We start from the raw sequence: 44,274 nt of genomic DNA, 5'->3' as shown, positions 1-44,274 counted from the left end.
TGGTTCGGGTGAACCAGAAATAAGATTTCATAATGACGCATTGTAGCTCCTTACGGGTTAGTAGCCTCCGGACCACACCATGTGACCGAGGGCAAGGAGATTGGAAATAGTTCTCCAAAGGACGCGTAATTCTACGCACCTTGCAAGGTGCTTGCAAGCGATATAAAAAGGGATTCAGGAGAAACCAACCCTATGCATTGCGACGACAGCACCGATCTTCTCGCCATCACTATCAAACAGCGCAGTACCCGATACTTTAACCCGATGCTTCTCCCCACAAGCAGCCACTATAACCACTTCGAGATTTGAAACCTCGTCACCATGAAGAGCCCTGAAGATTGGCCACTGAGATTTTTCCAGCAAGGTTGAACCATCCGCTGCATAAACCCTGAAAGGCGCATCATCAAAACGTTCTAAACGAGCATTTTCCGGTAAACCACGCAGTTTCATAACCGCACGGTTGGAGAAAATCATCTTCCCATCAGCATCACAGGCAACAACCCCATCATCAATGTTAGCCAGAGCGGCTTCCATAAAATGAGTCTGTCGTGCCAGTTCTGCCTTAAGTTGATCACCCTGAAGCTGGTTTTCTTTCAAAACCGAAAGCATTTTGGAGAATGCCTCAGAAGTTTCCGCAATATCATTGAAAATACTGCCCCGCGAATCGATATCAACTTCTAGCTCTCCCCTGCGTACAGACTGAACTCCCTTTTGAATATCCAGAATAGGCCGGGACAGAGAGCGAGCAAACCAAACCCCAAGTAAAACGCTTATCAGCGTTACACAAGCGGCCAACACCATATTGAAGTGTTGATTAGCTTTAATCTCGGTCAGAAAATCCTCTTCTGGCATATAGATACCTAACAACCACGGCCAGTTATCGGAGAATGGAGTAAACACCGCCTGATACATCTTACCGTCGTATTCAAAACCACTATTCACAGCCGTATTTAATACATACCAACCGGGCGAAAGCTGTAAAGATTCAACAGCTGCCCTAGATTCTGCCTGCTCCAGCTCTTCAACCCGCAACAAACGCTTCATGCCGGAAGATTTGTCTTCAATATATGCCCCTTTAAGACTCCTATGAGCAACAACATCACCATTATTGTTCACAATCAAAGCTGAGGCTTGCTCACTCAAATCAAGCTGACCGAGGAAATCAGATAGGGAAGATAGATCAATATCAACACCAACAACCCCCATCATATCCCCAGATTTCGAGAATACAGGGCTAGCAACCGTTATGCCTGGAGTCTGTGAAGTAAAAAACAAATAAGGGTCTGTCCAGATCTGACCTCGCTCACCAATTGCCTTGGTAAACCAGGGGCGAGTACGAGGATCATAACGATCCTCTGGATCATCCATCTCTTTTTTTAGGAGAAAATCATTGTTATACCAACGATTCCAGACCCGACGCTCTCCACCATCTTCGGTAATGCGCTTGATCTGAAAATCTGCCACTTCCGAGCTACGTCTAACAAAATAAAAATCACCGTCCAGGTTACCGTAGTAGATGCCCGCAATATGAGGATAGAGCATCAACTGCTCATAGAAATAATGCTCCATATCATTTGGCCGCTCAGAACTTACAACCTGATGTTTGGCCAAACTTTGAGTCAGATTTACTGCCGATCTAGCAGGAGAGAGGAATTCCTCAGAACGGTGAATAACTTCACGGGAAAGGTTACGCATCAATTGCTGGGCATGACCAAGCAAGACCTGCTCAGTCGTGAAGTAGGAGGAAAGCAGAATAATACAGACTGTTACAACCTGTAATACCACAATCCCCAAAGCCATTGTTTTCGTAATAGATAAGCGCATAACATCACCCAATAACAACCAGCATATGCGTTCACACCTTATAAACCACAAATACTGATTAAAAAGCGCTCATGCGACTATAACTATTTTTAGTGTTATTTTCTGCTCCCTAAAACAAAAAGCGGGTCATTCTTTCGAATAACCCGCCCAGAAAAGCCATTAAGCATTTGATCTTATTGAATCAGCAACCCAATCACTCTACCTCAATAATTTCATAGCTGTGGGTAATCTCTACTCCACCACGCTCCAGCATCAAAGAAGCAGAGCAGTACTGCTCAGCAGAAAGCTTAACCGCTCGCTCAACCTTTTTAGGGTTAAGATCACGACCACTTACGACAAACTTAACGTGAATTTTAGTAAATACTGCAGGAACTTCATCAGCGCGTTCGGATTCGATTTCAGCTACGCAATCAACCACATCCTGACGGGTTTTCTTTAGAATCCCCACGACGTCATAGCTGGTGCAGCCACCCAGGCCTAACAACATCAGCTCCATTGGGCGAGGACCTTGCTTCAGCTCGCCATCAATCATCACATCAAAACCGGAACCCGTAGTGCCCTGAAAACGAACATCACCATCCCACTTAACTTTGGCACTCATACTCATACAGCTACGACCTTATTCAAACAGTTCTTTCAGTTTCTGACCTGGATTTTCAGCGCGCATAAATGCCTCACCCACCAGGAAACTATGTACATTATGTTCGCGCATCGCCTGAACATCTTCGCGGCTATGGATACCGCTCTCAGTCACCACGATTCGATCATCCGGGATAGAATCCAACAGATCGTAAGTATTGTTCAGTGTTACCTCGAATGTATGCAGGTTACGGTTATTGATACCCACCAGCTTATTATTCAGTGGTAACGCACGTTCCAACTCATCTGCACCATGCACTTCGATCAGCACATCCATACCCAGTTCAACCGCCAACCCATTCAGATCAGCCATCTGCTGATCTTCCAGAGCAGAAACAATTAGCAGAATGCAATCAGCACCAATCGCACGCGCTTCGTAAACCTGGTAAGGATCTACGATGAAATCCTTACGAATAATCGGCAGAGAACACGCAGCACGCGCTTCCATCAGATACTCTTCACAGCCGTGGAAGTAATCTTTATCAGTCAGCACAGACAAACAGCTGGCACCGCCCAGCTCATATGACTTAGCGATTTCAGCGGGCAGAAACGGATCACGCAACAGGCCTTTGGATGGACTGTGTTTCTTCGCTTCAGCAATAACCGCTGAACGCCCCTCAGCAATCGCACGCTCCATATTCGCAGCAAAGCCACGAGGATCAAAAGCAGTTCCTTTCTGATCTGCAATTCGAGCTTTCAGGTCAGCCGTAGAAGTTTTAGGCTCACGCTCCGCTACTTCTTCTGCCTTACGCGCCAGTATTTTCTTTAAAATCGTTGGTGTATCAGACATGTTTTAACCTTAAAAGCCTAACCCTTAAACGCCTGGCTGAATTCAGACAGTTCTTTAACTTTCTCTGCAGCTGCGCCGCTTAGAATAACCTCTTTCGCCTGGGCAACACCCGCCTGTAGAGAATCAGCCAGATCAGCAGCGTACAGAGCCGCACCCGCATTCAGTGCGATCATATCAATCGCTTTCTTATTTTCACCTGCAAATGCGGACTGAATAAGAGCCAGACTCTCATCAGAGCTATGCACCTGAAGCCCATCCAGCGACTGTTTTTCCAAACCGGCATCTTCTGCTGTGATGCTATATTCAGAGACCGCACCACCTTTCAGCTCAGCCACATAAGTTTCACCTGCAAGACTGATCTCATCCAGGCCTTCAGCCGCATGAACCACCAGCGCATGTACTGCACCCAATGCTTTGAGTGCTTCTGCCATAGGTTTACACAGGGATTTATCAAACACACCTAGCAGATAATGTTTCGCACCTGCAGGATTGGTTAACGGACCAAGAATATTAAACAACGTGCGCAGAGCCATCTCCTTACGTGGACCAATGGCATGTTTCATTGCACTGTGATGCTGAGGAGCAAACATAAAGCCCACACCCACCTGATCAATACACTGCGCGATCTGCTCAGGAGTAAGCGCCAGATTCACACCCGCTGTTTCCAACAAATCTGCAGATCCTGAACTGGAAGAAACAGAACGGTTCCCATGCTTAGCTACGTTGCCACCTGCTGCAGAAACGACAAATGAACATGCACTGGATACGTTAAACAGGTTTGCACCATCGCCGCCTGTACCAACAATATCTACAGCATTGGCAGCGTCAATATGTACTGGGGTAGCCAGCTCACGCATCGCATCAGCTGCACCCGTGATCTCTTCCACGGTTTCACCTTTCATGCGCAGCGCTATAAGCAACCCACCAATCTGTGAATCAGTCGCATTGCCGGTCATGATCTGCCCCATAACCTGCTTCATATCTGAGGAGCTTAAGCTGTGGCCATCAACGATAGTTGCCAGTGCCTGTTTAATATCCATGTTCTTAACCTTTTTAATCAGCTTCGCTTAAGGAAGTTAGCCAGAAGATCATGTCCCTGCTCAGTCAGAATGGACTCAGGGTGGAACTGCACCCCTTCGATATCCAATTCTTTGTGACGAACACCCATGATCTCATCGATATTTCCATCTTCATCCTGAGTCCAGGACGTAATTTCCAAACAATCCGGAATGGTTTTCTGGTCAATAACCAGAGAGTGGTAGCGAGTCACTTCGACTGGATTGTTAAGTCCTGCAAAGACTCCACCTCCCTCATGATGAACAGCAGAGGTTTTACCATGCATCACCTGCTTGGCACGGACGATATCACCGCCAAAAGCCTGACCAATACTCTGATGCCCTAAGCAGATACCCAGAATAGGTAACTTACCAGCAAAGTGATTAATTGCCGCTACAGAGATACCCGCCTCATTGGGAGTACATGGACCTGGAGAGATTACCAGATGAGTAGGGTTCAGCTTTTCTAGCTCTTCAATAGAAATTTCATCATTACGATAGACATGCACATCTGCCCCCAACTCACCGAGGTACTGCACCACGTTGTAAGTAAACGAGTCGTAATTGTCGATCATAATCAGCATAGCGGATATACCTTATAGAGCAGGCAGTTGCTATGGAAGCAGCTCTTCCAATACAACAAGCATATGTCTTAAAAAATAGGATTCAGGATTCTAACAGTTCACTTCCTAGTTACCCAGAGGGAAATTGTACCTGGGGCATTTTTTTATCCGCATCTTCCAGCAATTCATAAAACTCTGCAGCAGGGATAGGACGTTCAAAAAAGAACCCTTGGCCAAACTGGCACCCCTCTTTAGCCAAGAAATCCAGATGCGCCTGGCACTCAACACCTTCGGCAATAACAGCAAGTCCAAGATCATTGCCCAGCGAAATAATCGAACGCGCAATCGCTGCATCATGACGATCATTTTCTAGATCAGAGACAAAAGCACGATCAATTTTCAAAGTATCAACCGGGAGATTTTTCAGATAGCTCAAAGAGGAATAACCGGTACCAAAATCATCAATGGCAATTTTGAAGCCCGCTTCTCGCAACTCCTGCAACTGCTGCATCGCCACCTGCATGTTATTCATGATCAAACTTTCGGTCACCTCGATCTCAATTCGAGAGGCTTCAATTCCGATTTCATCTATCACCGCCTTCACTCTCTCAGTGAGATTCGACTGCTCCATATGCCTGGCGGAAAAGTTAACTGAAACAACCAAAGCCTCACCCTGGTCAGACAGTTCATCCCAGTCCTTCAACTGTAGGCACACACTGCGAAGTACCCAGAAATCAATATCAACCACCAGACCTGTTTCTTCTGCTACAGGAATAAAGCTATCTGGGGAAATCAAGCCATGCTCAGAATGGTGCCAACGTACTAAGGCCTCAGCCCCGACAACTTTTCCACTTTTCAGCTCCAACTTCGGCTGATAGAAGACAATAAACTCATTCTCTTTCACCGCTTTGTGCAAGCTGGATTCCAACTCCATGCGTGTGAATGCCTCTTGAGTCATTTTCTCGGTATAGAATTGATACCCATTGCGCCCATTCTGTTTAGCCTTATACATCGCTGCATCGGCATTACGCACCAATTCATCAGCCCCTTTGCCATCTTCAGGGTAGAAACTAATACCGATACTGGTCGTTACATACAGATCACGACCTTCAATCTCAACTACGCGAGAAAAAGCGTCGATTAAATTATGCGCCACCTTAGCCGCATCTTTTGGATCCTCGATAGAATCCAGAATCACGGTGAATTCATCCCCGCCTAGACGAGCGGGAGTGTCCATTTTGCGTACTGAGGCACTTAAACGTTTTGAAACTTCGATCAACAGCTTATCTCCCGCTGCATGACCCAAACTATCATTAACGTTCTTAAACCGATCCAGATCCATAAATAGCAGCGCGAAACGCTCACCCGAGCGCTCTGACTTATGTATGGTGTGTTGCAACTGTTCCATTAACATCAAGCGATTAGGCAAACCGGTTAGCACATCATGGTGAGCTAAGTGGGTTAGACTGTCTTGCTTATCCTGGATATTGTCATAACTGACTCTCAGCGCGTGCGCCATCTGATTCAACGCCGTTTGCACATCATCCCACTCATCTCGACGCTTTAAATCGACCTGCTTATCAAGATCTCCTTCTTGAAAAGCCTGGATACCCTGTATTAAACCGTCCAACGGTTTACGAATATTACGCTTGATAATTAAGGTGACTGAAAGCAAGGTGATAAATAGCACCGCAATCAGAATTAAGACAATCCGCTCTCGCGAGGTATCAATAATTTCATCAAGTAGCATCCCAAGCTCTAGTGCTGTTTCTTCAACAACTTCCTCACTACGCTCAAGCACGCCTAATGCTTTTGTCGCTGTAGCATGATTAGCATCTGAATAGCGCCATAACGCCTGCGTTTTTTCTTCTAGCACAACATGGCTACGCTTAAACAGCCTGAGATTATCTTGCATACTAGAAGTAACTAAAGAAATTTCCGGAGTCGAAGCAGTGGCAGTATCTAAACGTAGGATTAGATCATCGATAAGCGACATAATTTCGACAAACCAGTCACTACTAGTTCGGCGCAGCATATAACCTTCATGCTCAGCCTGCTGTCTATCGATCTTAAGTAAGGTTTCCCGATAACCCGTAATGAGCGCTAATATCTGCTCATAGAAGTAAACATCACGTCCCTCTACTGTTGCATCCACCAACCATTTCGTCAGTTTTGACTCCAGTAGATCCAATTGGGTATGCAGGCTAAGTGATAAAAGCGCTTGTTGCTCTAAGGCCAGATTGATTGAAGAACAGATCTGCAGATATTCCCTAAAGCTACGAGCATACTCCCGAATAGGTAACTGCTGATATTGAGTAGGGGCATTTAAAACCAGATCATGCAACTCTGCCTGTATACGCGCGCCTTCTTCATTAAGGTACGCCATATCATTGTAGAAGCCACTCTCAAACAGCTTTACATCCAGCAGGAACTTCGAAAGTTTCCTTCCAAAACGGGCATTATCTACGAGAGAGATAGCCTGCTCTGAAGCTGTTTGTTTTGACAGATGCTGTACATCTTTCAAAGTAACAGCCATCAGAAGCGCCATGGCCCCCAACCCTATGGCCACCACAGCAACAAGAATATGTAATTTACTACTTAATCGAAGATTAGCCAGTCCTGCCATCTATCACTGCCCACGCACCAATTTCACTCCACGCAGCAGAACAGGCCTCGGGGTTAAAGAAAACTTTTTAACTGCCGTAGCATTCAAGACACGCTTACCGCGGTAATTCCGAGTAACTGGAATCGCTGAAACAGGCGTTCCTTGCATTGCCTTAAGAAGCAATGATCCAGCTCGATTCCCCTGTTCATATCCTGTTTTAACCACGGCAGAAAATGCTCCACTTTCAACATGATGGCCATTTGCCCCAATGATAGGCCCCGAAAAATCCTGCGCAACCAGACTGAACAATTCGCTATAGCTGAGACTTCCCCCTTGAGGTTTTTTAATCCCAGCTGCGCCATCGATATAAACCGCATCACATGACTCAGACAAACTCTGCGCTGCAGCCTTAACTGTTGCTACATCATGAACAAACTCAATCCCACAGATGCTTGCAGCATAGTCACCTTTTTCCTCTTCTACTTGACCAATCACCGCCTTCCCAGAAGGACTGTCCTTGGTGATAAAACCTATCTTGCTAACCTTCGGCATCAATTGCTGGAGAAATACAATCGACTCTCGAATATGACCTCTCTCTAGAACTCCGGAGATGTGATCATTAGGAAAACCGTATTTAGCAGGTGCGGCGTTTACACCCGCAAACATAACTGGGGTGCTTACTTTATCTTTCAGGTACGGCACTACAAACATAGATTGAGCATTATCATCAATCGTAATTACACCGTCTGGATTCAGGGAGCTGTATAGAGCAAAAGCCTCCGAGGCTTTTTGAGCCCCTCCCGCTTTATTAACCTTGGTATCCATATAAAAAAAGGTCAAATCAGCCTCGGTTAGCAGTGCGGATTCGATCCCTTTTTTAATTGCCTTACTCCAGTGAAAATCTTGCTCATAACTCATCACCACTAACACTTTGAAAGGTGCGGCAAAGGCTGAGCTGGCAAAAAAGGTTAAACAGGACAAAATAAACGTGAGGGCCAGCGATTTGGGCATCATTTTCTTTCCCTTGTACGTTATTGGTTAAAGTAAAACTATAGCTACAGTTTTTAGGGCAAGCTAATTTGGATCAGCTTTCAAATACAGATCAGTTTCCGAAAAGAGTGCTGTTTTCACATAGAGAACAGTTTTTAATAGAGACCAACCGGGAGGCAGTGGTCTCTATCAAAATTGGGAAATGGGGCGATCTAACATTGACTAGAGGTTGTCCAGCCCTTTTTCCACCATTGCGACTGCACTGAAAACAGCCCGTCCTTTATTCATCGTCTCTTTCCATTCCAGACGCGGAATCGAATCCGCCACCACACCGGCACCGGCCTGGATATGCAGAACATCATCTTTAATCACGGCAGTACGGATCGCGATAGCTGTATCCATATTGCCATTCCATGAGAGGTAACCTACCGCACCGCCATATACGCCACGTTTTACCGGTTCCATCTCATCAATAATTTCCATGGCACGTACTTTAGGTGCGCCACTCAACGTTCCCGCTGGGAGTGTTGCACGAAGAACATCCATAGCCGTCACACCCGGTTTTAACGTTCCATCAACATTAGAAACGATATGCATTACATGGGAGTAGCGTTCTATCACCATTTTATCGGTCAGTTTAACTGTTCCGATCTCCGATACGCGGCCAGCATCGTTACGCCCCAGATCGATCAGCATCAGATGTTCCGCGATCTCTTTAGGGTCAGCCAGCAACTCCTCTTCCATCGCCAGATCTTCTTCTGGCGTAGCACCACGCTTCCGCGTTCCGGCAATTGGACGCACGGTAACGATGCTGTCTTCCACACGCGACAGAATCTCAGGAGACGAGCCCACCACATGGAAATCATCCAGATTCAGCACATACATATAAGGAGAAGGGTTCAAGCAACGCAGGGCCCGGTATAGATCCAATGGTTTGCTGGCAAACGGGATAGACATACGCTGCGAAATAACGCACTGCATAATATCCCCATCCAGTACGTATTCTTTGATCTTATCCACAGAGTCCATAAACGCCTGCTCACCAAAACTGGACTTGAACTCAGTTTCAGCAACTTCACGCTGATTCTCGATTGGCTCATCGTAAGGTGTTGCAACACGTAGGTCATTAACCAACTGATCCAAACGCTGCTGAGCTTTTTCGTAAGATCCTTCTTCAGCAGGATCAGCATGACAGATCAAAATCAGTTTGCCGGCAAGGTTGTCAAACACCACAACTTCATCAGACACCATCAATAGAATATCTGGAGTGCCAATCACATCTTCAGGGCAACTGTCTTTGAGACGCTTTTCAACATAACGAACACAGTCATAACCAAAATAGCCCACCAGACCACCATTAAAACGTGGCATGCCTTGTAGTTCTGGTACTCGGTAACGCTGCTGGAACTGTTCAACAAATTCCAGCGGGTCTTCCATCTGTAATGACTCAACTTCCTGGCCATCTTCGGTAACAACAATCTGATCACCATGCACCTTCAGAATCGTGCGACACGGCAAACCGATAATCGAGTAACGCCCCCACTTCTCACCGCCCTCAACAGATTCGAGCAGATAGCTATAAGGCGCATTAGCCAGTTTTTTGAAAGTCGAAAGAGGTGTATCCAGATCAGCAAGTACTTCGCGGGTAACAGGGATCCGGTTGTAGTTTTGTGCGGCCAGTTCCGCAAACTGTTCAGGGGTCATTTTGGTCTCTCACAATGCCGGTAAAAAATAATAAAACGATAAAGACGAACTAACAGGCGTATCGAGCAGACAAAATAGGGAAGGTATCTTCAGGGCTTAGCAAGAACCGCTGATATGTCAGGGCATTGGAGCTACAGGATAGACCCCAGCCGAATTTGTGTCTGCCGGTTTATTCAGACACGCCATCGCCATCGCTCACCCACAAATGGGAAACGACCAGTTGTTCCAGTATTTTTCAGCGTTGCTGTTGCAAATGGCATCACGGCAGGCTTAATAAAGTTATAGATAGAGGAACAATATAGCAGCCGTTGTTTCAGTTCAACTGCTGCCACATCAATTAAGCAAGATTTGTAAGGATTAAGGGTAATTTCCCTTCGAACTGCAGAACTTTGATAACGAACGCATTGCCTTTATATATGCGTGCTTAAAAAAAGCCCCGGCAAGCCGGGGCGTACAAGAGCTATGATGTTGGAATCAGATACCTTTGATTCCGAGAGCCGCTACATTTCCAAGTAGCAATTACAGGTTCTTAGCATGAGGGAATAACCTGTGACTGATGACTAGGTTATACGCAGCCCCAAAAACAAAAAAATCGATTTTAGTTAACATAAAGATCGATTATTTCGAGAAACACAATACAAAACAGTCCGCAGCAATAGTTACCTAGCGCGACGTAGTAACCATACACCGAAGGCAAAACAGATCAGGATAGGCAAAAGAACCGCAATCAACGGGGAGAACCCAAACACAGTACTGGTCGGCCCCAGTAGATCCTGAGTAAGCTTGAAGACCAATCCAATAACTATCCCTGTAATCAGACGCTGGCCTACCGTCACACTTCGCAACGGCCCGAAGATAAAGGAAACCGCAATTAACACCAACGCAAAGATTGCCAACGGCATCAGTAGCTTGTTCCAGAACGCCACCCTATATTGAGATGCCTCCAGCCCTTGTTCTACCAGATAATCGCTATAGTCAATCAAGCCCACCATTGACAGATTAGCCGGTTTAACCATAACCACTTTAAGCAGATCCGGTGTTAAACCACTTTTCCACTCTTCTGTTTTCAGCACAGCTGTTTGCACTTTCTGTGCCTCAAAACCCTGATCTGCACTAGGCAGAGGGAAGCGAGTTTCTTCAATTTCTTGTAGCAGCCAGTTTTCACCGTCAAAGACACCTTCTTCGGCAAAGCTAGAGCGCGCCAGTGTCAGGTCATCATTAAATTCATAGCGGGTAATTCCGCGCACCGAACCATCTGTCTCAACCGCGTTAATATGAATAAAGGTCATATCATCACGATGCCAAATCTTACTTGCACTATGGATAGCACCACCGGTGATTTTCACCTGTCGGTGACTCTGGGCAATCGGTTCGGTTACCGGCACCACAAACTCACCAATCGCTAGCCCGCCAAAAATAATGACAAGAACCGGCTTCATCACTGACAGGATAATTCCCATGGTTGATACACCAGCCGCACGCATCACTGTTAGCTCGGCATTTGATGCCAGCACCCCAAGACCTAACAAACAACCGATCAAACTGGACAGAGGAATGAACTCATAAAATCGACTTGGTGCCGTCAGCCACACATATTTAACGGCTTCAGCGAATGTATAAGCACCTTCAACATCCTTCAGCTCTTCAACCAAAGCGAACATCATATCCAAACCCACAATGGTCAACAGGACAATGAGAAAACCGCCCAGCACATGACGCGCTATGTATAGATCGAGTAACTTCATGATTTCTTTATCTTGCTGAGTTTCAGACTTGGCATCGGGATCTGGTCAAACAACCGACTCCAAAAACGGCCAAAAACAATCATATTTAAAGCGCCTAGGCCAAAAATAAGATGGATAAGCCAGATTGCCCAAGGGCTGGCCTCACCATCGCCCACCTTGCTAGTGATGTTACTCAGCACAGCCAAATAGGTGAGATAAATAAGGATAGAAGGCACTAGACGTGCGAAACGGCCCTGACGTGGGTTTACCCTGCTCAATGGTACAGCAAGCAGCGTTACAACAATCGCCAGAACCGGCAGGGAAAGTCGCCAATTCAGCTGCGCTTGGTGACGGGGTTCATCAGACGCCCAAAGATAGGAAGTAGGTAGCGCTTCCACCTTATCAAACCGTATCTCCTGATTCTTATGCTCTATCTCACTACCATAACGCTCAAAGCCAAGTTCAACATAATCACCCTGCCCTGGTACGCCTTCGTAACGATAACCTTTTTCCAATACCAGGAAACGCTGGTCACGGGACTGATCAATAAAGGTAGTACCGGTCTGCGCCAAAGTTATCTGCAGACGATCATTACTCTTATTTCGATCCGCCATAAAGATCATACCCAGCTGTCCACTCTCATCAAGAGAATCGGTATAGGTCACGCGCGGACTATTTTTTTGCTTCTGGAAGCGCCCCGGAGTCAGACTTTCCAGTTCACTTCGGTTTTCCTGTTGATCAAAAATATTATTGGTTTCAGATGCACCAAGCGGAGATATAAAAACAGAGAGCGTGCCCACAATAACCGCCACCATAAGTGCTGGCCCCATGGAATAAGCCACCAGCCTCTTCTGACTCATCCCCGTCGCCTCAAGAACAGTCATCTCGCTTTCAAGATAGAGACGGCCATATCCCAGCAGGAACCCTAGAAACAGGCCTAGCGGCAGAATCAATTCCAGAAAACCCGGTAAACGATAGAGCATAATGGAGAACAAAACCCCAGGGTCCAGTTCACCCACAGCAGCTTTGGAAAGGTACTTCACAAAGCGCCCACTCATGATGATAACCAGCAACACAGAACTGACCGCAAGCATGCTGACCAGAACTTCACGTGCTAAATAGCGATAAACAATCACTCTATATCCTTGCGAAACCTGTTACCGACACAAAAATGGTTTATATTATTCAGCCTTACAGCGGATGAAACAGTGTAAGACTTTGTACACAACCAAGGTGCCGTTCTTATCGGTGTATATAAAAGTACCGGCATTATCCTTGAATCCGCCAACTTTGTCTCGTTTAGACGGCAGCTAGCCGCGAGTTTGGAGCCACCATGGATTTTGAAATTGTTAGTAGTGATATCCCTTCACTGGAAACCGAATGTTTAGTTGTTGCTGTAGAAACAGAAGGAACCCTTTCCTCCGCAGCAAAAGCGGCCGATGAAGCCAGCTCAGGTTATATCAGCGAGATTTTGAATGGTGGTGATATCAGCGGCAAAAGCGCACAAACGTTGCTACTACATAAAGTTCCAGGTCTTGCCGCAAAACGTGTACTTCTTCTAGGTTTAGGCAAAGCTGAAGATCGTAACGACCGAAACTTCCGTAAAGCGGTTAAAGCTGCGATGGGTGTCGTTAAAAGCACAGGCGTGAGCAGCGTTACTTTTGCATTGGGTGAAAACCTGACAAACGATGAAGACCAGTATCGTCAGCTACGTCACCTGGTTGAATGGTCTGGCCATGAGCTATACAGCTACGACGAAACCAAAAGCAAAAAAGCTGATCCATTAAAACTGGAACAGATCTCAATCCATACCTCGGAAGAAGACTCTGAGATTGCTGAAACAGCACTGCTCGATGGCACAGCGATTGTAAACGGCACCAGCATCGCTCGTGATCTTGGTAACCTGCCGGGCAATTTCTGTACTCCAACCTACCTGGCTGAACAGGCACTCGAGCTAGATGACGAATTCGAAGACCTGACAGCTACCATCGTTGACGAAGAAGAGATGGAAGCACTAGGCATGCACTGCTTACTTTCAGTAGGCAACGGCAGCGAACAGCCATCTAAACTGATCGTTATGGAATACAAAGGTGGCGAAGAGGGTGATAAGCCTCACGTATTAGTGGGTAAAGGTATCACTTTCGACACAGGTGGTATCTCCCTTAAACCAGGCGCAGGCATGGACGAAATGAAATTCGACATGTGCGGTGCAGCTAGCGTATTCGGCGCAATGACAGCGATCTGTGAGATGGCTCTACCGATTAACGTAGTGGGTATCGTTGCTGCAGCAGAGAATATGCCAAGCGGCCACGCGACTAAGCCAGGCGATATCGTTACGACTATGTCTGGTCAGACAGTGGAAATTCTAAATACCGATGCAGAAGGCCGTCTGGTTCTGTGTGACGCGCTGACCTACGCTGGCAAATTTGAGCCAGCATCAGTCGTAGATATCGCTACGCTGACCGGGGCCTGCATCATTGCACTGGGCCACCATGCTACAGGCGTTTTATCCAACAACGATGACCTTGCAGCCGAACTGCTGCAAGCAGGCGATCAGGCTGCAGATAAAGGCTGGCAGCTTCCTCTATGGGATGAGTTCCAGGAACAACTGGATTCCAACTTTGCGGATATCGCCAACATCGGCGGTCGCCCTGGCGGCACCATTACCGCAGCTTGTTTCCTATCCCGCTTTACTAAAGAGTACCGCTGGGCGCACCTAGATATCGCAGGTGTAGCTTGGAACAGTGGTGGCAAAGAGAAAGGTGCAACCGGTCGCTGCGTACCTCTACTGACTCAATACCTGCTTAACCAAGCAGCGGATGAGGAATAAACCCTAGGGTTTAAGCAACAGATGACCAGTAAAGCTGATTTTTACGTTCTGCCTTCAAACGATCCCGATGCTCGGGGTCGTTTCCTATGCCGTTTGGTTACCAAAATCCGTGCCCTTGGCCACGAACTCTATATCCAGACTGCAAATGAATCTGAAGCTAAACGTATCGATCAGCTTCTCTGGGAGTTTCAGCCCGAAGCATTTATCCCTCACGAACTGCTGGGTGACAAGCTTAACTCTGGCGTACAAATTGGCTGGGACACTCAACGCCCTGAACATAAAGATGTGTTCGTAAACCTGAATCTGGACATCCCAAAAGATGCTTTAGAATTTGACCGCATCCTGGAAATCGTTATCCAGAGTGAGGAAGTCTTAGCCTCCACTCGTAATAACTACAAATCCTACCAGGCAAACGGCATATCCATTGATATGCACGATATGCGCAAGCGCTAAGGCGAGGCTAAGAGCACGCTTGCCGCGAAGCAGCAGCTACGAGTGTCGAGAACGAGGCTTCGCCTCTGCTAGAACGTCGCTTCGCGACTGCTAGGAATAACTTAAACCCGTGGCTTTTAGGTTTTGAATTTTCTCGTAGCTACAAAGTAGCGTGCTAGCTACTCGTAGGCGGAGCCGTCCTAGCAGCTGCCGCTACGCGGCAAGCGTGCTCGCGGAAACCTACGCTACGACCGTCCCTGCCCCTCCAGATTTCTTATGGCCTCGAGTCTCCTCGATTAAGAACTTAAGCCAGCGCATATAAGGTGTACCACCAGTTCCCTGCTGATCATTACAACGCCGGGCTATGTACTTAATCGCCCAGTGGTAATGCACTTCACGGAAACAGGCCATCAACTCCAACACCGCATCAAACTTATCTGATTGGGCCACTTGTTTTAGATCAGGCATCGCCCTCACTTGCTCTAGCATCAAGCGATGTTCGGCAGGCATATATTGACGCATATCGTAAAGGTGACGAGTTAGTTTATTGTCCTGATGGGGAATTTTCATAAACTCCGTCAACAACGGCATGATCGAACTCTGCGCTCCAGTCTCACCACGGAAGCTTATTGGCTCAATATTCACGCCCTCATAAACCACTTCTCTGAACTGACCGATATAGGGTCGGAATTTAGAGAAGTACAACTCATCAGACATACGTTCAGGTATACGTTGAAGTATCTGGATAATACTAGTCATGGCTGTAGCCACTTTATCTAACGCCACATCTACCTCTTTAGGGCCGACCTCACCATGCAGGGATAATACTGCATCCAAAATCTCTGCTGCTTTTGCCTCGATATCCACATGAACCAAAATAAACCAATGCTCATCATAGAGGTGGACAAAGTTCTGCAACGTATCAATATTCCCCAACTCAACCGGCTTACGAAGATCAAACCGTTTCCAGTTATACAACGCATAACCGTCGTAACTCAGGATAGAGGGACGTTGCATAAGATTGGCAATCTTACACAAAGGTTTCGCCAAGTTAGCAGGGAGAGAATGACACTGGGGTTGACCTATCTGATTAATGTAACCCGAGGCGATGAAACCTAGCCTTACATAGTAGAGGCAAGCTTGAGAGCGTAGATCGTCCGGGATGTTTACATAAGGCCAGTCAGGCACAAATACCCTACGCAAATAATCACGGGCATCTTTTTCTAGCAATAGACTCGGTAATGAATTACCCACTGTATCCAACACTTCATAAGGCTCCCCCAATACCAATTCAGTCGCCGGATCATCACAAGGTAAAAAACCGCGTGCGGCATAACACTGTTTCATGTTTTGCCCTCCGATCAAAAGTAGTTACTTCTAGTATAGAAGTAACTACTTTTTAGGACGCTGCAAAGCAGCTACGAGTGGCTAGAACGCAGGTCGCTCTGCTCCAGTAGCGAGCGCGCTCCTGCGTCGCTTCGAGGGGCTAGAACGCACTTCGTTGCTACTAGAAAAAGCCAGCTTACCGCCGCATGTAAGTTTTACCAGCAGCCGTGTTAGCGTGCTGATTTATCTATGGAATTCAAAAGTCCACCGAGCATCTGCTGTATTTCTGTAGCTTCTTTCAGCCAAACCGGAGCAATCTTTGAAGAAATAAACCCCACCCTGCTACCAATTTGGATTTGGGTTTTCAGCTCAGCTGCAGAACCACGGGCATAGAGGAGAAATTGCCGTTTCTCTTTTTGAGAACCACGCTCAAAACCTTCAGCAATATTACTGGGGATAGATAAACCGCTACGGGTTATCTGATCTTTGAAGCCATAATCCCGACAATTCGATAGCTGCATATACAGCTCACAACTCAATCGACAGGATCGTTTCCATACATCCAGACTTTCATAACTCATTGACACCTCCTGTGTCACTTCGCTCCAGTGGCTAGTGGCGAGAACGAGTCTCCGCCTCTACTAGCACGCTACTCCGTAGCTACGAGATAATTCAAAACCTAAAATACCACCGCATTTAAGCTTTTCCTAGCAGCGGCTTCGCCGCGTTCTAGCCCCTCGCAGGCGCAGCCGTACTAGCAGCTGCCGCTATGCGGCATAGCGTGCTGTTAAAAGTAGCCTAAGGCTACTTTTAACCTGTATAATGCGCGGTCTTATCGAGCAGCCCCCAAAGTTCAAGGCTGCCATTAATCGTAAAAGTTTTAGCCAAAAGAAGCGCAATGGATACTACTTACCAGCCGCACGAAATTGAGAAATCCTGGTACAAAACCTGGGAAGAAAACAACTACTTCGCGCCACAGGGCGAAGGTGACTCTTACTGCATCATGATTCCGCCACCGAACGTCACCGGTAGCCTGCACATGGGTCACGCTTTCCAGCACACAATCATGGATGCTCTGACTCGTTACAAACGTATGCAGGGTAAAAACACTCTGTGGCAGGTAGGTACAGACCACGCAGGTATCGCTACCCAGATGGTAGTTGAGCGCAAACTGGCTGCAGAGAAACAACAGACTCGCCATGATCTGGGCCGTGATGCCTTTATCGAAAAGATCTGGGAGTGGAAAGAAGAATCCGGCGGTACGATTACTCGTCAGATGCGTCGCTTGGGTAACTCCGTAGATTGGGAGCACGAGCGCTTCACTATGGATTCAGGCTTCTACCACGCAGTACAGGAAGTGTTTATCCGTCTGTATGACGAAGGCCTGGTATACCGTGGCAAGCGTTTGGTTAACTGGGATCCTAAACTACACACTGCGATCTCTGATCTGGAAGTTGAGAACAAAGAAGTCAAAGGCAAGATGTGGTACCTACGTTACCCACTGGCTGATGGCGTTAAAACTGCAGCTGGCGAAGATCACATCGTAGTTGGTACTACACGTCCGGAAACCATGCTGGGTGATACAGGTGTTGCGGTAAATCCGGAAGATGAGCGCTACAAAAATCTGATCGGTAAAGAGATCATCCTGCCGCTGGTTGGCCGTCGTATCCCAATTGTTGGCGACGAACACGCTGACATGGAAAAAGGCACAGGTTGCGTAAAAATCACTCCTGCACACGACTTCAACGATAACGAAGTAGGTAAACGTTGCGGTCTACCAATGATCAACGTCCTGACCTACAACGCTGATATCCGCGAAGAAGGCGAAGGCTTTAACACTGACGGCACACCAAATAACGACATCGACACCAACATCCCGGAAAAATACCGAGGTATGGAGCGTTTCGCGGCACGTCGTGAAATCGTTGCGGATTTCGAAGCAGCTGGCCTTCTAGTTAAGATCGAAGAAAACGACATGACGGTTCCTTACGGCGACCGTGGTGGTGTAGTTATTGAGCCAATGCTGACTGACCAGTGGTTTGCAGATGCTAAAACTCTGGCAAAACCAGCGGTTGAAGCAGTAGAAAAAGGCGATATCAAATTTGTACCTCAGCAGTACGAGAACATGTACAACGCTTGGATGCGCGACATTCAAGACTGGTGTATCTCACGTCAGCTGTGGTGGGGGCACCGTATCCCAGCCTTCTACGACAACGAAGGCAACGTATACGTAGCAACAGACAAAGAAGCTGCTCGTGCGAAATACGGCCTGGATCCAGAAGTTGAACTACGCCAGGACGATGACGTACTGGATACATGGTTCAGCTCCGCACTGTGGACATTCGGCACACTGGGCTGGCCTGAAAACACCCAGCGCCTACAGACATTCCACCCAACTGATGTATTGGTTACTGGTTTCGACATCATCTTCTTCTGGGTGGCGCGTATGATCATGATGACCATGCACTTCATGAAAGATGAAGACGGCAAACCACAGGTTCCGTTCAAAACTGTTTACGTTACTGGTCTGATCCGTGACGAAAACGGCGACAAGATGTCCAAGTCCAAAGGTAACGTACTGGATCCACTGGACATGATCGACGGTATCGAACTGGATACTCTGTTGGACAAGCGTTGCGGCAACATGATGCAGCCACAACTGGCTGAGAAGATCGGCAAGCGTACTAAGAAAGAGTTCCCGGAAGGCATTCAGGCACACGGTACCGATGCTCTGCGTTTCACTCTGGCTGCACTGGCTTCAACGGGCCGTGACATCAACTGGGATATGAAGCGTCTGGAAGGTTACCGTAATTTCTGTAACAAGATCTGGAACGCTGCACGTTACGTACTGATGAACACCGAAGGTGAAGATTGCGGTCAGAACGGCGGTGATGTTGAACTGTCTCTGGCAGATCGTTGGATCGCTAGCCGTCTACAAGCGGTTGAAGCAGAAGTGGTTAAACACTTCGACGAATACCGTTTCGATATGGCATCCAAGACCCTGTACGACTTCATCTGGAACGACTACTGCGCATGGTACCTTGAGCTATCCAAGCCGGTACTGTGGGACGAAGATGCATCCGCTGAAGCTAAGCGCGGCACCCGCCGCACACTGGTTCGCGTACTGGAAACAATCCTGCGTCTGTCTCACCCAATCATGCCGTACATCACAGAAGAGATCTGGCAGCAGGTTAAAGGTCTGGCCGGTGTTGAAGGCGATACCATCATGACTCAGGCTTACCCAGTTGCAAACAACGACAAGATCGATAAAGACGCAGAAGCTGAGATCGAATGGCTACAAGGCGTTATCACTGGCGTACGTAACATCCGTGGTGAAATGGGTATCTCCCCTGCTAAAGAGCTGGATGTACTGTTCCAGAACGGCGGCGAATTGGATCAGCAGCGCCTGGAAGCTAACCGTACCTTCCTGTCTAAACTAGCATCCCTGAGCAGCATCACTTGGCTGAACGCTGGCGACGAAGCACCAATGGCTGCCACTCAGCTGGTTGGCGATATGGAAGTTCTGGTTCCAATGGCAGGTCTGATCAACAAAGATGCTGAACTGGCTCGCCTGCAGAAAGAATTGGATAAACTGCAGAAAGAGATCGGCCGTGTAGAAGGTAAGCTGGGTAACGAGAAATTCGTTTCTAACGCACCAGAAGCAGTTATCGCTAAAGAGCGTGAGAAACTTGCAGGCTCTCAAGCAGCTTTCGATAAGCTGAAAGAGCAGTACGGAAAAATCGAAGCTCTTTAATAAGTAGCTAGCACGCTTCGCGGGTCGCTCTGCTCCCAGAACGCTTCGCTACTAGAACGCGGCTTCGCCGCTGCAAGTGGCTAGGAAAAGCCCTTAAAAGCAAAAAGCCCGGTGAGAAATCACCGGGCTTTTTAGTTTCATTGAGAAATGATGGGACACCCATACCCCTATCATCCCCCTCGGTCAGACCACTTTGTAAAGTACTTAGTAATGAAAAAAAACCTTGAGTAGGATGGCGCTTCCATAAATCTAAAGCACTCCACCAAAAGGCTAAACCTGGATGATCTCTCAAAGAAAATGGCTTCTACTCGGTATGCTATTGATAGGACTTTCACTGATTCCAGTTGGTGATACCGCCGGCAAAATGCTGGGGCTTCAAGGCGCAGATCCTATTTTTATTGCCTGGAGTCGTTTAGCCGTAGGGTTTATCCTGATACTACCTCTGTCCGGGCTTGTATTCAGCGAAATAAAACACCTCTACAACTGGCGGTTACTGATACGTGCTGCCCTATTCTGCTGTGCCATTTTTAGTATCCTCACGGCGTTAAAAACCAAACCCATTGCTGATGTCTTTGGTATTTTCTTTGTTGGACCAATCGTCGCCTACTTCCTTGCAGCCATTGTCTTGAAAGAGCGAATCAATTTACTACGCTCGATAATATTACTTATCGGATTTGTTGGTGTTCTGATGGTGGTTAAGCCAGGGATAAACATGGACAGCGGCACATTCTTCGCACTGCTTTCAGGGACTTGTTACGGCAGCATGTTAGTTTGTAACCGCTGGCTCGCCACTCACTATCGCCCCCGCCTTATTTTGCTATCCACCCTTCTGGTCGGGGGCATTGCATTAACTCCAGCAGCTATACCCACTATTCCAAATCAATTTGATACTGAGTTGGTCATCCTGATCTTGATCAGTTCATTAGCATCGGCAGTAGGCAATCTCATCATAATTGAAGCCAATCGCCATCTGGAAGCAAGTATTGTTGCTCCGTTTGTTTATTCACAGCTCATAGCAGCAACCGTATTGGGCATTCTTGTTTTCAACGAATGGCCTGATACGGTCAGCGCAATAGGCCTGGCTATTATTTTTGCCTCTGGAATATTATCGTTCCTGATTTCAAAACTGAGATAAATCGGCTCAGCGCCCTTTAAATCCAGGCTCACCCTTACCGTCATTCCAGCGAAGGCTTGAATCCAAGGTTGTCATTAGCAGATACGTCGCTCTACTAGTTAGTAGCAGGAAAAGCAAAAAGCCCAGACATTGTTCTGGGCTTTTTTGTGGGCTAGACTCAGATTACAACTCCAGAGTTATAAAAATAGGATTTGGCATGGATAGCCGAGAGTTAATCAAGCAACTGGAAGCTGATGGTTGGTATCTGGTGAGGACGCGAGGAAGTCATCATCAATACAAACACCCCACAAAATCGGGTGTTATCACCATACCTCACCCAAAACGGGACCTGCCAAAGGGAACACTCAACAGCATTTTTAAACAGGCAGGCCTGAAATGACGACATTAGACAGACAAGAACCGAGGCCCCCAATGCTCTATCCCGTCTGCATTCACAAAGATCCCGGCAGTGATTACGGTGTAACCGTACCTGATATCCCCGGCTGTTTCAGTGCCGGATCAACCTATGAAGAAGCCCTTTCTATGGTTCAAGATGCTATTGAAAGCCACCTTGAATTGTTAGCTGAAGATGGCGAAGAAATTCCAATGGGCAGCACCTTGGAAGCCTATAAAAATGAAAAAGATTATGCGGATGGGATCTGGGCGTTAGTAAATGTGGATATCACAGGTTTTCTCGGCAAAGCTCAAAAGATCAACGTTACTTTACCCGGTCGCTTGATCAGTAAAATTGATAAGGCTGTTGAGGAAAAAAGTCTTTATGGAAATCGGTCGAATTTTCTAGCCAAGGCAGCTATGCGGGAGCTGGGGATAGAGTAAGAGCTGGCTGAAATTTACTTTGATCTAATTGCTTAGTTTATTACTCCATAGATCGGCTCTAAATAAAAAATGCAAGGTTTTATATTTCCCCATATTATGTGGATAAGCCTATGGATAAGTTATGAGCACTCCCTTGGAAGCTCTGTGATATCTGGCTTTGGGAAAGCTGAACGAATCTGCATCAATGTTAACAAACATTAATTTATTTTCCCCATTACCCGTTCTTATATCGTCTATAGTTAAAAAAGTTAGTCCTTAATTAGTGGAGGCTCCCTTGCGAAAAAGCTTACCTATACTGCTTTTTAGCGCCGTTGCCCTGCTTCCTTTAACTACTTCTGCAGCGGATAAGCTGATTATCGGTGTTGATAACTGGCCACCGTTTCGATTTGTCACCAACGAGGAAATTTCCGGGATTGATCACGAGTTATGGTCACGCCTCTCACGACGGCTTGATTTCGAGATAGAGTTCTTCCGCTGCCCCTGGAAGCGATGCCTGAGAATGATGGAAAAAGGTCAGATAGATGCCATGAGTGGCCTTGCATGGCGAAAGGAACGCGCCGAGTACATCACCTACATTCAACCTCATTACTACACATGCAGTACACAGCTGTATTTACGCCATGGCTATTCCCGCCGAATATCAAAGCACCGTGATCTGCACACCATGACCGTGGGAATGGTTGGAGGCTCTGCTTACTATGAAGCTTTCGATAAAGACAAAGATATTCTTAAAATCAATGTGGCGCAGGAAGCAGTTCTACCGAACCTGTTATTAGAGGAACGCATCGATGCATTTATAGGCACCGATTGTCAGGCTGACTACGAACTCCAATCCCGTGGTATCAGCCACCAAATTGACAAAGCCGTTTTCAAACCCGGCAACAGTGTCAAACTCTATGTTGGACTATCTTCTGCTTCAAAATGGACTGAACGAATAAATGAATTCAATCAAGCTCTGCAACATTTAGAGCAAGAACAGTTCTCTGTGAAAGCCCTGGATCTGATCACCTCTAGCCCTAAGAACTAATTAAACCCTCATTATCAAATATCAGAATGTGCAGCGGCCAACGGGGTCAGGCCTCCCATTTTCCGTAATTAAATGGATCAGAGCCCTCTCCCTAAGAAAATGAAGCTTTGCTTCCACTAGCATGCAAAGCGCCTCGCTGGCGAAGCCGTACTAACTCCCCTATTACCAATATGATATGCTCAGACTACCTTCGGCCAGTTCAAACCTAATGTTTAAAAAGCTCTTTCTATATCTGTTTTTTCTCTTCGGCATAAACCTACCGGTCACTGCAGATGAGAAGCCCCCTATTTATTGGCTGATATGGGAGTTGCACCCAGAATATATTCTGGACGGTCAGTACAAAGGGCAAGGATACGCCGACAAATTCCTACAATTTTTTCAGGCGAATCTTCCCGAGTACGAGCACAAAATAAAGCCTGTTAATGTAAGACGCTGGAATATTGAGTCGCAAAAAGCGAATCACTGTACACCTCATGTATGGGGAGATTTCTTTCCCGATACAACGGTTTTGTCTAAGCCTTATACTTTTACCGCGCCCCATGTTCTGATCTTTGATAAACGATTTGAGGAGCGATTTGGTCCAGCTGGTTCAATCTTATCGCTGGAAGCGCTGCTGCAAGATGATGAATTGAAACTGATGACGCTGCCGGTATACGTAGGCACTAACCAAACTCACGCCCGTTATCCAGTCCTGCATAAATACCTGCAGCCATATATTGGTAAGCGAAACCTATTTGAGTTCACGGGCAGTAACAACGAGATCAACCTCAAACTACTAACCCGTGGCACGGGTGATTACGCTATCGGTTATCCAAATAGCATCAATGCCTATAAACGGATTCAAGGCTCTGAGGCCGAGTTCATCAGCTACCGCATAAAAGAACATAATTTCTATAAGAATATTTACGCATCCTGCCGTGATACGCAGTTTGGTAATGAGGTAATCGATAAAATTAATGCAGTACTAACGCCAGAAACTCTACGTACCTTCCTTATGTATCAGGAAGAGTGGAATGGTCAGGACCCCCAGTTCCGTTACACAACTATCGACGTCCTTATTAACAACAAACCTCTCGAAAACGTTCTGCCCTGATTCATGCAAGCCAGTAGAAAAGAGCATAAGGCCGCATGTCCCTTTTTGGCCCAAATTTATCGAAAAACGGGCCTCTAAGCGCAAATTTCCATCAACCTGTTCAGACTCCTCTCCTTTTAAACAGATTCCTTTACTCAAAAGGTTGGTACTTTATGACGCTAAAGGTTGGTACTTTATGGCTCTAAAGGCCACTTTTTACTTTCGTCTTAAAGCGTTACTCTAGCCCCCGCTCAGAAATGTGTGCAGCGCAGCATTTTTGACATAGAATACGCGCCCGACTCCTAGCTGGTCGGACTTAACGTTGATCTACTTGAATTTGATTTTCAACTCTCTTTCTTGAGACAACTGTTCAGCCCTACAACAGCTAGGTAGAAATTGCATAAGAATAATCAATTCTTATGCAATTTCGGCGGGTATTTTCAAACCGGTAACCTGGGCCAGACATAACAATTTAAAAATCGGATTCTAACCATGAACCTGTCGATGTTTTTTCCACAGATCAGCAGCTCAAGCTTACGCTTTGTGTTAGCCGTTGTTGGTTTATTACTGCTTCCTCTGACTGCTTTTGCAGAAACAGGCGGAGCAGCTGCAGACATTCCTGAACTAAGCGCCTCTTTTTATGGCTACATGAGTATAGCCATATTCGTTCTGGCTTATTCGCTGGTTCCGTTAGAGAACAATATCCACCTGCTCAAAAGTAAGCCGGTTCTGGTAGCAGCAGGTCTGATTTGGATTCTGGTAGCGCTGGCATTTAAAGAAATTGGTGCCACAGAGCAGGCGCATCACGCAATTAAGCATGCCATTATCGAATACGCTGAGCTATTCCTGTTCCTTCTGGTAGCGATGACTTACATAAATGCGCTTGAAGATCGTAACGTATTCCAAGCGCTTCGTGCTTATCTGGTATCCCGCGGCTACTCTCTGCGTAAGGTTTTCTGGGTTACAGGTATTCTTTCATTCTTTATTTCGCCTATCGCGGATAACCTAACTACTGCACTACTGATGGGTGCTGTTGTTATGGCTGTTGGCGGTAAGAATCTGCGTTTTGTTTCCATTGCGTGTATCAACGTTGTAGTGGCAGCAAACGCGGGTGGTGCATTCTCTCCATTCGGGGATATCACAACACTGATGGTTTGGCAGAAAGGTAAGGTAGAGTTCTTACAGTTCCTACCGCTGTTCATCCCATCTCTGGTTAACTGGTTGGTTCCTGCCGTTATCATGAACTTTGCGATTCCTAATGAGATCCCAGAAGCGTCTCAGGAAAAGTCCTTCATGAAACGTGGCGCTAAGGTAATGATGGCTCTATTCCTAGTGACTATCGTGACTGCAGTTAGCTTCCACAGCTTCCTACACCTGCCACCTGCGGCTGGCATGATGTTTGGTCTGGGTTACCTGGGTATGTACTCGTTCTACCTGAAGAAGGTTGAAGGCCGTACGATTATGGCTGACTCAATCTTTGGTGGTCGTAGTGATGCGCACCAGAACCCATTAAGTGTCCTACAGGCTTACGGCAAGGACATTGGCGCACACCTAAATGACCAGCCTTATCCGGCATTTATGATCGATAAAGAGAAAAATGTTACCCACTGGAATACCGCTCTTGAAGAGCTAACGGGTATCAAAGCTGACGAGGTGATCGGCACTAAAGATCACTGGAGAGGCTTCTATAAGGACCAGCGTCCAACCCTGGCTGATGCAGTTCTGGAAGATGAATCCGGCGCAGGCGTACGTCAGCACTACCATAACCAGTATCGTACCAACCCAATGGGTGGTAAATCTTACGATGCGGCTAGCTACTTCGATAATATCGGTAACTCTGGTGCATACCTGATGTTCAGTGCTGCGCCTGTTGTTGATGAAAGCGGTGAAACAGTAGGTGCTGTTGAACTGTTTGAAGATATGACGGAGAAACGTGAAGAGGTTAAAGAATTCGACGTGATGGAGCGTGTATCCCGTGCCGAATGGGATACCTTGCTATTCTTCTACGGCGTAATCTTGTGTGTAGCGGGTTTGAGCCAGTTCGGCTACATGGCGATCGTTTCCGAACTAATGTACAACGATCTGGGCGCAACAGGAGCGAATGCTCTGGTAGGTGTTCTATCGGCGATAGTAGATAACATTCCTGTGATGTTCGCGGTATTAACCATGGACCCAGCCATGTCCCTAGGTCAGTGGCAGCTTGTAACCCTAACAGCGGGTGTGGGTGGTAGTATGCTTGCTATCGGTTCCGCAGCAGGTGTTGCACTACTGGGTACTGCGCGAGGCGTTTATACCTTCGCTTCCCACCTGAAATGGACCCCTGCGATTGCACTAGGTTATGTAGCGAGTATCGGCGTACATCTACTGATTAACGGTGTTTAATCACACACAGTGCTAGATAAAAGAAAAGGCCTGCTCAATGAGCGGGCCTTTTTTGTTTATGGGGTTAGAAGAGCAAGCTAAATGCGAAGATGAAAGAATGTGTAAACAGCCATCTGTGACTATGCATATTCTATTGGGTGTGCCTTTGGGATTAAAAAGAGATAGGTAGGATTAAAAGCAGATAAATAAACTTACCCCTTAGGAAACATCGAGCTAGTGGCACAAACAACGGAGACAAGTCGTAAAGATAATTTAGTCGGTAGTCTATGGATGATCGCAGCGATGGCAGCTTTTGCCATTGAAGATGCGTTGGTCAAGGATGCAGCACAAACTCTGCCCGTCGGTGAAGTGCTTGCCCTGTTAGGTTTGGGTGGCATGTTTCTGTTTGCGGCAAAGCTCAAATTCGACCGAGAGCTATTGTTTATCAAAGACGTTCTGTCTCTACCTATGCGTATTCGAATCGTCTTTGAGGTAATAGGCCGATTGTTTTACGTACTCGCAATTGCTTTTATTCCTCTATCTACTGCTACTGTCATACTGCAAGCGACTCCGCTAGTCGTTGTTACAGGCGCAGTGCTATTTCTTGGGGAACGAGTCAGTCCTCTTCGGTGGTTGGCCATATTTATAGGTTTGATAGGCGTTATCTTAATCATTCAGCCGGGCTTTGATGGCTTCTCTCAACTGTCCCTACTAGCAGTTATTGGCATGATCGGTTTTGCTGGAAGAGACCTTGCCAGTCGCATGGCACCGCCCTCAATAGGTACAGCAAGGCTAGGCTTTTATGGCTTTCTATCAATCCTGATCTCTGGGCTTATATATTCAATCTGGGCAGGCGAAGTTTATCGTTTGCCATCTCAGGCAGAGCTACTGACGATTATGATAGCTACAGTAGTAGGGGTGGTTGCCTATTCCTGTTTAATGAAAGCAATGCGCACCGGTGAAGTTTCAGCAGTAACGCCGTTTAGATATACCCGTTTACTGTTTGGCTGCTCATTGGGGCTGTTGTTCTTTAGAGAGGAGTTTACCGCTTCAATTTTAATTGGCTCAGCGCTTATCGTTTCTTCTGGGCTGTTTATTGGTTGGAGGCCTAGAAGGAAGGTTGTTAGTGAGGGGATAGGAGTTAGTAACTAAAGCGCTTGCTGCTAGTGGATAGAGATTAAAGGACTTTACCTCATTAATAAGGTTTAGTGTGTCTTGCTATCTTGAACAGACGTCTCAAGCGTACTCATTTTCATGACCTGCACTATACTTCCAAGTATCCCGATCTCATATTTTGCTTTTTCTGGCTGTGCTCTATCATCCATTATTAGCATTACGTCTACGTCTTCGTTAGTAGATCTAATATCTAAAACTTTTCTCAATTTAGACCCTGTTGTTCGTCCATTAGGAGAAATAGTGTCAATAAGTTGATCTCCCAACTTAAAGTCAAACTCATGTTCCTGGGTAGAAAGCCCCTTAACCTTAAAGCTCTTTACAATCGGCAAATCAGCTTTCCACGCTTTCAGCAATAATTCTACTTCATCAACAAGAGCCACTTGCCCCTCATCCAGCAATAAACGCTCCTCTTGCCATTTCACAACTTCGGAACAAAAACGCAGCCAATCACCAAAGAAATATTGGACCTCATCCATATGCTCGTAAGTTGCTTTCAATTCACCGGACTGGAGCAGCTCAATATCAAAAGAATCAGCAAGGCTCTCAAGCGAACTCCAGCGTCTATGGCCAGACATACTAATTCCTTCACCTGAAAGAAGGTGAATAATCCCACCATCATCAGATATAACCACCTTACCTTCAGGTAAACTGATCAGTAAGAGTTTAAATGGCTCACCATCATGAGAGGATATTGGTAATGTAACCCTCAAAGCTGGAGACCCGCTAATTGTGTCAACTTTTTCATAGACAAAGCCTATTGCTTGGAGAAAATTGCAACAATTCATACTGTTACCGCATTACCGAACAGATCAAATTCAAGAGGAAATGGAACATCATATCCATTTTTTGTATTCGCATGTCTAAGAAATCTCTTTAACCAACGCCCAAATTCATCGGTTTTGAGCAATAATTTAACCTGCCTAACAATAGCATCATTACCCAAATACTGTTTGCATCCGATATGATAATGCGGGCCATAAATTGTTTCTCTTTTCCTTTTATCCCTATGTGAAATGATATTGTGACCACACACTTCCAAACTAAAAATGCGGAAGTTATTTCTATCATGGGATTGGTGAAGAAAAAATTTATAACCTATTTCATCAATATTGATAGCTTTTTTCACTTCGCAACGAAGCGTAAGGCCAGGAATGCTCTTACCAGATTGGTCGTATAAAATGACAACCCCTTCTAGATAACCAGAATTTGTTGGCTTCTCATTCCACTCAATTTCATCACTTATCTCCTTAATACTTTTAAGAAGATAAAGAATTTGAGAAAGGTCAGGACCTTTTTTCCTTGCCATAATGACCTCTATAAAAAGTCTTATAGTAAAATAGTAATTAAGAATTAAAGGGGGCAAACCCTGAAGCATCCGAACTTACAGAATAATTGGAGGCAGAGTATCTTAATTACCTAACAGCCCCACCAATGTCACCTACCGGCACATCAGTATTATCTGCTTTCATTACTTCCGATTTCTGAGCGACTTTTACCTCAACTTGTGAAGAACCCTGACCACTAATAGACGCAGCCGTTCTCGAAGCAAACTTTTTCGCTAACAGAGCCTTAATAGCTTCAGGTTTATAAGATCGTTGTGCAGGGACGCGAACTAGGGGCAGCTTAGCGTCCTTGCAAACATTTTCTAAAAGCAGGTCACGCTGCTGACGCTTTTTCTGGCTGTGGCTCTTATCATCCAGCTCAATAACACAAACAGGCTTAAGATTATCGGCAGCGCAGATTACATAATCGAAGTGTTTGGCTTTTATCTTACCAAAGGCACGACTCCATTCACTGCGATTTTTAGTCGGGTTTGGCTCAACAATGTCCGCCACCCGCACTTTACCGAAGACACGGTGCTGGGCAGGCTCAATACATTGATCCAACACACCAAGAAACGAACGTTCAGCTTCAGTGAAAAGGGTTTCCTTTTTGCGGTAACCCAACGAGCTTTGGGAATCGGCACCAGCACCAACATTGGCAGCAATTCCTTTTAAGATGAACAGCACTACAAAACCTAGAACTGCCAAAATCAAAATCCATTCCATCATCTTTCCTTATAACAAATATTTTCCACGACTTTCTTGGACTTATTGTTTACTCACTAAACTGGTACTGTCCTGCCTTATCTTTTTTAACCCCAATAAACCCTATGTCCGGGTACAGCCTTGAGCGTATAAACCACACGTAAGCCAATACTAAGACTGATAGTCCGATTCCCACCATGCCAGGAATATCATTCGCTGCGATAACAGCCACGGCATCTTTGGGGATTGTGACCAGACTTAAGAAAATAAATACGTTGTAGGCGATAAGCTTGAAACTAAAGAAACCCCAGATAAATAACAGGTTGGTCACGATGAGTATTACCAGGGAAAAAGTTCGAATGTTGTCGGGAGCAGTCATGTATGTTCCCCAGATAGCGAGGATCGCAAGGAGTGAATAGACGATGACCAGAATATTGTTTTTTCCTTCATGCAATATACAGAGCAGCTCATCAGGGACTGATGCTATCATCATCGCTAATTTGTTATCTCTAATGCCACGGTCTTTAAGTTGCTCAAACACTTCCTTTTTCGGCACCCCTGAACCAAGCATCTCAACCACTCTTTTCTTAGCCTCTTCTTTAGCCAAGTAATCAGGAATATCGCTATCTGAACGGTCTTTCTCTACAGGCATATCTGATCTGGCAACGGCCCAAAGCTCATTTAGCTGATCCGACAATTGTTTCTGATCCTGCCGCGTGAAACGTGATAGTGGTATGTTGTACTGCCGACCATCCTGCACATGTAGACCGATAGTTCCGTTTTCCTCTTCGACTTTGTGCAGGTTTTCAAAACTAACTTTTGCCCCCATCCCAAAGCGTTTGATATGCAAAGCATCTTTACGCAGATCAACTTTGTAGGTGAGCTGGACTAGAAGGTAGATCAGCAAAACTACAGGAATGTAGTAGTGCCCACCTAGAGGAGAATTACCAAAGATAAGGTTGATCATTACCCAACCCGCCACAGTAAATGCGGCAGCTTTAAGGTAAAACGCACCCGAAAATTTATAGATCTGACATCCTTTCATCGTCTTTCCTTTTGACGAATATAATCCACGACCACCTTGGTCTTAACCCAAACACTATGCCTTTATGAAAAGTTCTTATCAACTACACAAATTGATAAGCATCAAGGAAGTACGCGGCATAGCAAAAAAGGGAAACGGGAGACGAATAGATTCCAGCCTTCGCTGGAATGACGGGATTTTTAGAAGTCTGCCATTAGGAACTGCAGCTAAACGCTGAGGCTAATGAGAATGCAGGTATCTTGTGTTTATTTCTTGGTACTCGGGAGAAGCTTTGACTCGATCTAACGCCGCCTGCCACCGCTGTATAACTTCGTCAGGGATATCTTTAGAGCAGGCAATATAGAGCGGGAACTCCAGCAGTTTTACCTGAGTTTTGACGAGTGAGTCGCTTGGTCGGTCAATTTGTTTAAGGTAATAGGGTATTCCGAATTCCGATACATTAACCAACAGCTCAGCTCGCCCTGAGAATAGAAGTAAGAACTGTTTTTCACGTGATGAGATCTTCAACACATTTGTAATACCTAACGCACCTACATGATCGGTAACCAAGCCACGATGAGGAACCGTAATCAGCCTAGCCGCTTTAATATCATCGATTGTGCTGTAAGTTTTGGGGTTGCCTTTCTGCTTATAGAAATAAACCGATTGTGTGGATATAGGCCCTATCCATTTATATTTATCTTCACGCTCAGGCGTGCGGAATAGCGAGAACGACATGATATTTTGCTCAGTGGCCAGTACGTGCTCGCCACGCGGGCCAGGTAGAAACATTATTGGGTACTGCTCGCCTAGCTCATCCATCACAGCTTGAATAATTTCTATGGAGAACCCCTTCAACTCACCGGCTTCACGGTAATTGAACGGAGCCCAATCTTCGGTGATAAGGGTTATGCTTGATTCATGCTTTTCATGTGCTGCTATGACATGAGAGAAACTTAGCAATAGAACCGCAACAAGGGCTCTAACGCTGCATTTGAGCGTCCAATTATTCCCACAGATAAAGCGATTAATTCCCTTCATAGACAGTCTTGAAAGCTGAAAGAGACACAGGTTTATGGCCTATAGCAAAATCAAATCCACTGATACTCATTGACGACCACGGGTTCAGTATAGTCTAAGCCTGAATAGAGCGAGCAATGTTCTAGGCTTGTTACTCTCTACAAGATTTCGATAACAAAGATCGCTAAACTTTGACATAACTAAACACAAAAGGGAGATAACAATGAACGTATCCCTCACTCCAAAGCTGGAAGCTTTTATCAAAGATAAAGTGGAAAGCGGAAGCTATAACTCTTCCAGTGAAGTCGTTCGTGAAGCGCTACGTTTACTTGAACAACGTGATGCAGAGGAACGGCTAAAACTGGAAACCTTAAGAGCTGAAGTTCAGAAAGGGCTGGATTCTTTGGAAGAGCATGGCGCTAAACCTCTGGATATTGAAGCCATAAAACAACAAGCAAGACTTTAAATCACACCGCGAACGATCAACGACAACCAAAAAAGCGATGAATTAGCTAGCAAGCTGCGCAGTAACTAAATTAGTAATGCAGACGCAGTAGTTAGTTGATAACCAGATTTCTGCTTTCGCAGGAATGACCCTATTTAGACGCTTCATTTTGAGCAAGTTGCGCCATTTTCAAGTTGAGTTTTTCGATCAAAGCTACACTTAAAACATGACTCATATTGGAGGGCCCAGCAATGTCTGTTACTGCTACTCTCGATAGTTACCTTCACAACAAATCTTGCGACTACGATACCGTACCTCATAGCTTTTCCAGCACAGCATCTGAATCTGCGCTGATGGCTGCTGTACCGATGAAGCAGGTGATTAAAGCCGTTGTTCTGCACGACAATAATCACTACATGCTCGCAGCGGTTCCTGCGATGAATAAGGTGATGCTCCCCCAGATCGAGCAGATTACCGGTTGCCATACTGAGCTCGCTAAAGAAGCAGAGATTGAACGTATTTTTGGTGATTGTGAATTAGGCGCAGTCCCCGCTATTGGACAGGCATATGGGCTGGATGTGATCTGGGATGATTCTCTTTGTGAGGATGACGATCTCTACATAGAAGCAGGAGACCACCGTAATCTGATCCACATTAAACGGGAGCAGTTTCAAGAGCTGATGAAGAATAATCCTCATGGACATATCAGCTGCGCTCCAGAGGAACTTTATGACCTGACCCACTACTGAAGACAAGGCGCTTAATTCTTTAAAACAAATTTCTTGAAAACAAATAGCGCCTTTCCAGTAACCGGCAAGACCTGAGGTAACCCGATATCAGTGAGGTTTGCTTTCATGTCGCTTATCAACAAGCCAGCATTGATAGACAGAACTTTAGGTCTTGCCCCCATCAATTTTCGCTCACCGAATCAGCGATAGGACTTAACCCCAGAATCTGTGGATAAGTTTGTATACTGTTTATGGGTATCTATCAGAAAGCCCATAAACAAAGGCCTGCAGAGCAATGGTTATTTTTTGCACCTGCGGCCTTTATTCACATGAGCTTTGTTTATTTACTGTTCAACCCGCATCAATATTGACTACTACGTAGACAGTTTTTCCGCTGCGTTCGGATCGCATAAAGTACTGTTTGTTGAGGGTAAAGTACTGCACACCATTCACCAACGTTGCATTGGCACCATTAGGTAGCGTCTCCAAAACACTACCTAATCGGTAAACCTTAGCCACTGGTACTTTTTCCAACTTAACCACCTCATACTGACGAACTTTAGGTAGCCAACGGTAATAAATACCAGCATGGTGGAAATACTGCTTACCGCCTCTTTTCACTACCACTGTACCATTGGGTAGATATTTAACTTTGGCCCCAACGGGCGACTTAACAACCACATAACGGTTATCTGCCTTACGGTAGTACACCCCATCTGCCAGCCAGTATTTAACCCCAGCAAGAACGACATCTACGGCTCCTACCGGCAGATGTTTTACCTGCGCATGGCGATGGTGAGGCGCACCCGGTGCCGCACTAGCAGTCGTTGCATTAGCGAAAAGAATACCCGCCGCCAGAAGTCCAACAATTATTTTTTGCATAACAACACTCCTTATTATTTGATAAGAAGATCATGCCTGAACGAAAGGTAAACTTGGGTTATGAGCCAGTAAAGTTAGGTAAACAGCCAATTTAGGAAAACAGTAATGTTACTGGTCCCTAAACTCTATCTGAGTAATGGGCAATTGAGGTTGCAACAGCTCAATAATCTGTTGCCAATTTTGGGTGAGTAGATGGCTTGAGCCAAACATACCGTAACCAGTCATTTTCCCCTCTTGAGCAGGCTCACGATGGACAGTTACAGAGCATGATTCCTCAAACAGGTTGTGCAACAGATCAAGCATGTTAGCTGTTAACTCTGCAGAGATCAGCGGATACCAGAGAACCACATGCTCTATACCAGCCTTCTTGAGCTGTTCTGCAAAAGAGATCACTGAGATGTAATCGTCTGAACTTTTATAAGGAGGGTCGATAAACACCAGAGAACCCGGCTTTACCAGGGAGAAACTTTCAAAACCGTCTTGTTTATAAACGTCTGCTTTTGGGATATTCAGCTGCAATGCATCAGCTATAGCGGGGTTATTTTCACACAAGCTCAGCTGGCCAATTGCGCCTGAGCAAGCTGCGATGTAAGCAGAGCCAGGATAAGTACCTGTGCTTTCATATCCGGACCGCGCTAAAGCGATTGAGAAATCAGTAAAGAGGGCATGTTCTGCCAAAAGAGGCGCCACGGCTTTAATACCGTTCTGCCGCTCAGGATTGTTCGGCTGTAACGAATAACATCCAGCCCCGGCATGGGTTTCAAAGTAGGGAGTTTTTTCAGGCAGAGCACTTAAGAGAGCGCTTAAGCTACTGGCGAGGCAGGCATGCTTTACAACATCGGCATCGCCACCAGCATATTTATTGTGCAGATAAATTTCTGCCATAGCTGCTAATCCTAGCTCCTAGCCCTTAAAACCTAATCCTTGCCCTTAGCCCTTAGAACTTAACCCTTAGGACCTAGCCCTGAGGCTCGAACCTTGGACAAAGCTCCAAATTGAATTTCGCACTGTAGACAGGTGCTTCAGCAGGAGCCGCAGGGGCTATTGTTCGCTCAAAGCGTTCGATTATTTCGACCAGGTTATATCCATTCTGAGGCGCTACGCGCAGCAGAGGAAGATAAACAGATTGGCACAGGTCTTCTAGAAACAGGTCCTGTTTTTTGAAACTTTTTTTGTCATAACTATGATCATCCAGCTCTACTGCACAAACCACTTCCTGAGTTGTTTTATCACAGACCAGATAATCAAACTGACGTCCTTGAACAGGTTTTAGCGCTTTGCGTTGTGCCCGCTCTGATATTGAAGCGGAAGGCTGCAAAACATCTGCTACCGGCACTTTACAGTACAAGAGATACTGTCCACCCACTGCTTTTTCCAGCACGGGGGTAAACATGCGTTCAGTTTGAGAAACACTCTGATCCAGCTGGGGTTTGCCTTTCAATAGTTTGCGCAAAACAAACAGCAACACCAATAAAACAAAGGCAACAGCGAGGTAGAGTAAAGTGACTTCTGACACAGCAGTTCTCAGCTTAAGGATATCGCGGGCATATTACCGGCTACACAGTCGGAAAGCATCCCCAAAAAAGTATATGGGCAAGATTTCAGTGCCAAAGTAGGAAGTAGATAGCTATCAATTTTTACTCGCTTTTACGAGTAGAACTCACACTAAGCTATCACCACTTAACGGCGGTTTATGCGGGTTCTCTTTGCATAGTATTGAGGATAGCTTCCAGATCTGGGGTTGGTTTTCCAACATGGAAACCCTGAGCATAGGTTATCCCTGCCTTCTCAACCAAGTTCAACACTTCTTCACTTTCAACAAACTCAGCAACAGTTTCCACATTAAGCTCCTGCGAGAGATGAGAAATGCTGTTTACAAAAGCCATATCGCGGGCATCATTTGCCATATTAGCAATAAACTCGCCCTCAATTTTCACATAATCAATCGGCAGGTGTTTCAGATAGTGGAAGGAGGAGAAGCCGGAACCAAAATCATCGATCGCCAGCTTAAAGCCCTGATCTTTCAGATTCATTACAAAGCTTTCTAGCACAGAGATATTTTTCACCGTGTCACGCTCAGTGATTTCAAACACGACTTTCTCAGCGTTTATCCGGTGGTCCTCAGCCAGCTTACGAATGGTTGGGATAAAGTCACTGATAATGATCGAACGAGGCGAAAGGTTAATAAAGATCATGCCGTCGTAACCTGTTGCCTGCACCTGTTCAAAGGCCTTATCCATCACAATGTAATCCAGCTGATGAACCTTGCCTATAGACTCGGCAATTTCGATAAATTCACTGGCACTCATCAGTCTGTCGCCAGACAGTTTAATACGACTGAGTACCTCTACCGCATGGATCTCACCATCTCTAGAGTTCACAATCGGCTGGAATGCCGGGATCAACTCACGGCGTTCTATCGCTTGAGTTACCAACACCGTTTTGTCGGACATCTCTTTAAAGATATCCACTAGTTCATTTTCATCCGGTAGTGCGATCTGATCTTTACCGGAATTCTTCGCCCGGTACATCAGATTATCCACAAACATAAACAGATCTTTCTTGTTCTGAGCATGGTCGGGATAAATCCCCATGCCCAGCGAACCTGTTAGTTTAAGAAAGGTATTAGAATCGTAATACAGTGCATGGTTACGGCTGGTAAGTAATACTGTTTCTGCAACCTGAGCAGCATGGGCAGCGTCACTTTCTGGCAAAACAATGACAAACTCATCACCACCGTAACGGGCGATTATCGCATCTTTGCCTAAAGCTCTTTGGAGGGCAGCGGAGAAATCAGCCAGCAACTTATCTCCCCAACTATGACCGTAACCATCGTTGATTGCTTTAAAGTTATCCAGATCCAGTAGTAACAGAGCCACTTTATAATCATGTCGATCAGCACGATCCAACTCATAATCCAACAGTTCCCAGAACATACGCTGGTTATAGAGATTAGTTAGCGGATCACGGGTAGCGTAGTACTCCAAATCTTTGGTGTACTTATAGATTGCTCGAACAGAGCCAACAACGTTAAGAAGGGTCGATAAAATACTTTCCAGAACCAGCAATTTAGTTGTGTCCTGAATAGTATCCGAATGCACACCTATACCTACAATACCGCCGATCTTTGGTGTTTCGACAAGCAGGGACTTCGTCTGTAGTTCTACGCTTTTTTCATCCAGTTCCAGCTCTGGCCCATACTCATCAACCAGATTATGGCGCAGGTTCACATCACCAAATGCAAACGGGCTATTATCCTGTTCCAGACGTTTCATTATCGCCTGTTCCATCAGCTCCCTGGTTCTTTTGGTCGGGGGCTGCAGCCAGAAGATCTCCAGATCAAATACCTCATTCTCAACCTTGAAGATTGAGAACATGGTGTAAACCTTCATCACCTTATTTATATCAATCATCAGATAGCTCACGTATTCACGCCAGTCGCGAACCACTTCAGAAGTGATAACAAATTTTTCTAAAAGCCGGATCTCAAATTCCAGCAGTTCTTTATCAACCGCAATATCATTCAACTTACTGGAAAGCGCCCTTACCTGACCAAAGATCTGTTGTAACTCTCGGAAGGCCAAGCGTTCTTTACCCTGCTCCAGTCGCGAGAGATCCGAGATAGATTCGATGCTTTCAATACTCGTTGCCAGGTTTTCTATTGAGCTGTTTATTCTTGAGGAGATCTGACGGGTAGCAAAAAATGCTAACAGCAAGGGTAGGGGCGAAACCAGAATCAGAGTCAGTATTAACTCTTTATTGGCATTCAACAGGGAGTGATCCAGCTCCTGTGTCACCTCAATCATGCCCAGCGTATCACCATCTTCCACATTGGTGTGGCAGTGGGTACAAACCTCTTTGGCATTCAATGCATAAAAGTAGCTGACACTATCTTCGTTGGTGACTAATTGAGATTCACCTGAAGATAAAACTTCGCGGTGGGTATCTGACATAGCCGGCGATGCCATCTCGCCGAACTTTTTCGTAACCAGGTCTCCACGGAAAATTGTTACCCGCAGATCGCTATCACGATTATCTTTCTCCATCTGGTGTACGAATTGCTCAAGCTGCTCTCTGCTCCAGCCTTGGCTCATCACCAGATACATAGAATTAAAGGTCTGTTTGGCGACCCGTTCGGCCATCGCACTCGCGTTCTGAGCAACACTCTTAGTAAACGCGTAATGGGTTACTGAGACCAACACCAAAAAGCCGAGAACTGAGTAGATAAATGTTCTCTGCAACAAAAAGCTACGTATTGACGTAGCTGACTTTTTCTTCACCGAAATCACACTAAGCTATTTTATTTTTTATAGCAGAACAACAATGCGGGGCCCTTCTAGAGAGGACTTAATAAAACCGACTAGTCGACCTGAACAAAAAAAGTACCACCCTACCCCTATCTTGCAAATAGGTATAAACCCTTAGTAGTACAGTAAAAGAGTGAGCCTGATCAATTTATTTCCGACTTGTAGTCCAACCATGTCAGATACAAACGCAGATCAAGCTCATACTGGTGGTAGTGAGGTTCCATGTATTCGCAAAGTTGATAGAAAGATTTATTGTGGTCTAGCTCTTTGAGGTGGGCCAACTCATGAACAACAATCATCCGTAGAAATTCTTCCGGCATTTTGCGAAACCGGCTATCGATACGGATCTCTTTTTTTGCTTTAAGTTTACTACCCTGAACGCGGGAGACTCGGGTATGAGTACCCAGTGCATTTACAGCAGAAACTTTGTCACTAAATTCTACTTTGCTTAGAGGTGACGATTTTTTTAAATAGCGATTTTTAAATTCCATCGCGTATTCATATAAAGCTTTGTTACTCTGAATCTGATGAAGGTTAGGGTATTTTTTCTTTAGCAAGTCGCCCAGACGCTCCTCTTCAAGTAACGACTGTGCCTGTTGCTGGATAGATTCAGGATAGTGACCTAGATACTTTAATCTGCGCATTGCGTGATACTTTCAGGAAAAACCGAACACAAAAAAGGGCAGTTTACTCACTGCCCTCTACACAACGCAATTTTACTACGTACTTCTTACTTTACTTTTTTCAGTAGCTTTTTCAGTTTCTTCAGCTTACCTTCCTGTTTAGCAATTTTAGCTTTGCGTGTTTTGATCTCTTTTTTAACTGCTTTAGCTTTAACTTTAGCCATCTGGATATTCCCCTTAACTTTTTATTAATCCAGAACAGTCAGGTAGTAAGAATAGCTGATCTACTCTTCATCCTGCTCATGCTCTGCAAGAAAACCGCGTATAAAACGGCGTATCTCCCTTGCGGCGCTAGTATCCAGCTCTTCGCACAGAGACACGAATTCATCGCGTTCCTGATCGTTAATACGAATTACCAGTTGGCTGTTTTTCTTTTTTGCTTTCTTTTTTCCAGACATCTTTTACTGTCCCCGGATAAATTCTATTAGCAAGAATACAGCAAATACAACGCATCCCCAACGCACATCATAAGAATATACTTTGTATATACATTATTATTTATACCCTTTTGGCTATTGTTAAGTCAAAAGCAGGTAACAAAATTAATAAAACTTTCACATTTCAACAACTTGCGGCCAGAGTTTGCCATAAATAGATTTCCCTATGGAAAAAACCAAACAGTCGTTTAAACTTTGCACTTCAAACTAATTTTTTAATATGGATATTAAGCATGAAAAAAATAGTAGCCATCACCTCCCTATGCCTGTTCAGCACGTTCTCTTTTGCAGACTGGAATCTGATCCAAAAAGAGTCTGACTTCAGCTTTTCATCAGTCAAGAAAGCTAAGGTTCTGGAGTCTCACAGTTTTAATAACTTTTCTGGCAGTATTGATGAACAGGGTATGGCCACCCTGAAGCTTGATCTGACATCTGTTAATACTGGCATCGAAATTCGTGATGAGCGAATGCAGAACATGTTGTTTGAGACCAACAAATTTACCACTGCAACCTTCACATCAAAGGTTGATCTGAACACGCTAAAAACGCAAAAAACTGGCGTGATCGCTCAGCAAGAAATTCAAGGTATTCTGAATCTGCACGGTGTTAAAAAACAGATCACTGCAAAGCTGAATGTGGTTAAACTTTCAGATAGCAAAGTCATCGTGAGCACGGCTGAACCTATCGCAATCAATGCAGCAGACTTCGCATTGGATTCAGGTGTAACCGCACTCAAAGAGATCGCAAAACTACCTTCGATCTCCTTCGCGGTACCTGTCAGCTTTAATCTAGTCTTCAGCAAATAACTCTTCTTTGCCTATCAACCCGGCCATACTGCCGGGTTGATCTCTCCACTTGTGTTAGAATCCAGCATTATTTTTCTAGCCAGTACCAAACCACAATGGAAACTTTAGTCGTCCCTCAAGGGCAGTTCAGCCTTTCCCGCTACCCCAAAAGAAAACGCGAACAGCTGCGTGCCTGGGATGCTGCTGATGAATATATTCTGCAGCAGATTGATGAGGAACAGTTGTTAAAAAATGACTGCAAAGTATTAGTACTCAACGATCAGTTCGGCGCGTTGTCTGTTGCACTAAACAAATACAACCCCATCATGATCAGTGATTCTTGGTTGGCGCATGCGGGAACTCGCTCCAATGCAGATGACAACAGCATTGAGGCTGAAAACATCAGCATAAGAAACAGTCTGGATTATCCGGATGAAAGTTTCGATTTGATCCTACTTAAAGTTCCAAAAAGTTTGGCAATGCTGGAAGACCAGTTGATTCGCCTTCGCCCGCTATTACATAGCGGCAGCAAGCTGATTGCTGGCGGAATGGCAAAAGGGATCCATACCTCAACATTAAAACTGTTTGAGAAAATCATCGGCCCTACAAAAACATCCCTGGCAAAGAAAAAGGCACGGCTGATTTTCCCGGAGTTTGATCCAGCGATTGGAGAAAAAGCATCTCCCTTCCCTTCCGAGTATATTCTGGAAGGAACCCAACATAAGATAATCAATCACGCTGGCGTATTCTCCCGCGATAGCCTGGATATCGGCACACGCTTTTTCCTCCAGCACCTGCCGGATTCCGATAAATTTCAGAACATTGTCGATCTGGGTTGTGGTAACGGTATTGTTGGTTTGATAGCTGCGGAGAAAAACCCTTCAGCTCAACTGCAGTTTGTTGATGAGTCCTTTATGGCGGTTGCTTCTGCTTCAGCAAATTTCAAGACCGCTTTTGGTGATGAAAGAGAAGCTGCATTCCTGGCAACTGATTGCCTTAAAGGGATTAAGAAAAGCAGTTGTGATCTGATTCTCAACAACCCTCCGTTCCACCAGCAAAATGTTGTTGGTGATTTTATTGCGCTTCAGATGTTTCGCGAATCGAAGGAAGTGCTATTGCCAGGAGGGGAACTCTGGGTGATTGGCAACCGTCACCTTGGTTACCACAGTAGACTGAAGAAGCTGTTTGGCAATTGCGAAACCGTCGCCAGTAATAAAAAGTTTGTGATTCTGAAAGCAGTGAAATAAGGGGGACTGCTCCCCCCTATTTTTGAAGCTACTCAAATTCGGAAACGAGACACCATCTGCTGCAGATCAGCGGCAATCTGTTTAATTCCCTGACTCGCAGATGTCGTTTCACCTGCGGATGCCGCACTTTGCTCAGTCACATCCCGAACATTGGCTATATTCTGGCTGATATTGTCGGCCACGTTACTCTGCTGCTGTGACGCACAAGCAATCTGCGTATTCATTTGAGTAATCATCGATACAGCCTCGGTGATTGCTTCCAGAGCCGCGCCTGCTTGAGTGGCATTATCGACACTTTGCTCAGCTCGATCTCTACCCTGCTGCATAGAATTTACTGCTGATTTTGCGCCCGCCTGCAGGCGTTCAATCAGATTCTGGATTTCCTGAGTAGAATGCTGGGTACGTTGAGCCAGGCCACGCACTTCGTCTGCTACTACCGCAAAACCACGCCCTTGATCACCAGCACGTGCAGCTTCAATTGCAGCATTTAGAGCCAACAAATTTGTCTGCTCTGCAATATCACGGATAACATCCAGAATACCGCCAATATTAATGCTCTCTTTTTCCAGTTCCGCTATCTGCAACTCGGTATCAGAAACGCTCTGTGCCAATTCCTGAATCGTAGTCTGGGTCTGGCGGACAACATTCTGACCATTGGCGGCTTCAGCATTGGCCTGTTCCGCTGCTTCGGCTGCCTGCTGAGCATTGCCTGCTACTTCCGAAACGGAACATGCCATCTGTTCCATTGCCGCCGCGACCTGATCAGTCTCAGATTGTTGCGCGGAAATTCCCTGCAGAGATCTGTTAGCACTATCAGATAAACGATCTGTTGATCCACTCATCTCGCTACTTGCATTGGTGATCTGACCGATCATGCTTTTAAGACTCTCGGCGGTCTCACCCAATGTGCCTAACAACTCCCCTACCTCATCCTTTGAGCTTGAATTGACCTTAACATTCAGATCACCATCTGCCAGACGCCGAGCAACGCTAACTGCTTCTTTTAAAGGGCCACTGATAGAACGGGACATATAGAAAGAGAAGAAAATACCAATAGCAACAGCAATCACTGTAATAGCAATCAATAGCACGATTCTATTAGCGACCTGCTCCTGAAGCTGAGGCCCTAATTGATCCTGCTGTTGCTGAACCGCTGTAGTAATCTGTTCAAGGTTTTTAAAAACCTCTTTCTCTGCGTCATTGAGCTGGATTGTTAGCTCCGCTAAAACAGTAAACGCCTGATTCAGCTGCTTGAGTGTTTCAATATAGGTAGCGCTTTCAGATTGATAGTTACTGTAACGAACCCTCTGATGCGCAGCATCTATATTTATTTCTAGCTCTTCGGCTCGTTCCAGAACATCTTCTTCCAGATAGATCAAAGCCTTATCAAAATCATTCGTGTCATGGCTTTTAAGATAATCACCCACGTAAAGACGAGCAGCCATCAGTGCTTGCTGAACTTCAGCAGCATAGAACATCACCATGGTATTATTTTCATCACGAGCAGTCTGAATCACTTCACCCATAGTGGCAGTCATCTCTTCACCACTGGTAGTCAACTCATCACTGATCAGCAGATCTGACTTCTGTATCTGTTCTGCCATCTGCCCAACCACAGCCTGATACTGTTTAATATGCTTAAGCGTATTCGTCAGCAGTTTATTACTAGAAGCCTGTTGCGATGACACATTCGATTGCAGACTTTTCTCAGCAGATTTGATCTGTTGTAGATAATCATCTATCTGCTCCTGCTGATGTGTTTTCAAATATTCGAGAAGTGCAATTCGGGCATTTAGGACACTGCTTCTGGCGGTCTCTGCAGTTTTAGTTTCTGCGGCCATCCTTGTATAAGACTTAACGCCAGTCTCAGATTCATTTAAGCCAAATATACCGAAGATATTGGCCACTGCCAGAAGGGCCATAACAAAGCCAAAGCCTAAGCCTATCTTCTGACCAATTTTAATATTCTGAAACATGGAGAGATTACTCTGAGTCAAACTGATAACCGTATGACTTTATAGTCCTTTATCTTGTAGGGGTATTCCCCAAACTATGCGGGTTATTGCCACTTTAGTCTAAAAAAAAGCACATCAGGAATAGCAGCCAAAACAATAGACGTGCAAAATACTCACAAACAGACTCTGACTAAGGACGATTTCAATGTTTGCTTTGCTGACCCTACACATTCTTGCTGTCACTATCTGGGTAGGAGGAATGTTCTTTGCGTATGTTTGCCTCCGACCAGTGGCAGCATCTTTGTTTGAACCACCTGAGCGATTGCAACTCTGGCGACAGGTTTTCCAACGGTTCTTCAAATGGGTATGGGTTACTGTGATTGTATTGCTGCTTTCAGGACATGGCATGATCGCAGTATTTGGCGGTTTCGGAAGTATCGGTGTGCATGTGCACATTATGCTGGCACTGGGTTATCTGATGTTCCTTATCTACGGACATCTGTTTTTCAGCCCATACAAAAAATTATGTTCAGCGGTGGAAGAACAGCGTTGGCCAGATGCTGGAGAGCAGTTGAACAAGATCCGCAAAATTGTGGGTTTCAATCTGATACTAGGATTGATCACTATTGCTGTTGCAGCAGGTGGAAAGTTTATTTTCTAGAAGCTGATTTCCAGAGGCAAAAACAAACAAGCCAGAACAATATGTTCTGGCTTCAGTCTGTAAGGTTTTTTCAAAGTTCTATCAGCAGGCTTCAGCAAGCCATAGGCATCTGAATGTAATCACCTATCTCATCAGGCTCCTGATCAAGCTCTGCTTCCCAACCTTCTTCACCGGGTTTAAGCTCATCAGGTAATCCCCAAAGTTCTCCACACCAGAATGCCGCAATCCAACGCTGACCGTAGCGTACTTT

General features: G+C 45.6%; 39 protein-coding genes. 15 read left to right on the top strand and 24 right to left on the bottom strand.

Features of this window, described 5'->3' with window-relative positions; translation table 11 throughout:
• Positions 1-174 precede the first annotated feature (174 nt).
• From GY843_RS13785 to lptF, 10 genes are all read right to left on the bottom strand, one after another.
• Positions 175-1,824, bottom strand: a complete 1,650-nt coding sequence (locus tag GY843_RS13785; RefSeq protein ID WP_297310511.1) for a cache domain-containing protein — start codon at positions 1,822-1,824, stop codon at positions 175-177.
• A gap of 193 nt (positions 1,825-2,017) precedes the next feature.
• Entirely contained in the window at positions 2,018-2,431 is a 414-nt protein-coding gene (locus GY843_RS13780; protein WP_297310510.1) for an OsmC family protein, read from the bottom strand.
• A gap of 12 nt (positions 2,432-2,443) precedes the next feature.
• Entirely contained in the window at positions 2,444-3,253 is an 810-nt protein-coding gene (trpC, locus tag GY843_RS13775; protein WP_297310509.1) for an indole-3-glycerol phosphate synthase TrpC, read from the bottom strand.
• Between the two features lie 17 nt (positions 3,254-3,270).
• Entirely contained in the window at positions 3,271-4,293 is a 1,023-nt protein-coding gene (gene trpD / locus GY843_RS13770; RefSeq protein ID WP_297310508.1) for an anthranilate phosphoribosyltransferase, read from the bottom strand.
• A 17-nt stretch (positions 4,294-4,310) separates the two neighbouring features.
• Entirely contained in the window at positions 4,311-4,892 is a 582-nt protein-coding gene (locus tag GY843_RS13765) for an aminodeoxychorismate/anthranilate synthase component II (protein WP_297310507.1), read from the bottom strand.
• Between the two features lie 109 nt (positions 4,893-5,001).
• A complete protein-coding gene (locus tag GY843_RS13760; RefSeq protein ID WP_297310506.1) occupies positions 5,002-7,497 on the bottom strand; it encodes an EAL domain-containing protein in 2,496 nt (831 codons plus the stop codon).
• Between the two features lie 3 nt (positions 7,498-7,500).
• Entirely contained in the window at positions 7,501-8,394 is an 894-nt protein-coding gene (locus GY843_RS13755) for an ABC transporter substrate binding protein (RefSeq protein ID WP_297310505.1), read from the bottom strand.
• Positions 8,395-8,688: 294 nt separating this feature from the next.
• Positions 8,689-10,170, bottom strand: a complete 1,482-nt coding sequence (trpE, locus tag GY843_RS13750) for an anthranilate synthase component I (protein ID WP_297310504.1) — start codon at positions 10,168-10,170, stop codon at positions 8,689-8,691.
• A gap of 659 nt (positions 10,171-10,829) precedes the next feature.
• Complete coding sequence (gene lptG, locus GY843_RS13745) at positions 10,830-11,915, bottom strand: LPS export ABC transporter permease LptG (RefSeq protein ID WP_297310503.1); 1,086 nt, start codon at positions 11,913-11,915, stop codon at positions 10,830-10,832.
• Positions 11,912-13,030, bottom strand: a complete 1,119-nt coding sequence (gene lptF / locus GY843_RS13740; RefSeq protein WP_297310502.1) for an LPS export ABC transporter permease LptF — start codon at positions 13,028-13,030, stop codon at positions 11,912-11,914. Before lptF ends, lptG begins: the two co-directional genes overlap by 4 nt.
• 197 nt (positions 13,031-13,227) lie before the next feature.
• Between lptF and GY843_RS13735 the strand changes: the two genes are divergently transcribed.
• Together GY843_RS13735 and GY843_RS13730 are read left to right on the top strand one after the other, a co-directional pair.
• Entirely contained in the window at positions 13,228-14,724 is a 1,497-nt protein-coding gene (locus GY843_RS13735; protein WP_297310501.1) for a leucyl aminopeptidase, read from the top strand.
• Positions 14,725-14,745: 21 nt separating this feature from the next.
• Positions 14,746-15,177 (top strand): DNA polymerase III subunit chi, encoded by a 432-nt coding sequence (locus GY843_RS13730; protein ID WP_297310500.1) that lies wholly within the window; start codon positions 14,746-14,748, stop codon positions 15,175-15,177.
• A 219-nt stretch (positions 15,178-15,396) separates the two neighbouring features.
• On the opposite strand, the gene GY843_RS13725 is transcribed toward GY843_RS13730, so the two are convergent.
• A complete protein-coding gene (locus GY843_RS13725) occupies positions 15,397-16,503 on the bottom strand; it encodes a hypothetical protein (RefSeq protein ID WP_297310499.1) in 1,107 nt (368 codons plus the stop codon).
• Between the two features lie 209 nt (positions 16,504-16,712).
• A complete protein-coding gene (locus tag GY843_RS13720; RefSeq protein WP_297310498.1) occupies positions 16,713-17,063 on the bottom strand; it encodes a four helix bundle protein in 351 nt (116 codons plus the stop codon).
• Between the two features lie 317 nt (positions 17,064-17,380).
• Here GY843_RS13720 and GY843_RS13715 point away from each other — a divergent pair, with 317 nt between their 5' ends.
• From GY843_RS13715 to GY843_RS13680, 8 genes are all read left to right on the top strand, one after another.
• The gene (locus tag GY843_RS13715; RefSeq protein WP_297310497.1) at positions 17,381-20,236 is read left to right on the top strand and encodes a valine--tRNA ligase; all 2,856 of its coding nucleotides are present in this window, start codon (positions 17,381-17,383) and stop codon (positions 20,234-20,236) included.
• 280 nt (positions 20,237-20,516) lie between these two features.
• Positions 20,517-21,371, top strand: coding sequence for a DMT family transporter (locus GY843_RS13710; RefSeq protein WP_297310496.1), 855 nt, complete (start codon positions 20,517-20,519; stop codon positions 21,369-21,371).
• A 196-nt stretch (positions 21,372-21,567) separates the two neighbouring features.
• Positions 21,568-21,750, top strand: a complete 183-nt coding sequence (locus GY843_RS13705; RefSeq protein WP_297310495.1) for a type II toxin-antitoxin system HicA family toxin — start codon at positions 21,568-21,570, stop codon at positions 21,748-21,750.
• Positions 21,747-22,187, top strand: a complete 441-nt coding sequence (locus GY843_RS13700; protein ID WP_297310494.1) for a type II toxin-antitoxin system HicB family antitoxin — start codon at positions 21,747-21,749, stop codon at positions 22,185-22,187. The genes GY843_RS13705 and GY843_RS13700 overlap by 4 nt, the downstream gene beginning before the upstream one ends.
• A gap of 274 nt (positions 22,188-22,461) precedes the next feature.
• Positions 22,462-23,214, top strand: a complete 753-nt coding sequence (locus GY843_RS13695) for an ABC transporter substrate-binding protein (RefSeq protein ID WP_297310493.1) — start codon at positions 22,462-22,464, stop codon at positions 23,212-23,214.
• A 208-nt stretch (positions 23,215-23,422) separates the two neighbouring features.
• Positions 23,423-24,307 carry a hypothetical protein gene (locus GY843_RS13690; protein WP_297310492.1) on the top strand — a complete coding sequence of 295 codons (885 nt, stop codon included), beginning with the start codon at positions 23,423-23,425 and terminating at the stop codon, positions 24,305-24,307.
• 471 nt (positions 24,308-24,778) lie between these two features.
• On the top strand, positions 24,779-26,668 hold the full coding sequence (gene nhaD, locus GY843_RS13685) for a sodium:proton antiporter NhaD (protein WP_297310491.1): 1,890 nt from the start codon (positions 24,779-24,781) through the stop codon (positions 26,666-26,668).
• A gap of 216 nt (positions 26,669-26,884) precedes the next feature.
• Complete coding sequence (locus tag GY843_RS13680; protein ID WP_297310490.1) at positions 26,885-27,799, top strand: DMT family transporter; 915 nt, start codon at positions 26,885-26,887, stop codon at positions 27,797-27,799.
• A 53-nt stretch (positions 27,800-27,852) separates the two neighbouring features.
• Here GY843_RS13680 and GY843_RS13675 read toward each other — a convergent pair whose 3' ends face one another.
• The 5 genes from GY843_RS13675 to GY843_RS13655 form a co-directional block, all read right to left on the bottom strand.
• Entirely contained in the window at positions 27,853-28,608 is a 756-nt protein-coding gene (locus GY843_RS13675) for a DUF1828 domain-containing protein (RefSeq protein WP_297310489.1), read from the bottom strand.
• Entirely contained in the window at positions 28,605-29,129 is a 525-nt protein-coding gene (locus tag GY843_RS13670) for a hypothetical protein (protein ID WP_297310488.1), read from the bottom strand. Before GY843_RS13670 ends, GY843_RS13675 begins: the two co-directional genes overlap by 4 nt.
• A 106-nt stretch (positions 29,130-29,235) precedes the next feature.
• Complete coding sequence (locus GY843_RS13665) at positions 29,236-29,874, bottom strand: DUF2726 domain-containing protein (RefSeq protein ID WP_297310487.1); 639 nt, start codon at positions 29,872-29,874, stop codon at positions 29,236-29,238.
• A gap of 46 nt (positions 29,875-29,920) precedes the next feature.
• Positions 29,921-30,895, bottom strand: coding sequence for a hypothetical protein (locus GY843_RS13660; RefSeq protein ID WP_297310486.1), 975 nt, complete (start codon positions 30,893-30,895; stop codon positions 29,921-29,923).
• Between the two features lie 219 nt (positions 30,896-31,114).
• Entirely contained in the window at positions 31,115-31,915 is an 801-nt protein-coding gene (locus GY843_RS13655; protein WP_297310485.1) for an ABC transporter substrate-binding protein, read from the bottom strand.
• Between the two features lie 202 nt (positions 31,916-32,117).
• On the opposite strand from GY843_RS13655, the gene GY843_RS13650 reads away from it, so the two are divergent.
• Positions 32,118-32,360 (top strand): type II toxin-antitoxin system ParD family antitoxin, encoded by a 243-nt coding sequence (locus GY843_RS13650; RefSeq protein WP_297310484.1) that lies wholly within the window; start codon positions 32,118-32,120, stop codon positions 32,358-32,360.
• Between the two features lie 230 nt (positions 32,361-32,590).
• Entirely contained in the window at positions 32,591-33,088 is a 498-nt protein-coding gene (locus GY843_RS13645; protein ID WP_297310483.1) for an aminoacyl-tRNA deacylase, read from the top strand.
• Positions 33,089-33,418: 330 nt separating this feature from the next.
• Here the strand turns inward: GY843_RS13645 and GY843_RS13640 are convergent, their stop codons facing one another.
• The 6 genes from GY843_RS13640 to GY843_RS13615 all read right to left on the bottom strand — a co-directional run bounded on the left by GY843_RS13640 (position 33,419) and on the right by GY843_RS13615 (position 39,337).
• Positions 33,419-33,949: a DUF6515 family protein gene (locus tag GY843_RS13640; RefSeq protein ID WP_297310482.1), complete on the bottom strand. Its 531-nt coding sequence runs from the start codon at positions 33,947-33,949 to the stop codon at positions 33,419-33,421.
• Positions 33,950-34,057: 108 nt separating this feature from the next.
• Positions 34,058-34,834: a 23S rRNA (adenine(2030)-N(6))-methyltransferase RlmJ gene (gene rlmJ, locus GY843_RS13635; protein ID WP_297310481.1), complete on the bottom strand. Its 777-nt coding sequence runs from the start codon at positions 34,832-34,834 to the stop codon at positions 34,058-34,060.
• 73 nt (positions 34,835-34,907) lie between these two features.
• Positions 34,908-35,465 (bottom strand): DUF2726 domain-containing protein, encoded by a 558-nt coding sequence (locus tag GY843_RS13630; RefSeq protein ID WP_297310480.1) that lies wholly within the window; start codon positions 35,463-35,465, stop codon positions 34,908-34,910.
• A gap of 175 nt (positions 35,466-35,640) precedes the next feature.
• On the bottom strand, positions 35,641-38,190 hold the full coding sequence (locus GY843_RS13625; RefSeq protein WP_297310479.1) for a bifunctional diguanylate cyclase/phosphodiesterase: 2,550 nt from the start codon (positions 38,188-38,190) through the stop codon (positions 35,641-35,643).
• Positions 38,191-38,399: 209 nt separating this feature from the next.
• Positions 38,400-38,900, bottom strand: a complete 501-nt coding sequence (locus tag GY843_RS13620) for a YgjP-like metallopeptidase domain-containing protein (protein ID WP_297310478.1) — start codon at positions 38,898-38,900, stop codon at positions 38,400-38,402.
• Positions 38,901-39,163: 263 nt separating this feature from the next.
• On the bottom strand, positions 39,164-39,337 hold the full coding sequence (locus GY843_RS13615) for a hypothetical protein (protein ID WP_297310477.1): 174 nt from the start codon (positions 39,335-39,337) through the stop codon (positions 39,164-39,166).
• Positions 39,338-39,609: 272 nt separating this feature from the next.
• Between GY843_RS13615 and GY843_RS13610 the strand changes: the two genes are divergently transcribed.
• The gene (locus GY843_RS13610; RefSeq protein WP_297310476.1) at positions 39,610-40,182 is read left to right on the top strand and encodes a YceI family protein; all 573 of its coding nucleotides are present in this window, start codon (positions 39,610-39,612) and stop codon (positions 40,180-40,182) included.
• Positions 40,183-40,277: 95 nt separating this feature from the next.
• Positions 40,278-41,408, top strand: a complete 1,131-nt coding sequence (locus GY843_RS13605; protein WP_297310475.1) for a methyltransferase — start codon at positions 40,278-40,280, stop codon at positions 41,406-41,408.
• 32 nt (positions 41,409-41,440) lie between these two features.
• Here GY843_RS13605 and GY843_RS13600 read toward each other — a convergent pair whose 3' ends face one another.
• On the bottom strand, positions 41,441-43,384 hold the full coding sequence (locus GY843_RS13600) for a methyl-accepting chemotaxis protein (protein WP_297310474.1): 1,944 nt from the start codon (positions 43,382-43,384) through the stop codon (positions 41,441-41,443).
• A 184-nt stretch (positions 43,385-43,568) separates the two neighbouring features.
• Between GY843_RS13600 and GY843_RS13595 the strand changes: the two genes are divergently transcribed.
• Positions 43,569-44,024, top strand: a complete 456-nt coding sequence (locus tag GY843_RS13595) for a CopD family protein (RefSeq protein WP_297310473.1) — start codon at positions 43,569-43,571, stop codon at positions 44,022-44,024.
• Positions 44,025-44,274 lie beyond the last annotated feature (250 nt).

Source organism: Neptuniibacter sp., from assembly GCF_024231755.1.
GTDB lineage: Bacteria > Pseudomonadota > Gammaproteobacteria > Pseudomonadales > Balneatricaceae > Neptuniibacter.
The sequence above is the reverse complement of the archived record's forward strand: the minus strand, read 5'-3'. Positions and strand labels throughout refer to the sequence as shown.

Bases quoted from the DNA above. Each gene is read 5' to 3' on its own strand.
- GY843_RS13785 (WP_297310511.1), bottom strand. From the start codon at position 1,824: ATGCGCTTATCTATTACGAAAACAATGGCTTTGGGGATTGTGGTATTA.
- GY843_RS13780 (WP_297310510.1), bottom strand. From the start codon at position 2,431: ATGAGTATGAGTGCCAAAGTTAAGTGGGATGGTGATGTTCGTTTTCAG.
- trpC (WP_297310509.1), bottom strand. From the start codon at position 3,253: ATGTCTGATACACCAACGATTTTAAAGAAAATACTGGCGCGTAAGGCA.
- trpD (WP_297310508.1), bottom strand. From the start codon at position 4,293: ATGGATATTAAACAGGCACTGGCAACTATCGTTGATGGCCACAGCTTA.
- GY843_RS13765 (WP_297310507.1), bottom strand. From the start codon at position 4,892: ATGCTGATTATGATCGACAATTACGACTCGTTTACTTACAACGTGGTG.
- GY843_RS13760 (WP_297310506.1), bottom strand. From the start codon at position 7,497: ATGGCAGGACTGGCTAATCTTCGATTAAGTAGTAAATTACATATTCTT.
- GY843_RS13755 (WP_297310505.1), bottom strand. From the start codon at position 8,394: ATGAGTTATGAGCAAGATTTTCACTGGAGTAAGGCAATTAAAAAAGGG.
- trpE (WP_297310504.1), bottom strand. From the start codon at position 10,170: ATGACCCCTGAACAGTTTGCGGAACTGGCCGCACAAAACTACAACCGG.
- lptG (WP_297310503.1), bottom strand. From the start codon at position 11,915: ATGAAGTTACTCGATCTATACATAGCGCGTCATGTGCTGGGCGGTTTT.
- GY843_RS13735 (WP_297310501.1), top strand. From the start codon at position 13,228: ATGGATTTTGAAATTGTTAGTAGTGATATCCCTTCACTGGAAACCGAA.
- GY843_RS13730 (WP_297310500.1), top strand. From the start codon at position 14,746: ATGACCAGTAAAGCTGATTTTTACGTTCTGCCTTCAAACGATCCCGAT.
- GY843_RS13725 (WP_297310499.1), bottom strand. From the start codon at position 16,503: ATGAAACAGTGTTATGCCGCACGCGGTTTTTTACCTTGTGATGATCCG.
- GY843_RS13720 (WP_297310498.1), bottom strand. From the start codon at position 17,063: ATGAGTTATGAAAGTCTGGATGTATGGAAACGATCCTGTCGATTGAGT.
- GY843_RS13715 (WP_297310497.1), top strand. From the start codon at position 17,381: ATGGATACTACTTACCAGCCGCACGAAATTGAGAAATCCTGGTACAAA.
- GY843_RS13710 (WP_297310496.1), top strand. From the start codon at position 20,517: ATGATCTCTCAAAGAAAATGGCTTCTACTCGGTATGCTATTGATAGGA.
- GY843_RS13705 (WP_297310495.1), top strand. From the start codon at position 21,568: ATGGATAGCCGAGAGTTAATCAAGCAACTGGAAGCTGATGGTTGGTAT.
- GY843_RS13700 (WP_297310494.1), top strand. From the start codon at position 21,747: ATGACGACATTAGACAGACAAGAACCGAGGCCCCCAATGCTCTATCCC.
- GY843_RS13690 (WP_297310492.1), top strand. From the start codon at position 23,423: ATGTTTAAAAAGCTCTTTCTATATCTGTTTTTTCTCTTCGGCATAAAC.
- nhaD (WP_297310491.1), top strand. From the start codon at position 24,779: ATGAACCTGTCGATGTTTTTTCCACAGATCAGCAGCTCAAGCTTACGC.
- GY843_RS13675 (WP_297310489.1), bottom strand. From the start codon at position 28,608: ATGAATTGTTGCAATTTTCTCCAAGCAATAGGCTTTGTCTATGAAAAA.
- GY843_RS13670 (WP_297310488.1), bottom strand. From the start codon at position 29,129: ATGGCAAGGAAAAAAGGTCCTGACCTTTCTCAAATTCTTTATCTTCTT.
- GY843_RS13665 (WP_297310487.1), bottom strand. From the start codon at position 29,874: ATGATGGAATGGATTTTGATTTTGGCAGTTCTAGGTTTTGTAGTGCTG.
- GY843_RS13660 (WP_297310486.1), bottom strand. From the start codon at position 30,895: ATGAAAGGATGTCAGATCTATAAATTTTCGGGTGCGTTTTACCTTAAA.
- GY843_RS13655 (WP_297310485.1), bottom strand. From the start codon at position 31,915: ATGAAGGGAATTAATCGCTTTATCTGTGGGAATAATTGGACGCTCAAA.
- GY843_RS13650 (WP_297310484.1), top strand. From the start codon at position 32,118: ATGAACGTATCCCTCACTCCAAAGCTGGAAGCTTTTATCAAAGATAAA.
- GY843_RS13645 (WP_297310483.1), top strand. From the start codon at position 32,591: ATGTCTGTTACTGCTACTCTCGATAGTTACCTTCACAACAAATCTTGC.
- GY843_RS13640 (WP_297310482.1), bottom strand. From the start codon at position 33,949: ATGCAAAAAATAATTGTTGGACTTCTGGCGGCGGGTATTCTTTTCGCT.
- rlmJ (WP_297310481.1), bottom strand. From the start codon at position 34,834: ATGGCAGAAATTTATCTGCACAATAAATATGCTGGTGGCGATGCCGAT.
- GY843_RS13620 (WP_297310478.1), bottom strand. From the start codon at position 38,900: ATGCGCAGATTAAAGTATCTAGGTCACTATCCTGAATCTATCCAGCAA.
- GY843_RS13615 (WP_297310477.1), bottom strand. From the start codon at position 39,337: ATGTCTGGAAAAAAGAAAGCAAAAAAGAAAAACAGCCAACTGGTAATT.
- GY843_RS13610 (WP_297310476.1), top strand. From the start codon at position 39,610: ATGAAAAAAATAGTAGCCATCACCTCCCTATGCCTGTTCAGCACGTTC.
- GY843_RS13605 (WP_297310475.1), top strand. From the start codon at position 40,278: ATGGAAACTTTAGTCGTCCCTCAAGGGCAGTTCAGCCTTTCCCGCTAC.
- GY843_RS13600 (WP_297310474.1), bottom strand. From the start codon at position 43,384: ATGTTTCAGAATATTAAAATTGGTCAGAAGATAGGCTTAGGCTTTGGC.
- GY843_RS13595 (WP_297310473.1), top strand. From the start codon at position 43,569: ATGTTTGCTTTGCTGACCCTACACATTCTTGCTGTCACTATCTGGGTA.